General features: G+C 71.1%; 43 protein-coding genes and 2 pseudogenes (1 of these 45 running past the window's edge). 23 read left to right on the top strand and 22 right to left on the bottom strand.

The window, feature by feature from the left end; translation table 11 throughout:
- The first annotated feature begins 156 nt into the window (after window positions 1-156).
- Entirely contained in the window at window positions 157-1,062 is a 906-nt protein-coding gene (locus AC559T_RS13780) for an oxygenase MpaB family protein (RefSeq protein WP_131628150.1), read from the top strand.
- A 19-nt stretch (window positions 1,063-1,081) separates the two neighbouring features.
- Here the strand turns inward: AC559T_RS13780 and nifJ are convergent, their stop codons facing one another.
- Window positions 1,082-4,621, bottom strand: coding sequence for a pyruvate:ferredoxin (flavodoxin) oxidoreductase (gene nifJ, locus AC559T_RS13785; protein ID WP_498868939.1), 3,540 nt, complete (start codon window positions 4,619-4,621; stop codon window positions 1,082-1,084).
- A gap of 221 nt (window positions 4,622-4,842) precedes the next feature.
- On the opposite strand from nifJ, the gene AC559T_RS13790 reads away from it, so the two are divergent.
- Window positions 4,843-7,785 carry an nSTAND1 domain-containing NTPase gene (locus AC559T_RS13790; protein ID WP_498868940.1) on the top strand — a complete coding sequence of 981 codons (2,943 nt, stop codon included), beginning with the start codon at window positions 4,843-4,845 and terminating at the stop codon, window positions 7,783-7,785.
- The gene (locus AC559T_RS13795; RefSeq protein WP_498868941.1) at window positions 7,698-9,686 is read left to right on the top strand and encodes a WD40 repeat domain-containing protein; all 1,989 of its coding nucleotides are present in this window, start codon (window positions 7,698-7,700) and stop codon (window positions 9,684-9,686) included. Before AC559T_RS13790 ends, AC559T_RS13795 begins: the two co-directional genes overlap by 88 nt.
- A gap of 103 nt (window positions 9,687-9,789) precedes the next feature.
- Here AC559T_RS13795 and AC559T_RS13800 read toward each other — a convergent pair whose 3' ends face one another.
- Complete coding sequence (locus AC559T_RS13800; protein WP_368954133.1) at window positions 9,790-10,221, bottom strand: hypothetical protein; 432 nt, start codon at window positions 10,219-10,221, stop codon at window positions 9,790-9,792.
- Window positions 10,222-10,449: 228 nt separating this feature from the next.
- On the opposite strand from AC559T_RS13800, the gene AC559T_RS13805 reads away from it, so the two are divergent.
- The 8 genes and pseudogenes from AC559T_RS13805 to AC559T_RS13840 all read left to right on the top strand — a co-directional run bounded on the left by AC559T_RS13805 (window position 10,450) and on the right by AC559T_RS13840 (window position 20,408).
- Window positions 10,450-11,751: a tetratricopeptide repeat protein gene (locus tag AC559T_RS13805; RefSeq protein WP_498868942.1), complete on the top strand. Its 1,302-nt coding sequence runs from the start codon at window positions 10,450-10,452 to the stop codon at window positions 11,749-11,751.
- Between the two features lie 673 nt (window positions 11,752-12,424).
- The gene (locus AC559T_RS13810) at window positions 12,425-12,994 is read left to right on the top strand and encodes a hypothetical protein (protein ID WP_498868943.1); all 570 of its coding nucleotides are present in this window, start codon (window positions 12,425-12,427) and stop codon (window positions 12,992-12,994) included.
- 151 nt (window positions 12,995-13,145) lie between these two features.
- Window positions 13,146-13,358: pseudogene (locus AC559T_RS13815) on the top strand (rhodanese-like domain-containing protein); the annotation flags it as partial.
- Window positions 13,359-13,425: 67 nt separating this feature from the next.
- Window positions 13,426-14,514 (top strand): LLM class flavin-dependent oxidoreductase, encoded by a 1,089-nt coding sequence (locus tag AC559T_RS13820; protein ID WP_498868944.1) that lies wholly within the window; start codon window positions 13,426-13,428, stop codon window positions 14,512-14,514.
- On the top strand, window positions 14,511-15,632 hold the full coding sequence (locus tag AC559T_RS13825; protein ID WP_498868945.1) for an LLM class flavin-dependent oxidoreductase: 1,122 nt from the start codon (window positions 14,511-14,513) through the stop codon (window positions 15,630-15,632). The genes AC559T_RS13820 and AC559T_RS13825 overlap by 4 nt, the downstream gene beginning before the upstream one ends.
- Before the next feature lie 160 nt (window positions 15,633-15,792).
- Window positions 15,793-17,784 carry an ABC transporter ATP-binding protein gene (locus tag AC559T_RS13830; RefSeq protein ID WP_498868946.1) on the top strand — a complete coding sequence of 664 codons (1,992 nt, stop codon included), beginning with the start codon at window positions 15,793-15,795 and terminating at the stop codon, window positions 17,782-17,784.
- Window positions 17,781-19,562, top strand: a complete 1,782-nt coding sequence (locus AC559T_RS13835) for an ABC transporter ATP-binding protein (RefSeq protein ID WP_498868947.1) — start codon at window positions 17,781-17,783, stop codon at window positions 19,560-19,562. The genes AC559T_RS13830 and AC559T_RS13835 overlap by 4 nt, the downstream gene beginning before the upstream one ends.
- 204 nt (window positions 19,563-19,766) lie before the next feature.
- Window positions 19,767-20,408: a TetR/AcrR family transcriptional regulator gene (locus AC559T_RS13840; RefSeq protein ID WP_112107718.1), complete on the top strand. Its 642-nt coding sequence runs from the start codon at window positions 19,767-19,769 to the stop codon at window positions 20,406-20,408.
- A 172-nt stretch (window positions 20,409-20,580) separates the two neighbouring features.
- Here the strand turns inward: AC559T_RS13840 and AC559T_RS13845 are convergent, their stop codons facing one another.
- From AC559T_RS13845 to AC559T_RS13880, 8 genes and pseudogenes are all read right to left on the bottom strand, one after another.
- Complete coding sequence (locus AC559T_RS13845) at window positions 20,581-21,324, bottom strand: ABC transporter ATP-binding protein (RefSeq protein WP_112107717.1); 744 nt, start codon at window positions 21,322-21,324, stop codon at window positions 20,581-20,583.
- A complete protein-coding gene (locus tag AC559T_RS13850; protein WP_498868948.1) occupies window positions 21,321-24,857 on the bottom strand; it encodes an ABC transporter permease subunit in 3,537 nt (1,178 codons plus the stop codon). Before AC559T_RS13850 ends, AC559T_RS13845 begins: the two co-directional genes overlap by 4 nt.
- A 137-nt stretch (window positions 24,858-24,994) precedes the next feature.
- Window positions 24,995-26,281, bottom strand: a complete 1,287-nt coding sequence (locus AC559T_RS13855) for an ABC transporter substrate-binding protein (RefSeq protein WP_112106949.1) — start codon at window positions 26,279-26,281, stop codon at window positions 24,995-24,997.
- Between the two features lie 722 nt (window positions 26,282-27,003).
- Window positions 27,004-27,840: a phosphotransferase gene (locus AC559T_RS13860; RefSeq protein WP_235014152.1), complete on the bottom strand. Its 837-nt coding sequence runs from the start codon at window positions 27,838-27,840 to the stop codon at window positions 27,004-27,006.
- Window positions 27,841-28,022: 182 nt separating this feature from the next.
- A pseudogene (locus AC559T_RS13865) lies at window positions 28,023-28,157 on the bottom strand (cytochrome P450); the annotation flags it as partial.
- An 11-nt stretch (window positions 28,158-28,168) separates the two neighbouring features.
- Window positions 28,169-29,134, bottom strand: coding sequence for a hotdog domain-containing protein (locus AC559T_RS13870; protein WP_498868949.1), 966 nt, complete (start codon window positions 29,132-29,134; stop codon window positions 28,169-28,171).
- Window positions 29,029-29,265: a hypothetical protein gene (locus AC559T_RS13875; RefSeq protein ID WP_498868950.1), complete on the bottom strand. Its 237-nt coding sequence runs from the start codon at window positions 29,263-29,265 to the stop codon at window positions 29,029-29,031. Before AC559T_RS13875 ends, AC559T_RS13870 begins: the two co-directional genes overlap by 106 nt.
- A 67-nt stretch (window positions 29,266-29,332) precedes the next feature.
- A complete protein-coding gene (locus AC559T_RS13880; protein ID WP_498868951.1) occupies window positions 29,333-30,637 on the bottom strand; it encodes an ABC transporter substrate-binding protein in 1,305 nt (434 codons plus the stop codon).
- 297 nt (window positions 30,638-30,934) lie between these two features.
- Here AC559T_RS13880 and AC559T_RS13885 point away from each other — a divergent pair, with 297 nt between their 5' ends.
- From AC559T_RS13885 to AC559T_RS13905, 5 genes are all read left to right on the top strand, one after another.
- On the top strand, window positions 30,935-32,353 hold the full coding sequence (locus tag AC559T_RS13885) for a class I adenylate-forming enzyme family protein (protein WP_498868952.1): 1,419 nt from the start codon (window positions 30,935-30,937) through the stop codon (window positions 32,351-32,353).
- Between the two features lie 85 nt (window positions 32,354-32,438).
- Window positions 32,439-33,539 carry an NAD(P)-dependent alcohol dehydrogenase gene (locus AC559T_RS13890; RefSeq protein WP_112106614.1) on the top strand — a complete coding sequence of 367 codons (1,101 nt, stop codon included), beginning with the start codon at window positions 32,439-32,441 and terminating at the stop codon, window positions 33,537-33,539.
- A complete protein-coding gene (locus tag AC559T_RS13895) occupies window positions 33,539-34,348 on the top strand; it encodes an enoyl-CoA hydratase/isomerase family protein (protein ID WP_112106615.1) in 810 nt (269 codons plus the stop codon). The genes AC559T_RS13890 and AC559T_RS13895 overlap by 1 nt, the downstream gene beginning before the upstream one ends.
- Window positions 34,345-35,499 (top strand): acyl-CoA dehydrogenase family protein, encoded by a 1,155-nt coding sequence (locus AC559T_RS13900; protein ID WP_498868953.1) that lies wholly within the window; start codon window positions 34,345-34,347, stop codon window positions 35,497-35,499. The genes AC559T_RS13895 and AC559T_RS13900 overlap by 4 nt, the downstream gene beginning before the upstream one ends.
- Window positions 35,499-36,821 (top strand): acyl-CoA dehydrogenase family protein, encoded by a 1,323-nt coding sequence (locus AC559T_RS13905; protein WP_498868954.1) that lies wholly within the window; start codon window positions 35,499-35,501, stop codon window positions 36,819-36,821. Before AC559T_RS13900 ends, AC559T_RS13905 begins: the two co-directional genes overlap by 1 nt.
- Before the next feature lie 71 nt (window positions 36,822-36,892).
- Here the strand turns inward: AC559T_RS13905 and AC559T_RS13910 are convergent, their stop codons facing one another.
- From AC559T_RS13910 to AC559T_RS13935, 6 genes are all read right to left on the bottom strand, one after another.
- Window positions 36,893-38,557, bottom strand: coding sequence for an AMP-binding protein (locus tag AC559T_RS13910; RefSeq protein ID WP_498868955.1), 1,665 nt, complete (start codon window positions 38,555-38,557; stop codon window positions 36,893-36,895).
- 112 nt (window positions 38,558-38,669) lie between these two features.
- Complete coding sequence (locus AC559T_RS13915) at window positions 38,670-38,927, bottom strand: hypothetical protein (protein WP_498868956.1); 258 nt, start codon at window positions 38,925-38,927, stop codon at window positions 38,670-38,672.
- Between the two features lie 479 nt (window positions 38,928-39,406).
- Window positions 39,407-40,252, bottom strand: a complete 846-nt coding sequence (locus AC559T_RS13920; RefSeq protein WP_498868957.1) for an SDR family NAD(P)-dependent oxidoreductase — start codon at window positions 40,250-40,252, stop codon at window positions 39,407-39,409.
- 541 nt (window positions 40,253-40,793) lie between these two features.
- On the bottom strand, window positions 40,794-41,795 hold the full coding sequence (locus AC559T_RS13925; protein ID WP_498868958.1) for an aldo/keto reductase: 1,002 nt from the start codon (window positions 41,793-41,795) through the stop codon (window positions 40,794-40,796).
- Window positions 41,796-41,905: 110 nt separating this feature from the next.
- Window positions 41,906-42,724 carry a sugar phosphate isomerase/epimerase family protein gene (locus tag AC559T_RS13930; RefSeq protein WP_498868959.1) on the bottom strand — a complete coding sequence of 273 codons (819 nt, stop codon included), beginning with the start codon at window positions 42,722-42,724 and terminating at the stop codon, window positions 41,906-41,908.
- An 11-nt stretch (window positions 42,725-42,735) separates the two neighbouring features.
- A complete protein-coding gene (locus AC559T_RS13935; RefSeq protein WP_498868960.1) occupies window positions 42,736-43,311 on the bottom strand; it encodes an alcohol dehydrogenase catalytic domain-containing protein in 576 nt (191 codons plus the stop codon).
- Between the two features lie 98 nt (window positions 43,312-43,409).
- On the opposite strand from AC559T_RS13935, the gene AC559T_RS13940 reads away from it, so the two are divergent.
- Together AC559T_RS13940 and AC559T_RS13945 are read left to right on the top strand one after the other, a co-directional pair.
- On the top strand, window positions 43,410-44,123 hold the full coding sequence (locus AC559T_RS13940) for a TetR/AcrR family transcriptional regulator (RefSeq protein ID WP_306769325.1): 714 nt from the start codon (window positions 43,410-43,412) through the stop codon (window positions 44,121-44,123).
- 327 nt (window positions 44,124-44,450) lie between these two features.
- The gene (locus tag AC559T_RS13945) at window positions 44,451-45,176 is read left to right on the top strand and encodes a TetR/AcrR family transcriptional regulator C-terminal domain-containing protein (RefSeq protein ID WP_131627085.1); all 726 of its coding nucleotides are present in this window, start codon (window positions 44,451-44,453) and stop codon (window positions 45,174-45,176) included.
- A 25-nt stretch (window positions 45,177-45,201) separates the two neighbouring features.
- Here AC559T_RS13945 and AC559T_RS13950 read toward each other — a convergent pair whose 3' ends face one another.
- The 3 genes from AC559T_RS13950 to AC559T_RS13960 all read right to left on the bottom strand — a co-directional run bounded on the left by AC559T_RS13950 (window position 45,202) and on the right by AC559T_RS13960 (window position 47,735).
- Window positions 45,202-46,320, bottom strand: coding sequence for an ABC transporter ATP-binding protein (locus tag AC559T_RS13950; RefSeq protein ID WP_498868961.1), 1,119 nt, complete (start codon window positions 46,318-46,320; stop codon window positions 45,202-45,204).
- Window positions 46,321-46,535: 215 nt separating this feature from the next.
- Complete coding sequence (locus tag AC559T_RS13955) at window positions 46,536-46,775, bottom strand: hypothetical protein (RefSeq protein WP_498868962.1); 240 nt, start codon at window positions 46,773-46,775, stop codon at window positions 46,536-46,538.
- Between the two features lie 273 nt (window positions 46,776-47,048).
- A complete protein-coding gene (locus tag AC559T_RS13960; RefSeq protein WP_112108355.1) occupies window positions 47,049-47,735 on the bottom strand; it encodes a TetR/AcrR family transcriptional regulator in 687 nt (228 codons plus the stop codon).
- A gap of 787 nt (window positions 47,736-48,522) precedes the next feature.
- On the opposite strand from AC559T_RS13960, the gene AC559T_RS13965 reads away from it, so the two are divergent.
- Genes AC559T_RS13965 through AC559T_RS13975 form a run of 3 tightly spaced genes read left to right on the top strand, consistent with a single transcriptional unit; the run spans window position 48,523 to window position 51,195 of the window.
- Window positions 48,523-48,645, top strand: coding sequence for a hypothetical protein (locus tag AC559T_RS13965; protein ID WP_498868963.1), 123 nt, complete (start codon window positions 48,523-48,525; stop codon window positions 48,643-48,645).
- Window positions 48,623-49,540, top strand: a complete 918-nt coding sequence (locus tag AC559T_RS13970) for an LLM class F420-dependent oxidoreductase (protein ID WP_498868964.1) — start codon at window positions 48,623-48,625, stop codon at window positions 49,538-49,540. Before AC559T_RS13965 ends, AC559T_RS13970 begins: the two co-directional genes overlap by 23 nt.
- A 26-nt stretch (window positions 49,541-49,566) precedes the next feature.
- On the top strand, window positions 49,567-51,195 hold the full coding sequence (locus tag AC559T_RS13975; protein WP_498868965.1) for an AMP-binding protein: 1,629 nt from the start codon (window positions 49,567-49,569) through the stop codon (window positions 51,193-51,195).
- A gap of 268 nt (window positions 51,196-51,463) precedes the next feature.
- On the opposite strand, the gene AC559T_RS13980 is transcribed toward AC559T_RS13975, so the two are convergent.
- The 3 genes from AC559T_RS13980 to AC559T_RS13990 all read right to left on the bottom strand — a co-directional run bounded on the left by AC559T_RS13980 (window position 51,464) and on the right by AC559T_RS13990 (window position 54,959).
- On the bottom strand, window positions 51,464-52,681 hold the full coding sequence (locus tag AC559T_RS13980; RefSeq protein WP_112108353.1) for an acyl-CoA dehydrogenase family protein: 1,218 nt from the start codon (window positions 52,679-52,681) through the stop codon (window positions 51,464-51,466).
- A 130-nt stretch (window positions 52,682-52,811) separates the two neighbouring features.
- Window positions 52,812-53,954: an acyl-CoA dehydrogenase family protein gene (locus tag AC559T_RS13985; protein WP_498868966.1), complete on the bottom strand. Its 1,143-nt coding sequence runs from the start codon at window positions 53,952-53,954 to the stop codon at window positions 52,812-52,814.
- 84 nt (window positions 53,955-54,038) lie between these two features.
- A complete protein-coding gene (locus AC559T_RS13990; protein ID WP_498868967.1) occupies window positions 54,039-54,959 on the bottom strand; it encodes an amidohydrolase family protein in 921 nt (306 codons plus the stop codon).
- A gap of 342 nt (window positions 54,960-55,301) precedes the next feature.
- On the opposite strand from AC559T_RS13990, the gene AC559T_RS13995 reads away from it, so the two are divergent.
- Window positions 55,302-56,915: an acyl-CoA synthetase gene (locus AC559T_RS13995; RefSeq protein WP_498868968.1), complete on the top strand. Its 1,614-nt coding sequence runs from the start codon at window positions 55,302-55,304 to the stop codon at window positions 56,913-56,915.
- 171 nt (window positions 56,916-57,086) lie between these two features.
- A protein-coding gene (locus AC559T_RS14000; RefSeq protein ID WP_498868969.1) for a coniferyl-alcohol dehydrogenase crosses the window boundary here: on the top strand, window positions 57,087-57,671 show its 5' portion. The gene runs 213 nt beyond the window's last position; 585 of the gene's 798 nt are visible here — the first part of the coding sequence; it begins with the start codon at window positions 57,087-57,089; its stop codon lies off the right edge, out of view.

The raw sequence follows: 57,671 nt of genomic DNA on the forward strand, positions 1-57,671 counted from the left end.
TGACGGCGGCCGCGTCGCCACGTGTCGCCCCGCTCGCATAGCTGGCGTCGGGACGCGGCGCGTCGGGACGCGTCGGGGCGCGTCCGAACTGATGGGATCAGTCGGTGGGGAATCGCCGGGCGACGGTGATCCGAATGGCGGGACGAGCTGGCCTGAATGTTCACTGACCGCGACAGATGGGTGCGCCGGATCCTTGAGCTGGATCCGGTGGCCGATCACCACGAGATCTACCGGATCTCCTCGGGGTACGAGTTCCCGTGGGACTACCGCCGGGCGCTCGAGTTCGCCCTGTTCCGGACCTACTGCGTCCCGACGATCTCGGCGCTGCTGGAGGCGACGGGTGAGTTCCGGGAGCGGCCGCAGAAGCGTTACGACGACACCGCCCTGCTGATGGGGGAGCTCACCGCCGTCGGCTACGACTCTCCGCGCGGCCGCGAGGCACTGCGGGTGATCAATCGGATCCACGGACGCTACGCCATCGACAACGATGACATGCGCTACGTGCTCACCACCTTCATCTACGAGCCGATCGACTGGATCAACTCCCACGGCTGGCGCCGGCTGACCGATCACGAGACCATCGCCGCGTTCCAGTTCTACCGTGAGGTCGGGCTGCGGATGGGTATCCGCGACATACCCGCCGACTTCGACGTCTTCCGCACCTTCAAACACGAGTACGAGCAGGAGACCTTCCGGTTCGCCGAGAGCAACCGCAGGATCGGGACGTACACGACCGAGATGTTCGCCGGCTGGTTTCCCGCCCGGCTGCGTCCGGTGGTGCGGGTCGGGGTGCGGTCGCTGCTCGACGAGACCATGCTGAGCGCCTTCGGATTCGACCCGGCGCCGGCATGGATGTGCCGGGCCGCGACGGGTTCGCTGCGGGCCCGTTCGGCCGTGATCCGGCGGCTTCCGCCGCGGCGGCGCATCAAGTTCGCCTGGGATCCCAGGACCCGCACCTACCCCGGCTATCCCGAGGGATACCAGCCGCGGGACCTCGGTGCCCCGCCCCCGCCCGAGACCCTCGACGAGAAATGGAGGAACCGACCGCTTTCGACCAGGTAGCGCGGTAGAACCATGCGGATCAGCCGTCCTGGCTCGGGCGGCTCTGGGCGGCCTCGTGTTCGTAGCCGCGCCACCGGCCGAGAATGTCGCGTTGCGCGAGAGCCTCCAGCCGGTCGGCTTCCTCGGGGTTGGCCGTGCCGAGCCGGGTGAAGCGGGACTCGGTCGCGGCGAACTCGCTGAACGGGATCGACGGGGCCCGGGAGTCGAGGGAGAACGGCTGCTCCTCCGCCCGCGGGTCGAAACGGTAGAGGGGCCAGTAGCCGGACCGCACCGCCGCCTTCTGGTGCGCCATGCCGTCGGTCATGTTGATGCCGTGGGCGATGCAGTGGCTGTAGGCGATGATCAGCGACGGGCCGTCCCAGCTGGCCGCCTCGTTGAAGGCCTTCACCGTGTGCGCGTCGTTGGCACCGAGCGCCACCTGCGCGACATACACGTCGCCGTAGGCCGCCGCGACCAGGCCGAGGTCCTTCTTGCGGGTCCGCTTGCCGCCGACCGCGAACTTCGCGACCGCCGCCCGCGGCGTCGACTTCGACGCCTGCCCGCCCGTGTTGGAGTACCCCTCGGTGTCGAGGACGAGCATGTTGACGTCGCGCCCGGAGGCGAGCACGTGGTCGAGGCCGCCGAAGCCGATGTCGTAGGCCCAGCCGTCACCGCCGACGATCCACACGCTTTTCGCGACGAGGTCGTCGAGGAGGGCGTCCAGCCGGGCGGTGGGCCCGTTCCGGGCGGCGTGCTTGCTGCCCGCCAGCCGGCGTCGCAGTTCGGCGACCCGGTCGCGCTGGTCGGCGATGCCGGCCTCGGTCGACTGGTCGGCGTCCAGGATCGCCTCGACGAGCTGGTCGGCGACCAGAGCCCCCTCGGCGCGCAGCAGCCGGCGGGCCTCCCGGGCCCGGGCGTCGAGCGCGAGGCGCATGCCCAGCCCGAACTCGGCGTTGTCCTCGAACAGGGAGTTCGCCCAGGCCGGGCCGCGGCCGTCGGCGTTGGCCGTCCACGGCGTGGTGGGCAGGTTCCCGCCGTAGATGGACGAGCAGCCGGTCGCGTTCGCGACCACGATGCGGTCACCGAACAGCTGGGTGAGCAGTTTCAGGTAGGGCGACTCCCCACAGCCGGCACACGCCCCGGAGAACTCGAACAGCGGCTCCCGCAGTTGCGAGCCACGGACGGTGGCCGCCGAGGCGAGCCGCGGCTCGACCGCCGGCAGGGTCTCGTGGAAGGCCCAGCTGGTCCGTTCCTCGGCGAACCGGGAGTCGGCGTCGACCATGTCGAGCGCCCGGTGGTCCGGCATCTCACGGCTCTTCGCCGGGCACGCCTCGACGCAGACACCGCAGCCGGTGCAGTCGTCCGGCGCGACCTGGATCGTGAGCCGGTACTCCCCGAGCCGGGGGTCCTTCGGGCGGGTGTGCCGGAACGACGGCGGGGCGTCGGCGAGCCGCGCCGGGTCGAACAGTGTCATCCGGATCGCCGCGTGCGGGCAGACGATGGCGCACTTGCCGCAGCTGACGCACAGCTCGGGATCCCAGACCGGGAGCTCGCGGGCGATGCCGCGCTTCTCGTACCGGGCCGTCCCCACCGGGAACGTGCCGTCGACCGGCAGCGCGCTGACGGGGAGCAGGCCCCCCTCGCCGGCCATGATCCGCGCTGTGACCTGCCGGACGAACTCGGGTACGTCGCCGACCAGGCGCCTGCGCGCCGGCCCGGTGACGGTGCGGTCGCGCAGGTCGACCTCGCGCAGCGCGCCCAGGGCCGCGTCCACGGCCGCGGTGTTGCGGCGCAGGACTTCCGCTCCGCGCTTGCGCTGGCTGGCGAGGACGCCCTCCTTCACCGCGGTGACCGCCTCGGCCGGCTCGAACAGGCCGGACAGCCGTAGGTAGCAGGTCTGCAGGACGGGGCTGACGATGCCGGGTATGCCGGCCGTCGCCGCCACCCGGTCGGCGTCGACGACGAACAGCCGTACGCCCCTGGCCAGCAGGTGCCGCTGGGCCTCGGCCGGCAGGTGGTCCCACACCTGATCCGGTGGGTACGAGGTGTTGATCAGGACGGTGGCACCCTGCCCGGCCACGGCGAGGACGTCGACCCGGTCCAGCAGCGACCACTGGTGGCAGCCGACGAACTGGGCGTCCCGGATCAGCCAGGGCGCGTCCACCGGCCGTGGCGCCAGCCGCAGGTGCGACACCGTCATCGAGCCGGACTTCTTGGAGTCGAACACGAAGTAGGCCTGCGCGTGCAGCGGCGTGTGGTCGCCGACGATGCCGGCGGTGGTGCGGGTGGCGCCCACGGTGCCATCGCTGCCGAGGCCGTAGAACACGGCGCGCCGGACGTCGTCCGGCTCCGGGAACCCGTCCTCGTCCGCGGGCAGGGACAGGTGCGTGACGTCGTCGTCGATGCCGACCGTCACCTCGCGCCGCGGGTTCTCCCGCGCCAGCTCCTCGAACACCGCCGCCGCCATCGCGGGCGTGAACTCCTTCGACGCGAGCCCGTAGCGGGCACCGATCACCCGCGGCATGCGCCCGGGCCGCTCCGCGAGCGCCGCCAGGACGTCGAGCCGCAGCGGCTCGCCCGTCGCGCCCGGCTCCTTCGTCCGGTCGAGGACGGCTACCGAACGCACCGTCGGCGGCAGGCAGGCGAGGAACGCCGCACTGTCGAAGGGACGGTACAGGCGGACCTGGACGAACCCGACCCGCTCGCCCCGCGCCATCAGCCGGCTGACCGCGTCGCGCACCGCCGACCGGCCCGACCCCATGATCACCGCGACCCGCTCGGCCTCCGGGTGGCCGTGGTACTCGAAGATGCGGTAGGCCCGGCCCGTCGCCGCGGCCAGCTGGTCCATCGCCCGCTGCACGGCGCCCGGGACGGCGGCGTAGTAGGTGTTGGCCGCCTCGCGGGCCTGGAAGAACGTGTCGGGGTCCTGGGTGGTGCCGCGGATCACCGGGTGGTCCGGGGACAGCGCGCGGCGGCGATGAGCGTCGACGTGGGTTTCGGACAGCAGGCCGGCCAGCGTCGGGTCGTCGAGCAGCGTGACCTCGTTCAGCTCGTGCGAGGTGCGGAAGCCGTCGAAGAAGTGCAGGAACGGCACGCGTGTCTCGAGAGTGGCCGCGTGCGCGACCGCGGCGAGATCGTGCGCCTCCTGCGGAGACGCCGAGGACAGCATGGCGAAGCCGGTCGACCTCGCCGCCATCACGTCGCTGTGGTCACCGAAGATCGACAATGCCTGCGTGGCCAGGGTCCGGGCGGCCACATGGAGAACCATCGGCGTGAGCTCGCCGGCGATCTTGAACATGTTGGGCAGCATCAGCAGGAGTCCCTGCGACGCGGTGAAGGTGGTGGACAGCGCACCCGCCTGCAGGGCGCCGTGGACGGCGCCGGCGGCGCCGCCCTCGCTCTGCAGCTGGACCACCTCGGGCACCCCGCCCCACAGGTTCGGGCGTCCCCCGGCCGCCCACACGTCGGCGAGCTCGCCCATTCCCGAGGCAGGAGTGATCGGGTAGATGGCGATGACCTCGCTTGCCCGGTAGGCCACCGAAGCGGCCGCCTCGTTGCCGTCGATCGTCTTCTGCCCCATGCAGCCAGACTGCATGGGCCGGAGCCGAAGTGGCGAAGGACGTCGTCCCGTACGCCCAGGATGTACAGCACGGCGACCCGACTGCCGAATGTCATCGGCGTCCGGGTGATCTGCGGCAGAATCCGGGGCGATATCGAACCTCATCACCAACTGCCACGACCCGGTCCTGAACGCGGTCGGGCCGGAGAAGCAGGAGGCACCCGCACGTGTCCGGGGACGGTATGTCAACCGCTGCCTCCGGGCTGTGGTTCGGTGCCCTCGGGCCGCTGGAGGTGCGGCTGGACGGCGTGCCCCTGCGGCTGCACGGCCCCCGTGAACGCACCCTGCTCGGCCTGCTGCTGTCCCGGCACAACCGGGTCGTGTCGGTGCCAGGGCTGATCGACGGGCTGTGGGGGGCCACGCCGCCCCCGACCGCGGAGAAGACCCTCCAGGGCAACATCTCCCGACTGCGCCGGGTACTGGAGCCCGGCCGGTCCTCGGCCGAATGGCAGGTGCTGGTCACCACCGCGGCCGGGTACAGCCTGCGTGCCGGTCCCACCGCCGTCGACGTCGGGCAGTTCGAATGGCTGGTGGACGGGGCGCGGCGGGCCCGGGACGGCGGCTCTGCCGAGCTTGCGGCAGCCAGACTGCGCCGGGTGCTGCGGTTATGGCGCGGGGACGCCTACGAGGACCTCGGCGAGGCCGCGTTCGCGGTGGCGGAGCGTCGCCGCCTCGACGAGCAGCGGCTCGCGGCGATCGCGGACCGCATCGACCTGGACCTCGCGCTGGGCGAAGCAGCCGCCCTGGTCGGGGAACTGCGGCGGCTGGTGACCAGCCATCCGCTGCGGGAGCGCTTCTGGGGCCAGCTGATGGTCGCCCAGTACGAGTCCGCCGGGCAGGCCGAGGCCCTGGCCGCGTACCACTCGGCACGCCGGCACCTGACCGACGAGCTGGGCGTGGATCCGGGCGCGCGGCTGCAGGCGCTGTACGCCGCCATCCTCGCCGGTGCTGACTGCCCGGTGCCGAGCCCGGTCCGGCCGCGGCCCGTGCCCGCCGCTATCGGTGCGGATCGCAACCCGCTGGCCGGGCGGGAGGCGGACCTGCGCTGGCTCGAACGAGCCTGGGATCGGGTCCTCGACAGCGACAGCGGTGACGTGGTCATCGTCGAAGGCGAAGCGGGGATGGGTGTCAGCCGCCTGGTGGCGGAGTTCGCGCGCCGGGTGGCGGCCCGTGGCGCCGACGTCGTCCTCGGCCTGGAGAACCTGCCGGTCACCTCTGCCGAGGAGCTGGCACGGTCGGCCGCGGAATGCCCGACGCTGGTGATCGTCGATGATCCCGGCGAGCACTCCGCCGGCGACCGCGACCCGTGGGATCGGATCGCCGGCGACGTCGCCGGGCTGCCGGTCCTCGTCGTCGTCACCGCCAGGCCTTCGGGGCGGCTCGGCGCGGGCGGAGCGTGGCGTGCGCTGCGGCTCGGCCCACTGGCCCCCGAGCAGCTCGCCGAGATCGTCGCCAGCTACGTCCACGGCGACGAGCTGCCGGCCGCGCTCGCGGCGGTGGGCGCGTCCAGCGCCGGCGTCCCCCGCAGGATCCACGCCGACAGCGCGGCCTGGGCCGCCGCGCGCGCCGCGCAACGGGTCGGCGAGACCGCGGCGAAGGTGGAGACGGGCCGACGGGAGCTGGACGCCGCCGAGCGCGCGATGATCGCCGAAATCCTGCGCCTGAGACAGGCGCGGATGCGCCGTGCCGAGGGTGAGCAGCTCGAGCCTGGCGCGAGTACCGGGGGCGGTGCCAGCGGCTCGGAGGCGATCAGCCCGGGTGGCCCGGACGGCACCAGCGCCGTGGACGGCACCGGCTCCGCTCTGGTGTGCCCGTACAAGGGCCTGGCCCGCTTCGACGAGGAGGACGCCCGCTACTTCTTCGGCCGGGACCGGGTCATCGACCAGCTGGTGACCAGGTGCGCGGCGGCGGCCCTGCTGGCCGTCGTCGGCCCGTCCGGCTCCGGGAAGTCGTCGGTGGTGCGGGCCGGGCTGGTCCCCGCGCTGCGGGCCGGCGTCCTCCCGGGAAGCGACTGCTGGGACATCCGCGTCGTGCGAACGGGCGCGATCGGCGTGGCCGACCTGGCGATGTTCGACACCGATCGGGCCGACGGCCCTGGCGCCACCGACGCGGGCGTGGCCGACGTGACGGCTGTCGGCCCGCAGGCCGGGGGAGTCGGGGCGGGTGCCGGGCCGGCGTCCGCCGTCCGCCTGCTGGTGTTGGACCAGTTCGAGGAGGCGTTCACCGCCTGGCGGGACGGCGACCGGGAGCTGTTGATCGACAAGCTGGTCCGCGCGCTGCGGCGGGAGGACGGGCGGCTGCGCGTCGTCCTCACCGTGCGCGCCGACTACTACGGGCGTTTCGCGCGTTACCCGGAGCTTGCCCGCCTCGTCGACAACAGTGTGCTGGTCGGCCCGATGACACCCGACGAGCTGCGGCAGGCCGTCGAGCGGCCCGCCCGGGTGGCCGGCCTCGAGACCGAGCCGGAGTTCATCGACACCGTGCTGGCCGACGCGCACCACGAACCCGGCGTGCTGCCGTTGCTGTCCACCGCCCTGCTGGCCACCTGGGAACGTCGTGACGGGCGGGTCCTGTCCGCGGCCGCCTACCGGGACGCGGGCGGGGTGGCCGGCGCGCTGACCAGGCTGGCCGACAGCGTCTACGAGGCGTTCGACACCGACGGCCGGGCGGCCGTCCGGCGTCTTTTCCTGCGCCTGGCCACCCCGGGCGAGGGCGGGGCCGAGACCCGGCGCCGGGTGCCACGCGCGGAGCTCGCCGACATCCCGCGGATGGAGGCGGTGCTCGCTCAGCTGATCGAGCGGCGGCTGGTCGTCGCCGCCGACGGCACCGTCGAAGTGGCGCACGAGGCGCTGCTGCGCGAGTGGCCCCGGGTACGCGACTGGTTGGACGCCGACCGCGACGGGCGCAGGGTCCACCGGCATCTCACCGAGGCCGCCACCGCCTGGGACACGGCCGGGAGGAGCACAGCCGATCTCTACCGGGGCGCCCGGTTGACCGGCTCGAGCCGTCCCGCGAGACCGAGGCGGGCCTGCAGAACGTGCTGGCCCGCACGCCCGCGCGCCTCGATCGGATCATCCGCTTTGACGGGCAGGGCCTGCTGCCGGCCGCGCTGCCGCCGTCGGTGAGTCGGGACGGACGCCTGCTCGCCGAGCCCCGCCGTGACGGCACCGTCCGGATCTGGGATCTGCGCACGAGCCGGGTGCTACGCACCCTGCGCTGGCCGTCCGGCCGCCAGCTCGCGATCTTCAACGGGGACGCCACCCTGCTCTCGGCCGGCGGCAACGACGGGACGGTCGTCGTGTGGAACGTCGCCGACGGGCGGATCGTCGGCGCCCCGATCAGAGCCGGTAACGCCCTGGCCTACGGGCAGTTCGACCCGCGAGATCCAACCCGGATGTTCGTTGTCGGCGGCTCCGGAGAGATCACCCTGTGGGACCGGTCGCGTCCCGATGCGCCGAGGCAGGTGGGCGCACCGCTGCGGTTCCCGGCGAGCCCCGGGGCGATCCCGATCGTCCCGATCAACGCGGACGGGACCCGGCTCGCCGCCGGCACCTTCGGCGGCTCCACCACCCGGATCTGGGACGCCCGCACCGGCCAGGTGCTGCGGGACCTCGACGGCGCACCAGGGTTCTTCGGCCCGGACGGTGCCACGCTGCCCACCACCCTCGGCGACCGGGTCACCGTATGGGACGTCAACACCGGCCAGCCGCGGTTCCCCCCGCTGACCGGGTTCACCAACGCCACCCCCGGGATCGTCATCAGCGGTGACGGCCGCCGGATCGCGGCGAACGACGGAGCGACCTTCATCCGCGTGCTCGACCTGCAGTCCGGCCGGGAGGTCGCGGAGCTTCCGCTGCACGAGCACGCGGTGGTCCCGTCCGCGTTCCTCCCCGACGGCCGCCTGATGACGAGCGGCGTCGCCGAGGCAGCGATCTGGCGGCTGGACGACGACTCGTCCCAGCTGGGACGGACGATCGGCGGCCACGACGGCCGCGCCACCGGCCTGATCATCGCAGATGATGACGAGATAATCACCCTGGGTGTGGATGATCGGCGGGTGCTGGTGTGGGACGTGGCCACCGGCGCGGCGAAGGGGCCGTTGCTCGGCGGGGCGGTAGCGGCCCCGGCCACGATCAGCCCGGACGGGTCGACGATCGCGGGGGTGGGCCGGGATGGGCGGTTCCGGCTATGGAACCGGAGCAGCGGGGCCGAGATCGCTGTCCTCGGGCCGCCGTCGCCGTCCACCCTGGCCAAGCCGACCACGGCGTGGAGCCCGGCCAACGGTCGGCTCGTGACGGCCATCGGCGGCGTGGTCCAGTTGTGGGACGTGAGTGATCCGCGCCATCCCCACCAGGTCGGGCGCCTCGGCCGTGCGGACCAGGCACCCGGGACGGGACAACCTCCGGAGAACCCGCCGGACGAGCTGCGGCCCTCCTTCAGCCACGACGGGCGCTGGCTGGCGGTGGAGGACACCGCCCGCCGGACCGTCACCGTCTACGACACCGCCACCAGCGCCGCCGTGTGGACACGGCAGCTGGACGCCGTCGGGCCACCGGCGCTCGCCTTCTCCCCGGACGACTCGACCCTCGCCGTCGGCTACGGCACCGTCGCGGCCGGCGTCGTGGACTTCCGGGACGTCCGGACCGGTGACCTGCGGCGAACGCTGCGGACCGGCTTCAGCAACGGCGGCGTCGAGTACCTCCGCGACGGAAGCGTCGTGATGACCACCAGCGATGTGGGCGATCACAGCGTGGCCCAGCTGTGGGACTCCACCAGCCTTGAGCCGATCGGTGAGCCGCTCCCGCAGCCGGGCGGCGCCTACTCCATCACCCGCGCTCGGGGCGGCACCCTCGCGATCACGGGCACCACCACCGGCTTCATCCAGATCTGGGACGTCGGCATCGATCACTGGATCGCGACCGCCTGCAGCATCGCCGGCCGCAACCTCACACCCGCCGAATGGAACCGCTACCTGCCCGGCGAGCCCTACCGGCGTACCTGCCCGCAGTGGTCCGACGGCGCGTGAGCGGGTCGCGGCCGATCAGCAGGGCTGGTCCCGGACCACCTTCCGCCCCGTTCCCGCACCCGGCCCGCCGGCCCGCCCGGCTTCCCGCCGGCCTACCGCCCGCCTACCGACCTGCTCCCGGTCGGTCCGGCCGCACGCTGCGCACCCCGAATCCCGCGGCCACCGCTCCTGCCCCCTGAATGCCAAACCCCGCCGCGAACCCCACCGTCGACGTCCAGACGATCAGAATGGCCATCCCGCAGGCCACGAGAAGGCAACCCGCGGCCAGTAGCGCCTGGCCGTGACCACTCAGCCGCTCCCGGCGAGACGCCGAGCGGTAGAGATGGCCCCCGACGAGAACAAGGTGGGCGCCGCCGGCCGCGATGATGACGCTTCTTCCGGACCGAGCCTCGTAGACACCGGGATCGACATCCACGGCGGCGCTTTCCCTCGCAATGCTCACCAGGCAGAGAACTCCGTATATCAACATTGTTGATCCGCTGAGTATGGCGAGCACTCCGGCCAGTCGCATCCCCCTCGACGCGTCCTGCATCACGTGCTCACCGCGTCCGCACCGCCATCAGGTCGCCACGTACTCACCATTGCGCCGCGGCGCCGCCCGGAGGCTGCGTCGCCGTCACATCCGGACGATGGCAACTGCCGGTTGCAATGCGGTGGCAAACCGGTTGTGAGGCTCGAACCGAGGTTGACCACCGCTTCGCAGCCAGCCGACAACCAACGGCGGCCACCATGGCCGTCGACCGCCGATACGGGGGAGGGTGTGATGAACCAGCGAACGGCAACCACAACGGCCGGGACGGTGCCCGAGGACGGGAGTCCGCCGGCAGCGGGGAGAGCCCTGTTCGACCGCGCGAGCCAGGCCCATCGGCGAGGGCAGCCCGATGAGGCACTGGAACTGCTCGACCAGCTTCTGGCCGACGAGCCCGAAAACGTCGCGGCCCAGTACGCCCGTGCGATCTGCCTGGCCGACCTTGGTCGGACGAGGGAGGCGACCGCGCAGTTCCGCGCCGTTCTGGCGCGGGATCCGAGGCATTACGAGGCGGCTTACCAGCTGGGCCGCGCCCTGCAGGCCACGGCCGACCTGACCGGCGCCATCGACGCCTACCGAGCGGTCCTGGTAGCCGGCAACTACCGGGATACCGCAGCTCGACTGCGGGACTGCGGGAACAGCCTCCTGGCGGCCGAGCGTGGCCACTCGAACGCCTCGGGGCGGTACGGCGCCCCGGCGGCTGGCCCGGCCCCCGGGGAGGGGCCGACCCCGCTTCGCACCCGGATCGATGCCCAAGGCGTCGTTGACCGCGGCATCCAGGTCGGTCTCGTGCGCCTGCAGGCCCGCAACCTCGTCCCGCGGGCGATCGCCGTCCTGCTGGGCGCGGGCACCCTGACCCTGGTGCTCCTGAGCATCCTGTTCGCCGCCTTCAGTCAGCGGGACAGTCATGTTTCCGCTCCGGTCCTGACCGATCTCGCCGTCTCGCACCGCGTCGCGCTCAGCTACGCGATCTTCGCCGTCTCGATCCTGCTGTGCTCGCAGTTCGCCCGGACAGCGGCGGCGCTGCTCGCCGTCGCGGTGGTGGCAGTGATCGGGACGACCCAGGCAAAGGTCGTGCACACACCACACCTAAGGGTGACGGGATCGGGATTCTCCGTCGGCCCGCTTCTGGACTACAGCGGAGGGTCGTTGTTCCTCCGGTACTACACATTGTCCTGGACCGCGATCTTCCTCTACTTTCTCGGTGCGGCGGCGGTGATTGCCGCCTGCCGGCACCTCAACGGAGCGGTCCTGTACGAGTACGGCCTGGACGTGCGCGACGGATTCCTTCGGCGATCGGTTCAGTTCATCTGGTACTACCAGATCACCGAGCCGCCCATCTACCGTCGGACGATGACCAACTATCTGGCGAACACGGCATCGATGAGTATCAGTTACAACGAGTCCGGTGCGGCGTCGGTGCGGAAGATCGACCTGACTGCCATCGGCAAGCCGGCCGATGTGCTCCTGCTGGGCAGACGCCTGGAATCCCGGGTCATCGTCGAGCGGGCGCGCTTCCGAGGGCCGTGGACCTGACCGCGAAAATCTTCGAAATAATACGGATTTCGGATTTCGCTGAGTGGCCGGATCTATTCGTTGGTAAGGAGTGCGGAAGATGGGTGGCAGGGGAAGTGGTTCCGGCAGAGGAGGGTTGCCCCGGTCCGGCGTCGGCGGCCCTCGGTGGCGGGTCCCCGGTCTTGGTCGGGCGCCCGCCTCGAACAGGCCCGCTGCCGGCGATCAGCGCGGCAATCAGTCCGGCAGGGCACCTACCGGCCAGGCCGGGGGCGCCGGGCGAGACGCTGCCGGATCCTCCAGGGCGCAGCAGCAACGATCGCCGGGCCGGGAAGCCGGGCCCCAGACCCGCCCGCAGGCAGGAGGAGGCGGTACGCCGGCGAGCACCGCAACCGGATGGCAGCCCCAGCAGACGAGCGAGATCGGCAGCTTCCGCGGAATCTCACCCGTCCCGCCCATTCCGCCCGTCGCACCGTCGCCGAGTCCGGCGGGCCCTGACGCGGGTGTTCCGATCAACCCGCGGGATGCGGCGGATGCGGGCGCCCCGGCGCCGCGGCCAGACTCCGGCGGTCATCCGCACATCCCTGCTGGCAGGAGCCAGAAGACGGACCAGCAGGCGGCAGCCTCGGCCGACGGCAGGGATGATTCGGCGGGCAGGCACGAATCCTCCGATCAGCAGCCGGGCGATACCAACCCCGTGGATGGTCCGGCCCAGGCCGATGTGCCACCCATCCAGGGTGGGGACGACGCCGGCGCGCCCTATCCGACCGGGGGTCCGAACGAGCCCGCCACGGCGGAGCAGGTCGAGCCTCCGGCCGGCGTCACAGGCACGATCGCCGGCCCATCCGGCGACGGTGACGGCTACGTACCGCCTGGCGCACCACTCGACGCCGGTGGCTCCGATCCGGGGGTCGTCCTGTTCGACGGTGCTGACTATGTCACCCAGCAGTCCGACGGTTCCTGGGTCGCGGGTCATCTCGACTCGACCGACTTCGTCGCTGGTGTCCCCGGTGGTTGGACCGCGGGGGCTGAAGGCGGCTACCTTCCGGCGGGGAGCGGGTTCGGTGCCACCGCGGATCCTGACCACGGCGGCGATGCCGGCGCGAACGGCACTGACCCGGGGACCGTCCAGTTCAACGGCGCGGGTTACATCGCCCCGAACGGCGACGGGTCCGGATCAGTTGGCCACATCGACGGCGCCACCTTCGTCACCGAACACCCTGGCGAATGGAGCGCACCACCTCCCGATTTCGCCCCGCATTACTGACCTTTAATCCGTGGGGTCGAATAGAGGGTCGGGGGTGTCACGATCGGCTCCTCCTGACGTTCCCGCCCGCGTGACCAGGCTTCGGCCGCGCCCTTGCCAGGCGCGACCGGAGCACGGTCATGAGCCGACCGTCGAACCCGGAAGGACCACGATGACACCCCTGGAGATCTCGTCGGAACACGTGCGCGACCTGCTGCGGCGGGGCCAGGAGATCGCGCTCGTCGACGTGCGCGAGGAGGCGCTGTTCGCGCAGGGACATCCGCTGTGGGCAGCGAACATCCCGCTGTCACGCCTTGAGTTGGATGCCTGGGGGCGCATCCCCCGGCGCGACACTCTCGTGGCCGTCTACGGCGACGCCACCGCGACGGCGGAACGGGCCCACGAGATCCTGGTCGAGCTCGGATACACCCAGGTGCGCCGGCTTCGACCGCGTGCTCATCGGGTACAGCAGCGGATCGGTCGACAACCTCCAGGTCGCGGCCTACGCGGCGGCGCACACCGAGCGCCTCGGATACCTGGTCGCGCACCGGCCCGGAGTGGTGTTCCCCACCGTCGCCGCGCGCTACTTCGCCTCCCTCGACAACTTCTCTGCCGGCCGGGTGGCGATTCACATCATCACCGGCGGCAGCGACGCCGAGCAGCGGCGTGACGGCGACTATCTCGACAAGGACGAGCGGTACGACCGCACGGACGAGTACCTGGAGGTGGTCCGCAGGACGTGGACCGCCACCGAGCCCTTCTCCCACCACGGCCGGTACTACCAGCTTGAGGACCACCTGTCCGCGGTGCCGCCGGTGCAGAAGCCGCACCTGCCGATCTACTTCGGCGGGTCGTCCGCGGCGGCCTACCGGGTGGGCGGCAAGCACGCCGATGTCTTCGCGCTGTGGGGCGAGCCGCTGGCCGAGACCGCCCAGCAGATCGCCTCCGTCAACGCCGCCGCGGCCGCGGCCGGCCGGACCACCCCGCCGCGCATCAGCGTGTCGTTCCGTCCGATCCTCGGTGCCACCGAGGAGCTGGCCTGGGAACGGGCGCACCGGATCCTGGCGTCGACCAGGGAGAACGTGAGCAAGGCCGCCGAGTACTTCAAGGAGTTCCGCGGCTTCAGTGGCAACCGCGACGCGCCGCAGAACGTCGGCTCGCAGCGGTTGCTGGCCGCCGCGGCCAAGGGCGAGCTGCACGACCGTGCGCTGTGGACGCCGCTCGCGGCGGCGATCGGCGGCGGCGGGAACTCCACGGCGCTGGTCGGCACACCGGAGACGGTGGCGGCGGCGTTGCTCGACTACGTCGACATCGGCGTCACGACGTTGTTGATCCGGGGCTACGACCCCTATGACGACGCGATCGACTACGGCCGGCACCTGATCCCGCTGGTGCGCGAGGAGATCGCCCGGCGCGACCGCGGCGAGGCGGCCCGGCGCGACGACGTCGCACCGGTGCCGGCGGCGCTGGCCGCGGCGCCCCGTGCCGGCGACCGCTCGCCGCAGGCCGCCGACGCGGCTGTGGGCGGTGCCGCGCGATGACCATCGAGATCATCGGCATGGTCGGCACCAAGGACATGTCCGAGACCCGAAAGACCTTCGACGGGCCGGTGGTCGACACCGACTACCTGACCCGCTTCGCCCAGGCGCATGACGAGGCCGGGTTCGACCGCGTCCTGATCGGCTACGGTGCCACCGGTCCGGACGGCTGGGCGATCGCCTCGCACGTGCTGTACTCGACGCAACGGCTCGGCGTGCTGATCGCGCACCGGCCCGGCTTCGTGGCGCCCACCCTGGTCGCCCGCAAGCTCGCCACGCTGGACGCGCTGACCGGTGGCCGCGGCCGGGTCGCGATCCACCACATCACCGGTGGCAGTGACACCGACCAGCGCCGTGACGGCGACTTCGCCGACCACGACACCCGCTATGAGCGGACCGCCGAGTTCATGAGCGTGCTGCGGCGCGCCCTGACCTCGGAGGTGCCGTTCGACCACGAGGGGCCGTTCTACCGGTTCGAAGGCGCCTTCAGCTCGGTCCGGCCGACGAGCCCCGGCGGCGTCCCGCTGTTCTTCGGCGGCCAGTCGGCGGGCGCGGTCGCCGCCGGCTCCGCGCACGCCGACGTCTACATGCTGTTCGGTGAGCCGCTCGAGCAGACCGCCGAGCGGATCGCCCTGCTGCGGGCGGAGGCCGCCAAGCACGGCCGAACGCTGCGGTTCAGCCTGTCGACCCGACCGATCGTCGCCGACACCGAGGAGGCGGCGTGGGAGCGCGCCGAGGCGATCCGGGCGGAGACCGCCCGGCGGATCGGTGCCGGCAACGGCCTGCTCGCCGCGAAGTACTTCGGCGAGCAGAAGAGCATCGCCTCCGACCGCATGCAGGACGCGGCCTCCCGGGCTGAGGTTCACGACGAGCGGCTGTGGTTCGCCATCACCGCGCTGACCGGTCCGGGCGGGAACTCGTCCGGGCACGTCGGTACGCCCGAGCAGGTGGCCGAGGCACTGTTGAAGTACTACGACCTCGGCATCGACCGGTTCCTGATCCGTGGCTTCGATCCGCTCGACGACGTCCGGCTGTGGGGAGGAGGGCTGGTACCGGCGCTGCGGGCCGGAGTGGCGGCCCGTGACGCCGGGCGGGGCACGCCGGTCGCCGTCCCGGCGTGACGCGGCACGCGCCAGCCGAGCGGAGACGGTACGGCGGCTGGCCGGTCCTTCCCCCGGGCTCGTCCCGGTACCCGTCCCGCCCTCCGTCTCCCGCCTGCCGGCCGCGGCGGCCGGCCCCACCGCGGCACTCCCGGTGAGGGGCGGACCGGGACTGGCCCTGGTGACGGCGGCGGTGGGGCGCCACCGGCGGCTGATGGCCGCCGGGATCGGCGCCGGCCTGCTCTGGACGGCGACGAAGCTCGCCGCGCCGCTGCTCGTCGCGCACACGGTCGACGCCGGGGTGCTCGGCGACGACTCCGGCCAGCTGTGGCTCGGGGTCGTGCTCTTCGCCGGGCTGGCGGTGGTCGGCGCCGGGTTCGCCGGGCTACGTCGTTACTACGGGCAGTGCCTCGCCTACGTGGTGGAGGCGGACCTGCGGGACCGGCTGCTGGCGCGGGTGGTGCGGCTGCCGGCGGCGTTCCACGACCGGCACCCCAGCGGCGTCCTGGTCGCCCGGGCCACGACCGACCTGCAACAGGCCCAGCAGCCCGTGATCAACATCCCGATCATGGTCTCCAACCTGGTGATGCTGGTCGGGACGGCGATCCTGCTGGCCCGGATCGACCCGGTGCTGACGGTGGTCGCGATGGCACCGGCCGTGGCGGTGTTCGCGGTCGCCGTCCGGTTGACCCGGCGGCTGGGGCCACGGGCGTTGGACCTGCAGTCCGAGCTCGGCGTGCTGGCCAGCACCGTGGAGGAGTCGATCGCCGGGGTGCGCACCACCAAGGGCCTCGGTACCGAGGACGACGAGCGGCGCCGCGTCCGCGACCAGGCCGGTCAGGTGCAGCGGGCGGCGCTGCGGCTGAACTCGGTCCGCGCGACCTATCTGCCGCTGGCCGAACTGCTTCCGGCGTTCGGCCTGGTCGGTGTGCTGTGGATCGGCGGGCTGCGGGTCGCCGACGGGGCTTTGACGGTCGGCGAGCTGGTCCAGTTCAGCTACTTCGGGCTGTTGATCGTCGGCCCGCTGCGGATCGCCGGCATGACCGCGTCCCAGCTGAAGCGCGCGGTGGTGTCGGCCGGGCTGGTCGCCGCGATCCTCGACGAGGAGCAGGAACCGACCGCGGCGCGGGCCGCGGCCGGCGCCGCGGCCGGAACCAGGGCCGGAAGCACGGCCGACCCCGGAGCCGAGACCACGGCCGGAGGCACAGCCGGCACCGCGGCCGGCGCCTCCGGAAGCACGGCCGGAACCGCGGCCCGAACCGCCACGACGGGCACGACGGGCACGGCCCGGGCGGCAGCCCGGAGGACCGCCCCGGCAACGGCGCCTGTCTCGGCGGCCGCCGGGCCCGGCGGCGGGCTTGAGGTGCGGTTCGAGGGGGTGACGTTCGGCTACGCGCCGGGTCGTCAGGTGCTCCGGGAGCTTGACCTGGTGGTGCCGGCCGGCGAGTGCGTCGCCGTGGTCGGTGCGACCGGCAGCGGCAAGTCCACCCTCGGCGCGCTGGTGCCCCGCTTCTACGACGTCGGCGCCGGCCGGGTCTGCGTCGGCGGCCGCGACGTCCGGGACTGGTCGCTCGCCGACCTGCGCGCCCAGCTGGGCGTCGGGTTCGAGGACGCGTTCCTGTTCAGCGGGACGGTCCGCGACAATCTCCGGTTCGGCGCGCCGGAGGCCGATGACGAACAGCTCCGGGCGGCGGTCCGGCTCGCCGGGGCGCAGGACGTGGTGGCGGGCCGGCCGGGCGGCTACGACGCGCTGGTCGGCGAGCGTGGCCTCGGCCTGTCCGGCGGCCAGCGACAGCGGCTGGCGCTGGCCCGCACCCTGGTCGCGGACCCACCGGTGCTGCTGCTGGACTCGCCGACCAGCGTGGTGGACCCGACGAAGGAGGCCGAGATCGTCGCCTCGCTGGCGACCGTGGTCAGGGGACGGACGACGATCCTTGTCGCGCACCGGCCCGCCGTCATCGGCCTCGCCGACCGGGTCGTGCTGCTCGAAGGCGGCCGGGTCGCTGCCACCGGCACCCATGAGGACCTGCTCGAGAGCTCGCCACGCTATCGGCAGGTGCTGGTCGCCCACTCCGGCGACCTGGACGACCCCGACCCCGACGCCGACCCCGGCCCTGGTCCCGACCCTGGCCCTGGGGCGCCGGCGGGCCGTGGCGCCCTGGCAATGTCATGACGTCCCCGACCGGTGTGACTCCGACCGGCGCGACCCGGACCGGGACCACCCCCGCCGGCGGCCCGCCGGCAGGCAGGCCGTCGCCGCCGGGCCGTGGCAGCCTGCTGGCGCGGACGCTGACGCTGCTGCGGCCGCGCTGGCCGGCGGTCGCGCTGGCGGCGCTGCTGCTTGTCACGACCACGGCGACGGCGTTGGCCGGGCCCTGGATCCTGCGTTACGCCATCGACGAAGGTCTGGTCGGGGACCGGCCCGACACCGGCGTGATCACTCGCGCCGGCATGCTCTACCTGGGCCTGGCCGTGGCTGGCCTGGTGCTCGCCCGGCTGCAGGTCGAGCTGGTGGGGCGGATCGGCGAGTGGTTCGTGCGCGAGCTGCGCAGCCGCACCGTCGACCACGTCATGTCAATGTCGGTGCGCTACTTCGACCGCACCCCGGCGGGGACCCTGGTGTCCCGGATGACCGCGGACGTCGACGCGCTGCAGGACGCCGTCCAGCTCGGAGTCGTGCCGTTCGCGCAGGCGGTGCTCACCCTCGCCTTCCTGGTCACCGTGCTGGTCGCGTTGTCGTGGCAGCTCGCGCTGGTCTGCCTGCTGCCGGCGGCGGCGCTGGTCGCGGCGACGGTGTGGTTCCGCCGCGCCTCCCGCTCGGCGTTCGCCCGGGTGCGTGACCGCGTCGCGGACACCGTGACCGAGCTGACCGAGCGGCTCGCCGGGCTTCGGGTGGTCCGGGCGTTCCGCCAGGAGCCCGCGGCGACCGCGTCGTTGCTGGGGCGCAGCGGCCGGCAGCTCGACGCCAACGTCACGGCGGTGCGGATCCAGTTGGTCTACCTCACCGCCATGGAGTTCGCGACCGTCGGGAGCATCGCGGCGGTACTGGCCGCCGGAGGCGCCCTCGCCGCACGGGACGCGGTGACCGTGGGCACCCTCAGCGCCTTCGTGCTCTACCTGCTGCTCGCCTTCGAGCCGGTGCAGTCGCTGAGCTTCCTGGTCACGGTGCTCGAATCGGCGGCCGCGGCGCTGCGTAAGATCTACGGCCTGCTCGACGAGCCGGTGGACCTCCTGGAGGGCACCCGGGAGCTGCCGGACGTCGGTCCGCTCCACGCCGAGGACGTCGGTTTCCGGTATGCCGACGGTCAGCCTGAGGTCCTGCGCGGGGTGCGCCTGACGATCAGGCACGGCGAGCGGGTGGCACTGGTCGGGCCGACCGGCGCCGGCAAGTCAACGCTCGCCAAGCTGATGGCACGGCTGTTCGACCCCACCGCCGGCCGGGTCGGCTACGCCGGCGTGGACCTGCGGGACGTGACCCGGCGGGCGCTGCGGTCGCGGGTCGTGATGGTCGCCCAGGACGGACAGCTGACCAACGGCACGCTGGCGCACAACCTGCTGGCGGTGCGGCCCGGCGCCACCCGCGAGGAGCTGGCCGGTGCGCTGGCGTCGGTCGGCGCCGGCGGCTGGCTCGACAGCCTGCCCGACGGCCTCGCCACCCAGGTCGGCGAGGGCGGGGCGCTGCTGTCGGCGGGCGAGCGGCAGCTCGTCGCGCTCGCCCGTGTGTGCCTGCTCGACGCGGACGTCGTCGTGCTCGACGAGGCCACCTCCGGGCTGGACCCCGGAACGGAGAAGCTCGTGGAGGCCGCGGTGGCCGCGGCAACGGCCGGCCGGGCCGTGCTCATCGTCGCCCACCGGATGTCGACGATCCGTGGCGCGGACCGGGTCGTCCTCGTCACCACCGACGGCGTCACCGAGCTCGGCTCTCACGACGAGCTGCCAGTGCCGTCGTAGCCGTCTCCAAGCCCACAGGGCGCCGGCGGCCGGGTGCGGGCACCAGCGAGATCCAGCGCAACATCATCGCTCAGCAGGCCTGCCGCCTGCCCCGGGGCCGGGAAGACTTTCTTCCGCTTACGCCGTGCGCAAGCGGAGGGTATCCTTCCGTTTGGTGGCCGTCATCACTCGGCGGCGGGTTGCCGGGCAGGGAGGTCCTGAGGCGTGACAGCGGGATCGCCGGAGCGGTTACGTGCGGATGCGCGCCGTAACCGCCGCAAGATCCTGGCAACAGCCGCACTCGCGTTTGTCGAGGACGGCCCGTACGTGCCCATGGAGGAGATCGCCCGCCGTGCCGGTGTCGGCGTCGGCACGCTCTACCGGCACTTCCCGGACCGGGATGCGCTGATCATGGCGGTCGTGCGGGACAACCTGGCCGCCACGCTGGTCAGGGCACGCCAGGCCGCGGCGGAGGAGGAACAGGCGTGGGACGCGCTGGTACGGAGCATGAGCGCGTCCGACGAGACCCGGCTCGTGCTGCGCCTGCCCACTCTCTTCTCGCCGGCGATCGTGGCGGCGATCCAGGCCGACCCTGAGATCCGGCGGATCCGCCGCGAGCTCGTCGCAGTGATCGACGGCCTCGTCCGCAGGGCACAGAACGAGGGGTCGCTGCGTGCCGATGTGGGCACCGGCGACCTCATCCATCTCTTCTCGTTGCTGCTGCGCGGTGTCCGGAGGACACCCGACGACACGGCGGACGTCGCCCTTGAACGCGCGCAGGCGGTCATCCTCGACGGCCTGCGTGCCCATTCAGGAGACCTGTTGCCCGGCCGGCCGCTCAGCGCGACCGACCTGGAGGCGGAATGACCGGCCGGCGCGGCGCCATGGCGGGAACGGTCGATCAGCCGGGGACGGCTGAACCGGGAGGGGGATGTGCATGGTGCGAGGGTCGATCTTCAGGACGAGGAGGTAGTGCAGGGGCGCCCGGGCCGACTTTCGGCACCCGGAGGACCCGTCCAACCTGACAGCTCAGAGCCCGTCAGCTGGTAGCAACGGCAGAGCTCTGATCGACTTCCGCGTCGTGAATGCCGAGGTAGGCGTTCTCCAGGAGCTCGGGGGCGGCGGCCAGCTCCTTCGCCGGCCCGCGCAGGACGATGTTGCCGCGGTTGAGGACGGCCGCGGCGTCGGCTACCTCGAGGGCGAGGTTGACGTGCTGTTCGACCAGGACCACCGCGCACTTGTGATCGGTGGCGATGCGACTGACGGTGGCGAACAGACCCTCGACGATCAGGGGTGCCAGGCCCATGCTGAGCTCGTCGATCAGCAGCACCCGGGGCTGCTGGATCAGGGCTCGAGCCATGACCAGCATCTGCTGCTCGCCGCCGGAGAGCGCCCCTGCCGGCAGGGTCCACCGCTTCTCGAGAGCTGGGAAGGACTCGAGAAGCTCTTTCGGCTTGGGGCTGTTGCGCCTGGCCGCCACCCGGATGTTCTCCTCGACGGAAAGGGTGGTGAACAGGCAGCGGTTGTCGGGGACGAGTACCACGCCGGCCGCGTTCGCCGCGGTGGGTCGGCCGCTGCGCAGCCGCGCGCCGTCGACGCTGACGGTTCCCCCCTGAGCGGGCAGCAGCCCGGACAGGGTCAGCAGCAGCGTGGTCTTGCCGGCGCCGTTCGGACCGAGCAGGGCCAGCACCGACCCGGCCTCGACCGCGAGATCGACGTTCCGGAATGCGGTGGTGCTGCCTCTGCCGCCGGTGAGGTCGGCGCACTCCAGGCGGATGGTCATCGGGTCACCGCCGAGGATGTGGTCGCTGCCGTGGGTGCCGTCAACGGTGGAGTGGTTTCCGCCGCCGGTGGGGTGGTCTCTGGCGCTGGGGTTGGGGTGGTTTCCGTGGCCGGCGGTGAGGTGGTCTCCACGGTTGGTGCTGGGATCGGGGTGGTCTTTGCCGCCGCCGGTGAAGTGGTCTCCGGTGCCGGTGCCGGGGTGGTCTCCGCCGCTGGCGGTGGAGTGGTCTCCGCGGCTGGTGCCGGGGTCGGGGTGGTTTCCGCGGCTGGCGGCGGGGTGGTTTCCGCCGCCGGTGGGGTGGTCTCTGGCGCTGGGGTTGGGGTGGTTTCCGTGGCCGGCGGTGAGGTGGTCTCCGCGGCTGGTGCCGGGGTTGGGGTGGTCTTTGCCGCCGGCGGTGAAGTGGTCTCCGCGGCTGGTGCCGGGGTTGGGGTGGTCTTTGCCGCCGGCGGTGAAGTGGTCTCCGGTGCCGGTGCCGGGGTGGTCTCCGCCGCTGGCGGTGGAGTGGTCTCCGTGGCTGGTGCCGGGGTCGGGGTGGTTTCCGCGGCTGGCGGCGAGGGGGTCTCCACAGCTGACGGGGAGGCGGTCTCCGGCGGTGCTGCGGCTTCCGTCTCTACCTCCTCTATCTCCTCTATCTCCGCCTCGACCTCTGCTGAGGCGTCGTGGACGGAGCCGAGGTAGGCGTCGGCGACGGCGCGGTCCGCGCGGATCGTCGCGGGGGTTCCCTCCGCGATGACCTTGCCGAAGTCGAGGACGTAGATGTAGTCGCACACGGACAGCACGAGGGAGACGTCGTGATCGACGAGGATCACGCCGACCCCGGTGTGACTGATCGAGCGGATGCGCTCACCGAGCCAGGCGGTCTCGGTGGTGTCGAGCCCGGCGGCGGGTTCGTCGAGGAGCAGGGCCCGCGGGCTGGTGGCGCAGGCCCGCGCGATCGAGACGAGCTGCCGTTCGCCCTGGCTCAGTTCGTCGGCGTGCCGGCCGGCCCGGTCGGCGATGCCGACCAGGTCGAGCGCGGCCGCCAGGGCGCGGTGACGTTCGTCCCCGCGCGCGCCGAACAGCGCCGCGCTGACGTTCTCCTCGACGGTGAGGTCGTCGTAGAGCTCCAGGGACTGGAATGTGCGGGCGAGGCCACGCCGCACCCGCGCGTGTGTGGGCAGGCCCTCGATGGGCTCTCCGCCGAGCTGGATGGTGCCCGAGGCCTGGGCGAATCCGGTCGTCGCGTCGATCACGCTCGTCTTGCCGGCGCCGTTCGGCCCGATGAGGCCGACGATCTGGCCGGCGTGGACGCGCAGCGAGACCTCGGAGACAGCTGTCACGCCACCGTAACGAACAGTGAGTCCGCTGATGTCGAGCACCGTGGCCGCCGGCTGCGCCGGTTCGGTTGGTTCCGCCGCCTGGTCGGCGCCTGCCGGCTGTGTCGGCACGGTCGGTTCTGCTTTGGCGGTACTCACCGGTTTGGCGGTACTCACCGGTTCCGTCTGGTCGGTGCTTGCCGGTGCGGGGACGCTGGTCTTCGTCGTGAGGTCGGCCTCGGCGGCTGTGGGCTGCTGGGGCGTCAGCCTCTTGGCCTGCTCCGGGGAGGTTGGTGTGCGCTTGCGGTGGCGTAGTCGGTCCAGTCGGTCGGCGAGCTCGTGGCCGCCGGTGGCGAGGCCTTCGGGGTGACCGATGAGGGCGACGAGGAGCCCGATGCCGGTGATGACCGGGAACCAGTCGCCCAGGTGGACCCAGCGGTCCATGGCCACGAAGGTGATGCCGGACGCCGCCATGATGCCGGCGAGGATGCCGCCGTAGACCGAGGTGACGCCGGCCAGGTACGCGGTCGAGAGCAGGGCGAGCCCGCCGATCGCGGTGAACGAGTCGAAGGTGACGACACCACGCCGGTAGGCCAGGAGGCTGCCACCCAGGCCGGCGATGAACGACGCGATCGCGAAGCTGGCGACCTTGATCGCCACGACGTTGATCCCGATGCCGGCGGCGGAGTGCTCGTTGGCGCGGACCGCGAGCATGGCCGAACCCAGTGCGCTGGTCCGCAGCCGGGCGACGCCCCAGGCCACGGCCACCAGGACCGCCAGGCACAGGAGGCCGAAGGGAATGCGGGGGAAGGCGTGGCCGGTGCCGATGCTGAGGTCGAGGCCGAACAGCTTGGGCTGGGTCACCGCGGCGCCCTCGCTGCTGACGATCTGGGTGTTGCGGAACCAGACGGCCTCAATGGCGTAGGCCAGGGCGAGGGTGACGATGCCCAGGGTCAGCCCCCGCAATCGCAGGGCGGGCAGCCCGATCACCACGCCCAGCACGGTGGCCGCGAGCGCGGCCAGCAGGGGCGCGAACGGGAACGGGACGTGCCAGCTCTGGGTCAGGCCGCTCAGCGTGAACGCGGCGCTGCCGGCCAGCGCGAGCTGGGCCAGCGACACCTGGCCGGCGTAGCCGGTCACGACGACGAGCGACAGGCCGATGATCGCGGCGATGAAGGTGCCGATGACCGCGCTTCGCCAGGTTCCGGTGGTGGCCAGCAGGGCGATCACGCCCACGGCGGTACCGAAGACCGTGGGCAGTGTCAGGGAGCGCGGCCGGGGTGCCCGACCCAGCGGTTGCCGAACCAGACCGCCCCGGACCGTCAGGCCCCGTCCGGTGGCCAGCAGCGCCAGCAGGATCACCACCAGCGGGACGAGTTCCGACGCGCCTGTCCTCGGCAGCCACCACACCTTGTCGGCGGCGAGTGATAGCGCCTCGGACTGGACCATGCCGATGGCGATGCCGGCGGCCACGGTCGGCACGAGGTTGGTGAAGCCACCGACGACGGCGGCGGCGAGGGCCGGGACGACGAAGAGCGTGTAGGTGGTCGGGGAGAGCGGGCTCAACGGCGCGATGAGAATGCCGGCGGCACCGGCGGTCACGCCGCTGATCATCCAGTTGAACAAAGCGATTCGGTCCGGGGACACGCCGCTGACGTAGGCGCCGGTCTGGGATTCCGCCACCGCCCTCGTCAGCAGCCCGAATCGGGTGAAGCGGTACACCGCGGTCAGCGCCAGCGTCAGGACCACCACGGCGACGACGAGATAGAGGCGGTCGGACAGCACCTTCGCGCCGCCGAACTCCCACCGTTCCGCCGGGAAGATCGCCTCGACGCTGACGGGCGCCGTACCGAGCCGGATCGCCATCACCGACTGGATGACCACCAGAACACCTAGCGACGCCACTGCCCGGGCCAGCGGAGGCGCCTCGCGCAGGGGCCTGAACACCGCCAGGTACAGCAGTGCGCCGAGCAGTGCCCCGAACAGGAGGGAGAGCGCTGCCGCCGGTGCCAGCCCCCATTCTCCGCCAAGGTCAACCGAGACAGGCAGTCCGGGAAAGAGGACTAACAGCTCGCCGTCGCGTAAGTAGGCATAGGAGTAGGCGACGTAGAGCGCTACCGCCCCGGTCGCGAAGTTGATGACTCCCGAGCTCCGGTAGGTGAGCACGAGCGCGAGACCCAGCGCCGCGAACACCCCTCCGTTTCCCAGGCCCAGAAGTAGCGAACCTATATGTTCCATCACGATCTCCTGGCATCTTTCAGTTCAGTCCTGCAAAACGCGGGCCGGTTCGGCCCCCCACTCGGGCAGACGCCGAGTGGGGGGCCGAACCGGCTATCGAGAAATACGTCGATGAGTGGGTAGTGGGTACGCGGCCGTCAGTCCGGGATCGGAGAGGTGCCGAGAACCTTGTACTCCGTAGGCTGGCCATCGCTGTCGAGAGTCGTGGACAACCCGCCGCGCACGCAGGCCGCCGGCGAGTCCGGGTAGGCCTTGCCGTTGCAGCGGAACTGCAACCCGGAGGCGCCCGGAAGCTCCTTCTCGGGAGCCGCCTTGATAGCGGCGGTGACGGTCGCCGGCGTGATTTCACCCTTGATGTCCTCGAGCGACGCCGCGAGACCGGCGAACGTCACGAACATGCCCCGGCCCGCGGACGAGCCGGTGTCGACGTCCTTCCCGTAGGTGTCGATCACGGCGTTGTAGAGGACGCTGGACGGGTCGTCCCCACCGACGGGAACAGAGGCGCCGATGACCATCCCTTCCAGGTCGTCTCCGGGCACGGCCTTACGGGTGGCGTCGGTGATGCACTGCGAGATGGCGCTGACCGTGCCTTCGAACCCGACCGCCCGCAGGCCGTTGATCGCGCTGATGCAGAACGAGTCGTTGCCGATGATGAACACGACGCTGGACTTGTCACCCGCGACGCCCTGCAGCTGCGGCGTCATGTCGGCCGTGCCCGGAGCGATCCGGATGAGCTCGTACTCGAGCCCCGCCTTCTCCATCAGCGGCGGTGCGAGGTCCTGCGCGTTGTGGAGCGCGGCCGGCACGTCGATGACGACCTCGGTGACCTTCTTGAGGCCCTTGTCCTTCGCGAGGCTGATCGGCAGCTGCAACGTCGCGAACGTCGGATCGCCTATGGTGAAGCTGTTGGGGTCGGACAGAATCGACGGGCTGCCCGCGCCGAAGAACATCACGGGTATGTCCGCGTCGGCCAGCGGCTTCCATACGCCCTCGGCCACCGCCGACTCGCCGACCGCGACCGCGACGACGTCCTTCTCGATCATCTGGTTCCCGCAGTCGGTACCCCTGGCCGGGTCTGCCTGCGTCTCACACGTCACCAGCTCGACGGGTCGGCCGCCGATGCCCCCGCGATGCTCGTTCAGGTACTTGGCGGTGGCCTCCGCGACGGCGAACTGGACGGAGTTGTCGATGGCGGCAGACCGGCCGTCCGAGACGATCCCGATTTTGACGGGCTCGCCGGCGGCCTTGTCGACCGGCCCGAGCGCGTTGGCGGCCGCGGCCGTCTCGGTCGGGGTGGTGGCATCCTCGTCGTCCGAGCTACACGCGGCGACGAACAGGAGCGAGGCCAGGGGCAGGGCTAAGAGCGCCCGCGCCGACCGCCGACGCGACCACCTTGTTCGGTCGCGTGGCACCGTGTTCTGCATATGCCTTCCACCTCTGAGTCATCGAAGTTGTCTGCATCGCGGCACCATCAGCCACGAAAAACAGCCCTGCCGGGAGCAGGTGGCTCTCACAAGGCCGTGTTTAGTTGGCTGGCCATTGTCCGGCGGACGAGTGAGCACATGCTCCCAACTTTCGACGTCAGCGTCAACGACTTAGGTTGCCCTCAGGTGATCTTGCTGGGTGGTGTGGTCAAAACGAGATCATGATCAAGGTGTTGGCGGCTCCGCCGTGGAAGTAGTAGCCGTGTTTGGCGTAGCGGGAGGCGAGCGGGCGAGGCATGCCTCGGGGCCGGCGGCCGGCCGTCAGGGGGCGGGGCCGTTTGAGCTGACGCGTCGGCCGGAGCGGCGCCGCGAGTCCACGGTGGTCAGCCCGGTGCAACCGGCGACGCCCGCACCGCGGGCTCCGCCTCCCACCGGCCTGGCGCGACCCCCCCGGCCGCCGCCGCGACGGCAGGATCAAGCGCTGGTCCGTCCTGGGCGTCCTAATCAACGAATACGGATGGGCCGCCTTATGATCGGGACACATCAATACGGTGGCCGAGTTCTGGCACTCGAAAGATCGAGAACATTCAGTCGCGGTCGCTACTGCGACCGAAGCGGTACTTCGACGCCGGTCCTTATTCGCGTCCGGTGGCCGCATTCGCCGAACTCGCCCGCGTCGTCCGGCACCCATCCGCACTCTGTGAACACCTTGAGCCCCAGGATCACCGTGCGTGGCTGCCGAGCAGGTCCAGGGTGCCGAGGTCGCGGATGGCGGCGCACGCGTTTGTGATCATGGAGAGGAACATTCGGTCGGAGTTCTCGGTGGGTTCGTTGGTCGCGTAGGCGGAGCCGAGCACGGTGAGTAGTGGTGCCTGTGGGGTTCCGAGGCGGTAGTCGTGGAAGCAGTCGTCGAGCGGGTAGTCGTCGACGCCCATCTGGGTGAGTTGTTCGTGGTAGGCGCGGACCAGGTTCTTTTCCTGGGCGCGTCGGAGTGCGGGTGGCAGTGCGGTGGCCAGGAAGTAGGCGACGTCGCGGCCGGGGAAGCCGATCTCGAGCGACTGCCAGTCGATGGCTGTCACCTCGTGGGATTCGGTGAACAGGAGGTTGTCGAGGCGGTAGTCGCCGTGGATGAGGGTGTGGCGGGTGCTGACGTGTCGGCCCCAGCGGGCGAAGTGATCGGCGGTGCGGTGCAGTGTGTCTGTGTCGGTGGGGAGAGACGGTCCTGGAACCGGTCGAGGAACGGCTCGGTGGCCGCGGTGAGGATTTCGCCGAGGAAGCTGAGACCGGCTTCGTCGGTCTGGCGTAGCCAGTCGGCGCCGTTGGTGAGGCCCGGCTTGTTCCAGAACGGGCCGTGCAGGCCGACGAGGTTGCGTAGCGCGGCTTCGGCCTGGGGGCGAACCTGGTGTAGTAGCCCACCTCGCTGCGGTAGCCGGGGGCGATCTGGCCGCGGCCTTCGGGGGTGCCGGCGGCCAGTTTGAGCACCACCGAGGAGGGCGCCGGGTCGGCGCTGTCGGGATGGACGTCGAGGTGGAAGCGGTGGCTGGAGCTGAGTTGGCCACCCCCGACGGGTTCGTGGCGTAGCCCGACGATCTCGGTGTCGGTGCCGCCTCGGCGCAGCGCGGCGGTCATCCACTCAGGGGTGACCACGCTGGGGTCGTCGACGATCCACGCCGGTTGTCCACCCGCCGGTTCGGTCATCCTGGCCCCCGAAGGCGCTCGGGTCGGTGTCCGTGGCGGCGGGCTAGGTGATCGTGTAGCGGATGGGGAGGCGTTTGGGTCCGCCGACGAACAGGGTCTGCATGTATTCGGGCGTGCCGGCCAGCTCGATCTCGTGTAGCCGGGGGACCAGTTCGGTGTAGAGGGCGCGTCCCTCTAGGCCGTGTCCGGTCAATGATGGTTGGAGGCGGTTTCGCGTACGGGCCCGCTCGTGTCCCAGCCGACGTACGGCGCCGGTTGACACCAGTGCTCCGCTGCTCCGTGGACCGCCATGATCCCCCGTGCCCGTGCCCGTGCCCGTGCCCGTGCCCGTGCCCGTGCCCGTGCCCGTGCCCGTGCCCGTGCCCGTGCCCGTGGCGGCCGTGGTGTCGAGCGGGCGGCGCGCGTGCAGGAGTGCTGGCGTCCGGAGCAGGCCGGAACCGATAGGTATTCAGGCCGGCTGGGCCTCATACGCGATGTCGAGCAGCCGTGGCGGTTGAGTGACAGCCCGGACTCACCCAGCCGCCACACATTGCCGGGTGGCGGGATTGGGGCCGCATAAGTCCCGTTCCCGCGGCCTTGGCGCACTGATTCCGTGCCCGCCGGCCCACCCCGCCCGCGCCGGGCCCGCCCGGCCCCGTAGGAGGTCACCACCGTCGGCCCTTGGACGGATGAGGCTGCCGCTTCCTCGGCGGCTAGCGCGACGAGGCCGCCTTGGATGGCGCCGCTCGCGTTGAGGCCGTCGGCCCGGTGGGGTACCTCGACGGTGCCGGGAGCCACGATGACGCCCCCGACCCGCTCGGCGAGGGGAACCGGCAGCCGGAAGGGTCCCTCGGGTAGTCCGGCCAGGGTGCGGTGGGAGAAGACGTGATCGGGGTTCGGGGAGGTGACGAACGACGTGTGACAGACGGCGGTCAGGGTCCCGGAGGTCTCGTTGCGGAATCGTGTCTCGCAGACGACGACCGTCCGGCCGGCCTTGACGGTTCTTGCCTTGAGGGAGATCGTGTGGCCGATCTCGGCTGGCTCGATGACGTGCACGTCGAGGTCGAGGGTCAGGGCCGTCCGGGGGTGGTCAGGTTCAGGGCGAGTGTGCCTGTGACGATGTCGGCCCAGGTCGCCAGCACGGATGTCCGCAGGGCGGTCGCGCCGGGGACGCACAGCTCGGCGAACACGTCGGCGTGCCCGGTGGCGATGCCACCGTCGACCGAGAAGCCCAGGCCGAGCTCCATGACGATGTGCTGCACATCGTCCACGTTGCCGTGATTGCCATCATTGCCGAGGGTGTTCACGAGATCGCCCCTTCGTTGCCTTGGCCGCACGGCCTCCTGGCCGCGCGGCCGGCGGATGTCGAGCGTCTCAGTCCTCGTTGCCGAATGGTTTGTAGGGCAGGGTCGGGTTGCCCTGTGCGTTGAGGGTTGTCATTAGTCCGCCTTGGGTGCAGGCGGCGGGTACGAGTGGGTTGGCGGTGCCGTCGCAGTGGAAGGTCAGGCCGGGGGCTGCGGGTAGTGGCAGTTCGGGTGCTGAGCGGATCTTCTCGATGAGTCGGGTGGGGGTGATGTTCCCGGTGAGGCCGTCGAGTGCCCGGCTCAGGGCTGTCATGGTGACGTAGATGGTGGAGCTCATCGAGTTGCTCAGGTCGATGTCGTTGTTGTCGTAGGTGTGCACGATCGCCTCCCACTGGCGTAGGTCGGGATTGTCGTGGTCGTCGATCGCGAACGGTGCTGATGCGTACACGCCTTCCAGGGTGTCGCCGAGTGCGGTTTTGGAGGTGTCGGAGACGCACTGGTTGACGACGCTGACGGGTCCGTCGAAGTTCGCCGCTCGCAGGCCCCGGAACGCGGAGATGCAGAAGGCGTCGCCGCCGATGATGTGGACTTCGGTGGGTCCGCCGGCGGTGATCCGTTCCATTTGTGGGGTCATGTCGGCCTGGTCGGGGGGGATGGCGACCACGTCCAGGTCGAGGCCGGCGTCGCCGAAGATCTGGTCGCCGACGGTGTCGTAGAACCCGGTGACCACGGGTACGTCGATGCCGACGACGGTCACTTTGGGTACGTGGTTCTCCGTGGCCACGGTGATCGGCATGCCGGCCAGGCCCGCGATCTGGTCTGCCAGTGCGAAGGTGGAGTCCCGGTCGAGGATGACCGACTGTTCGGTGGTGGCGTACACGAAGATCGGGATCCTGGCGTCGTGGAGTGGTTTCCATACCGGTCCCATGGCGGTGGACTCGCCCGCGACCGTGATGGCCACGTCGGCCTGGATGAACTCGGTCGCGCAGTCGGCTGCTCGGCCCGGGTCGGCTGCGGTCTCGCAGGTCACGAGTTCGATCGGGTGGCCGCCGATGCCGCCGGCGTGCTTGTTGAGGAACTTTGTCATCGCGACGGCGGCGTGGATCTGGATGGTGTTGTCGAAGGCCGGGGTGCTGCCGTCGCTGACGAAGCCGACCTTGACCGGTGGGCCGTCGGCCGGTCGGCTCGGGCCGAGCAGCGTGAGGTCGACACCGCCCTCGTCGTTCGAGGTCGGGTCGGAGTCGTTTCCGCCGCACGCCGCGCCGGTGAGTGCCAGTGCGGTGAGGGCTGTCGCCACCAGCCGGCGTACCCGCGGTCGCGGCCCGCGTATCCGCGACCGTCTACGTAAGCTGCCTGCCCGCGTGCTCTGTTCCATGATCTGTCCCTGCGTGATGGGCGGCTGTCGGCCGCGCTGAGACGTCGCCGGTGTCAGGGCCGGCGGATCGTGCGGGGGTGGCCGTGCTCGCCCGGCTCGGTGTCACGCGAGTGCGGCTGTCGGCCGGCAGGTTCACTCCGGCGACCCGCCGTCTGGGCGAGAACTCTAAGTTATATATTTAGATTTTTCCAGCCTCATATCGAGGTGGTGGCCGGTAGGTGCCACCGGCGAGGGTCGGCGGCCGCGCCGGCGTGGCTTGCCGCGCGCGCCGGACGCGCACAGGAGAGGACGACGACGTTGACGTTCTGGGGCCTGCTCGACGACGCCGCCCGGCGCGTGCCGGACGCCGTCGTGCTGGCGGACGACCACGGCCGCTCGCTGACCACCGCGGCCCTGCGTGACGCGGCCGGCCGCGCGGCGGCGGGCCTGCACGGGCACGGCGTGGAGCCGGGCGACGTCGTGTCCTGGCAGCTGCCCACGACGCTGGAGGCGGTGGTGCTGCTGGCGGCCTGCGCGCGGCTCGGTGCGGTCCAGAACCCCGTCATCCCGGCGTTCCGCCACCGGGAGGTCGGGTTCATCGTGCGGCAGGTCTCGGCACGCCTGGTCGTCGTGCCCGAGTCGTGGCACGGGTTCGGCCACGGCGAGATGGCCAGGTCGCTCGGGTCCGAGGTGCTGGCACTGGACCTCGACGGCCCGCCCGGGTCGGCACTTCGCCTGCCCGAGGGCGACTCCACCGGCCTGCCCGCCGCCCCCGCGCGGGCCGACGAGTGCCGGTGGATCTACTACTCCTCCGGCACGACCGCCGACCCGAAAGGGGCGCGGCACACCGACGCCTCGGTGATCGCCTCGTCGGACGGTGTCGTCGCCGGGCTCGGTTTCGGCGCCGGGGACGTGTACCCGATCGCCTGGCCGATCGGCCACATCGGCGGGGTCTCGATGCTCGCGGCGGCGCTGCGGGCCGGCGGGACGCTGGTTCTGTTCGACGCGTTCGACCCGGCCGTGACGCCTGAGCGGATGGCGGCCCACCGGCCGACGATCCTCGGCTCCGCGACACCGGAGCCCGTCAGCCGGGAGGTCGCGGAGGTCCTCGGCGTGCCCGGAGTGCTGGGCTCCTGGGGGCTCACCGAGTTCCCGGTGGCCACCAGCGAGACGCCGACGGACGCCGAGCCCGGCACGACGGTTGGCCGGCCGGCCGCCGGTGTCCGGGTGCGGGTCGTCGCTGGCGAGCTGCGGTTGAAGGGCCCGCAGTGTTTCCTCGGCTACCAGGACGCGGCGCTGGACGCCGACGCCTTCGACGCCGACGGCTGGCTGCGGACGGGGGACCTCGGAGACGTCGACGAGCAGGGCCGGGTGCGGGGTCGTCTGAAGGAGGTCGTCATCCGCAACGCGGAGAACATCTCCGCGGCGGAGGTGGAGAGGGTGCTGGCGCGGCATCCCGCAGTGCGCGACGTCGCGGTCGTCGGTGTGCCGGACGAGCGCACCGGCGAGCGGGTGTGCGCCGTCGTCGTGGTCGGGCCGGGCGGGCCGGGCGGGCCAGGCGACGAGGTCACGCTGGCCGCCCTCGTGGCACACTGCCGAGCCGAGGGGCTGGCCCGTCACAAGTGCCCGGAACGCCTGGAGGTCGTCGACGAGCTGCCGCGAAGCCCGATGGGCAAGGTCCTCCGGCGTGAGCTCGAAGGCTGGCTGACGTCGGCACCGGGCGGCGTAATCGGTTGAAAACATATACATCAATGGCTACGATTCTCGTGCGAAGGCCGTGACCGCCGGACGGCGGAACACCACCTAGCCGGGAGGCCGTTCGATGAAGGCGACCGCGGCGGTACTGCGTCGGTTGGACGGGTCCTACGAGCTCGAGGAGATCGTGCTCGCCCCGCCCGGTCCCGGCGAACTGCTGGTCCGTGTGGTGGGCGTGGGCATGTGTCACAGCGACCTCGTGCCACGGCGGCCCAAGTCGTTCGCGCCGCCGCCGATTGTCACCGGTCACGAGGGCGCCGGCGTGGTCGAGGCCGTCGGCGAGGGAGTACGGCGGGTGTCGGTCGGCGACCACGTCGTGCTGTCCTTCGACTCCTGCGGTGACTGCCGGAACTGTCGGAAGGGCCTGCCGCCCTACTGCGACACTTTCCTGGTCCGCAACATGTTCGGGCGGCGGGCCGACGGCACGACCGGGGCGCGCGACGCGGCGGGGAACGCGATCTCCTCGCGGTGGTTCGGGCAGTCGTCGTTCGCGACGCACTGCCTGGCCACCGAGCGCAACGCGGTTCTGGTCGACCGGGAACAGCCGCTGGAGAAGCTGGGGCCCCTCGGCTGCGGCATGCTGACCGGCGCCGGATCGGTGCTCGTCGGGATGAAGGTCACCGCCGGCGCCAGCTTCGTCGTGTTCGGTGCCGGCGCGGTCGGGATGGCCGCGATCATGGCGGCGAAGGTGGTCGGCGCGTCCCCGATCGTCGCCGTCGACCTCCATCAGCACCGGCTGGAGCTCGCCCGCGAACTCGGCGCCACCCACGTGCTGAACGGAACGGACGCCGACCTCGTGCCGCGGATCAGGGATCTCACGGACGGCGGTGCCGACTTCAGCTTCGACACCACGGCGAACGTCGAGTCGATCGCGAACGCGGTCGCGGTGCTGCGGATGGCCGGGCACTGCGGGCTGGTGGGCGTCCAGAGCCGACCGGTGACGCTGGGTCCGATGGCGCTGGTCGGCAAGACCGTGTCGGGGATCCTCGAGGGCGGCGCCGACCCGCACGTCCTCGTTCCCCGCCTCATCGACCTGTGGCGGCAGGGCCTGTTCCCGTTCGACCGGCTGATCGAGACCTTCCCGCTCGAGGCGATCAACGCCGCGGAGGAGGCGACGCTTTCCGGAAAGGTGATCAAGCCTGTGTTACTGCCCGAGAAGACGACCTGATGGATTCGACGCTCGTCGAACGCGGCGGCGGCCTGGTCACGGTCATCTTCAACCGGCCGGAGAAGAAGAACGCGCTGGACGGGACGAACTGGGCCGACCTCGCCCGGATCCTGACCGAGGTCGCCCGGAACCCGGCCGACCGGGCGCTGCTGCTGACCGGCGCCGGTGGGAACTTCTCCTCGGGCGCGGACCTGACCGGCGGCGCGGGCACGGAGGGCGGGGCCGGCGAGGCTGGCGGACTTTCCGGCCCCCGGCAGGCGATCCTGCACGAGATGCGCACCGCCGGCGACATCGTGAACCGGCTGCACCGGTTGCCGAAGCCGACCATCGCGGCGGTGGACGGTGTCGCCGTCGGCGTGTCGCTCGGCCTGGTGCTCGCCTGCGATCTCGTCGTCGCCAGCGACCGGGCCCGGTTCTGCGAGGTGTTCGCCCGGCGGGGCCTGTCCCTGGACGGCGGGACGTCCTGGAGCCTGCCCCGCCAGATCGGGTTGCGCCGGGCGAAGCAGATGGCCCTGTTCGGTGACTGGGTGAGCGCTCCGGACGCGTTGGCGTGGGGCCTGGTCAACGAGGTCGTGCCGGCCGACGAGTTGCCGAAGGTCGCCGCCGCGTGGGGCCGGCGGCTGGCCGCCGGGCCGACGACCGCGCTCAGCCTGATCAAGCGGCTGCTCGACGCGAGCGACTCGACCACGTTCGAGCGGGCGGTCGAGGACGAGGCCCGGGCCCAGCACATCGCCTACACCACGAAGGACGCGCGGGAGGGGTTCCGGGCGTTCGCCGAGCGCCGCGAACCCCGGTTCACCGGCGTATGAGCGTCGGTCTGCTGGCGTCCGCGACGCCCGAGCAGGAGCTGCTCCTCGACTCCAGCGCCAGGTTCATCGAGCGGACGATGCCGCTGCCGTCAGTCCGGGAGTTCGCCGCGGGCTCCGGCGGAGTGGACGCGCGCTACCTCGAAGCCGCGGGCTCGCTCGGCTGGTTCGGGATGCTGGTCGGCGAGGAGCACGGCGGCGGCACCGTGTCGGGCAACGGCCTGCTGGACGCGGCGGCGGTCGCCGCCGAGCGGGGCGCCGTCCTGCAGCCCGGCTCGTTCGTCGCGGCGAATGTCGTCGCGCACCTGCTGGCGGCCGAGGGCCCGAGGCACGGCGGGACCCTCGCCCGGCTGGTGGCCGGCCGGGGCCGGGCGACCTGGGTGGTGGGCGACGTCGCCGGGCTGACGCCGGGCGCCGGCGCGATCGTCGCGGGCGAGGACGGTGCCGGCGGTTTCCGCCTGGCCGGCGACGTCCGGCACGTACCGGACGCGGCCGACTGCGACCTGCTGGTCGTGGCCGCGCGCGGGCCGCGCGGGCTGACGCAGTTCCTGGTCACCGCAGACACCCCCGGAGTCCAGGTGCGGCGGATGACGAGCCTGGACATCACCCGACGGCCGGGCGCGGTGCGGTTCCACGATGTCCGGGTGGGCGCGGACGCCGTGCTCGGAGCGCCGGGCGACGCGACCGCGGCGCGGTTCGAGCATCAGGTCGGGACCGCCGCGGTCCTCACCGCCGCGGAGTCGGTCGGGGCGATGCACCGTGACCTCGCGGCGGCGGTCGAGTACGCCAGGACACGTATCGCCTTCGGACGGCCGATCGGCTCGTTCCAGGCGGTCAAGCACCTCCTCGCCGACCTGAGCCTCTCCCTCGAGATGGCGAAGGCGGTGGTGGCCGCCGCCGCGGAGTCGCTCGGTTCCGGGGCGCTCGGTTCCGGGGCCCGCGACGGGATGGATCTCGCGCACGCGGCGAAGGCCTTCGTCGCCGAGCAGGGCGTCGAGCTGGCCCACGGCTGTTTCCAGGTCTTCGGCGGGGTCGGTTACACCTGGGAGCACGACCACCACCTGTTCATGAGGCGCCTCGCCGCGGACGCGGTGGCGTTCGGCTCGGCGCAGTGGCACCGCGGCCGGCTGGGCGAGCGGATCGGAGTCGGTTGATGCGGGACATCGCACCGGAGCGTGGCGACAACGTGCCGGCGGAGCGTGACGACGACACGGCGGTGCCGGCTCTCGACGAGTACCGGGCGCGGGCCCGGTCCTGGATCGAGGCGAACCTCGAGCGACTGCCGGCCCCTGCCCCCCGCCGGGGCGGTACCGGTCCGGCGGCGATCGCGGCCGGGCGCGCGCTCCAGCGCCGGCTGCACGAGGCCGGGTACGCGGGGATCACCTGGCCGCGTGAGTACGGCGGCCAGGGCCTCGGGCCGCAGTACGAACGTGCCTTCCAGCAGGAGGCGCGCGGCTACCGGCTGCCCGAGCTGGGAATAGCCGGCGGCACCACGTTCGGTGTCTGCGCCATGACGATGCTCGCGCACGCGTCGGCGGACTTCCTGCGCCGGCACATCCCGAGGATCCTCTCCGGCGAGGAGCTGTTCGTGCAGTTCTTCTCCGAGCCCGAGGCCGGGTCGGACCTGGCCGGCGTGCGCACCCGGGCGGTCCGTGCCGGCGAAGGGTGGGTCCTCAACGGGTCGAAGATCTGGAGCAGTGGCGCCTACTACGCGGACTGGGGCATGTGCCTCGCCCGCACCGACTGGGACGTGCCGAAGCACCGCGGCCTGACGTGGTTCGCCGTCCCCGTCACCGCCCCCGGCGTGACCGTGGAGCGGATCAGGCAGATCACCGGCGACGCGGAGTTCTGCCAGGAGTTCTTCGACGACGTCGTGCTCGGCGACGGCGACGTCATCGGCCAGGTGAACGACGGCTGGACCGTCGCCCAGACCATGCTGATGTTCGAGCGCGGGGGAGGGCTCAGCCACGGCACCCGCACCACGCGGGCCTCGACCGGTGTCGCGCCCGACCTCGTCGAGCTCGCCCGGGCCGCCGGCCGGCTCGCGGACCCGCTCACCCGCGACCTGATCGTGCGCGCCCACGTCGACGACGTGGCGCGCCGGGCGTTGCTCGCGAGGCTCGGCGCGCGGATGCGGACGGATCCCGCCCAGGCGCTCCACCTCGCGTCCTACGCCAAGCTGGTCAGCGGCGTCTACGACCCGATCCGCGCCGACACCGCCATGCGCATAGGCGGCGCGGACGCCGTGAACTGGGACGCCGTGAACGGGGACGGGGAGCCCGGCGAGAGTCTCGGGAGGAAAGCCGCGGTCGGCTTCCTCAACAGCCGCTTCATGTCCATCGCCGGCGGCACCAACGAGATGCAGCGCAACAGCATCGGAGAGCGGGTGCTCGGGCTTCCCCGCGAACCGTCGTTCGACAGCGGCAAGCCGTTCCGGGAGGTTCTGCGGGACGCCCGCGGCTGGTCGTCGGACTGAGAGCAGCCCGACCATCGCGGTTACCCGACCATCGCGGCCACCGCGCCGCACGGCCGCCGCGCAGTCGCCCGTCAGGTTCTCGTCACGGTGGCGGAGACCGCCTCGAGAGCCGCGCGTCGTGCCCAGGTGTAGTCGGCTTTGCCGGTGGCATGGCGGCCGATCCGCGGGCACAGCAGCACCGCCTGGGGCGCCTTGAAACGCGCGAGCTGGCCGGCGACGTGCTCGCGAACCGAGGTGGGAGACAGCTGCGCACCCGTCCGGAGCTGGACGAGCGCGACCACCTCCTCGCCGTAGCGGTCACTCGGCCGTCCGACGACGAGCGCGTCGAGGATGTCGGGGTGCTGCCGGAGCACCTCCTCCACCTCCTCGACGAACACCTTCTCGCCGCCGGTGTTGACGACCATCGCGTCGCGTCCGAGCACGACGATGCCGCCGTCGCTGTCGTAGCGGGCGCGGTCGCCGGGAACCGAGGTCCGCCGGCCGCCGACGAGCGGGAAGGTCTGTTCCGTGCGTGTCCGGTCGCCGAGGTAGCCGAGTGGGATCCGGCCGACCCGTGCCGTCCAGCCGACCTCGTCGTCCCCGGGTTCGAGGAAGCGGGACCGGTCCGCGGACAGCACCGCGGCACCCGCGGCGAGCCGGAACCGGTGCGCCTGCCTGCCCGACGTCGACGTTCCGAACGCCATCCCGCCCGTTTCGGACGCGCCGTACCCGTCGACGACGGTGAGCTGGGGCAGCAGCTCGAGCAGCGCCTGCTTGAGCCCGGCACTGGTCGTCGCACCGCCGGTGCCGAGGCGTACCAGCGAGGTCAGGTCGTAGGAGCGGGCCCGGATCTCGTCCACCAGCGGCCGGGCGTAGGCGTCGCCCACGATCGACATCATCGTCACCCGCTCACGCTGGATGGTCCGCAGGATCGCGCGGGCGTCGAAGGGCCGGGAGTCGTCGTGCAGGACCACCGTGCCGCCGTTGACGAGCCCGGCGAACGCGGTCCACTGCGCGGCGCCGTGCATCAGCGGAGGAGCCGCGAACCAGACGCCCGCCCCCGTCCTGGCGATCCCCGCGATGACGTCGCGGGTGGCTCCCTCGGCGCCGCCCGCGACGCCGACGTAGACGTCCCCCTGACGCCACAGCACGCCCTTCGGTGTACCGGTCGTGCCGCCGGTGCAGACGAGGTAGAGGTCGTCGGGTGACGGGACGGGAAGATCGTGGACGCCCTGAGCGTCGGCGAGCGCGGACGGGAACGAGGTGCTGCCCGGCAGGGGGGCGACGCCGGAGCCGTCGTCGACGTCGATCAGCAGCAGTCCGTTGAGGCGGCCGTCGGGCCGGGCGTTCAGTCGGACGGCCTGGGCGACTTTCGGGCCCAGCCGTCGGTGGTACACCACGGCCTCGGCGCCGACCTGGCTCAGCAGCGCGCCGATTTCCCTCGGCGCATAGTGGTGGTTGACGTTGAACGGCACGGCGCGTGCCCGGAAGGCCCCGATCATCGTCTCGAGGTACTCGGGGCAGTTCGACATCACGACCGCCACGGTGCTCTGGCCGCACTCCCAACGCCGCAGCTCGTGACGTTCCCGCCGCACCCCGAGCCCGTGCCGGCGGAGGTACGCGGCGAGCCGCCGGGTGCGGTCCCGTACCTGCGCATAGCTGCGGCGCACGGTCGCCGACACCAGCATGTCGCGGTCGGGGGCCACGTCGGTGACGACGTCGAGCACGGCGGGTAACGACCACTCCTGGGCTGTCACGTGGCTCTCCCTCACCCGCCGGACGCGGTTCCGGCCCGCGCGTGGGTTGTCCGGTTGACGTGGCGTCCAATATCTCTAGATATATAGCCATGACGCAAGAGTCTGTCCCGTCCTACCACCCGAACGTCCGGGCGGACCGTGACGGATTCGTCGTGACCGTCACGATCGACCGGCCGGAGTCGAGGAACGCCTGCACGGGTGACATGTGGGTGGCGCTCGGGCGCATCTTCCGGGAGGTCGGGCACTCCGGTGCCCTCGACGACAGACCGCCCATGAACGCACCCGACGTGAACAGATCCGACTCCAGGCTGCCGAGATGTTCGCTCGCGGTACCAGCGACCCGCAGATCGCCCGGTGCTTGCGCGTTCACGTACCTCGGTGAACCGATGGCACCAGGTAGGGGGAGCGCGGCGACGAAGCTCCCCACTGGCAGGGGCGGCGGGGGAATTCCTCCGGACCTGTTTTCGTTCTGCGGGTTCGGGTAGGGACCCGTTTCCAGCCTCTTCCCCCAGGTCAGACCTGGGTATTCCCCTCGAATGGAGCGTATATGGGTGTATGGCCGCGTCTGGACGAGTTCCAGGTATTCGACCACGAGATTCGCCGTCTGCGGCGGGCGCGCAGCCTCAGGGGGGAACGCATCAGCAGGGCCGCGCTGCTGCGCGTTGCCATCGACCTGGCGGCGGCCCAGGCAGGCCGAGACGACATCGAGAACCTACAGCGCAGATCTTCCGACCATCCAGACTCTGGATGGTCGGAAGACCGGTAGCGCACCCCCGTGCCGGCGCATCACCCCAGGTCACAGGCCCAGGCCGACTTCTGGCACCCCACAGGATTTCGGAGTCCCACAGGCTAGTCAGGGACCCTCTCGCCAAAGACGTCCTTGGTCATCTCTTCGATCATCAGAATCCTGGCGCGTCGTTGATCGCCCGCGGTGTCAACTGCCTGGCCCTGATTATGGATGGGTCCGTGCGGAAGGCGCGTCACTCCGGCCTCAGCCACATCTTGCGGTGTCGCCCAGTCGGTCGGCTCCGGCAATCCCTTTTCCGCTAGCAGGGCCCGGAAAGACGGTGTATCGGTCTTGCCGAGAACCAGGTTGAGCACATCGACATTGTAGGGGCGCAGCTCGGCCCACAGGGACTCGCCGAAACACAGTTCGAAGGCTTTGCTTCCCGAGTAGGCCGCCATGAAGCTGCTGCCACCATAGGCTGCGCCGGAATTGACCAGCAGTAATCCGCCGCGACGACGCGCTCGCATGGATCCGCCGAAATGATGACACAGCTGCATCATCGTCAGAACGTTGATGCGCATCAGATCCAGCCAGGGTTTGACGTCGATGTCGAGGAAGTGCGCTCCGTTGGTGTCGGCACCTGCGTTGGCGACGTACAGCCCGATCTCGCGGTCGCCCACCGCTTCGATGACTTGCTGGGCGCCGTCATCAGCTGCCAGGTCCACTGACGCCGTGATGCATTCAACGCCGGTTTCGGCGCGGATCGAGTTCGCCAGGTCGTTCAACGGTTCCAACCGTCGCGCGAGAAGGACGGCGGGTAGACCCTCGGAGGCTATGCGGCGGGCGAATGCCTGCCCGGTCCCTTCGGAGGCGCCCGTGATGACTGCCCATGATCCGTACTTTTCTGCAAATGGCATGGAATTTCCTTCGGTAGCCCGCGGCTTCCAGCCGCCAGTGCTCGCGCTCACCAGGTTCGCCTTGTGGTCTCGCTCAGCGTCTGAAACCTTGGCGCGTGATAGAAAGACAGTTGAAAGTGCAGATGAATGCTGATACTCGACAACTAGCTACCAGCTTTCGTCGGATGCTCCCTTTGGTCTAGCCGCCGCGCAGTTCCAGCGGTTTCCGGCCGGATCGCGGAAGTGCGCCGGCCGCACTCCATCGACGATGATCGTGGTGAAGCCTTGGCCGCTTTAAACCACGAAATGCGGTGTTGCATCGACCGGAATGGGGGCCTCGCCGAAGTAGCCCGCACCGCGTACCCGACGGCAGTCGCCGTGTGCGTTGCACGCTCCCGGCCTGGCTGCGCATCCGCCGGTACGCAGCCAGGCGCCGGCTACCGTCGTCCGATCCCCTTGCCGCTCCTCCGTCACGTGCACGAGACCTACCTGCGCGGATGGGGCGGGAGCGGCCCTGCGGCCGGAGTCGGGGGACGACGCGGTGGGGCGGGCCACCGCGTCACTCCACGCCACGAGCAGCCTGCTCGAGCCCATCGACGACAATCAGAAAGGCTCATGGAGCCTCGGACTCCTGAGCGACGATCGCGTCGACGGCCGCCAGTTCCTCGGGGGTGAGCTGCCATCCGGCGGCGGAGGCGTTGGCGATGACCTGCTCGGGCTTCGTGACGCCGGTCAGGACCGACGCAACGGTTGGCTGGGAGGCGAGCCACGAGATCGCGAGCTCGAGCAGAGAGTGCCCTCGTTCCTCGGCGAAGGTTGACAGCTGCTCGACGGTGGCGAGCCGCTCGTCGGACAGCGGCGGGCGGCGGGCCATGATCCCCTGGCGGAGCATGGTACTGACCGGCGCGTCGGCACCGAGCCGTGCGTTCGGCGGCGGTGGTTCACCCCGGCGGTACTTGCCAGTGAGGAGTCCGCTGGCGAGAGGAAAGTAGGCAAGGACGGTCATGCCATTGCGCTCCACCGCCCCGAGCACGTCCTCGTGGGGGCGCTCCAGCACGCTGTACTGCACCTGACAGGACCGGTACGGCGAGAACGACGACCGAGTCGCGGTCTCGGCGGCGTCGTCCAGCATCTTGCCGCTGAAGTTGCTGCAACCGACCTCGCGCACCTTGCCGGCGCGCACCAGCCGGTCGAGCGCTTCGAGGATCTCCTCGACCGGTGTGGCGGGGTCGGGCTGGTGCTGCTGGTAGAGGTCGATCCGGTCCGTCCCGAGCCGCCGCAGGCTGGCCTCGACGGCAGCCACGATGCGCGCTGCGCCCCGCTGATCCGGGTCGGCCTCACTCTGGTTGAGGAACTTCGTGGCGATGATCGCCTCGTCCCGCCGCCGGCCGAGCGCCGCCCCGATCAGCTCCTCGGAGTGCCCTTCGCCCAGGAAGGACGTGATGCTGTATTCCTCGGCGGTGTCGAAGAGGTTGATGCCCGCGTCGAGGGCGGCGTGGACGATCCGATCGACCTCGCGCTCGTCGCAGCCAGCGCCGAAGAAGTCCGTACCGAAGTTGTTGCCGCCGAGACCGACGACGGATACCTCCAGGCTGCCGATGCGCCGAGGACTCACGCCGACGGCTCCGGGATCCGGTCGGTGCGCGGTCGGGCCCACCCCGGGCTGGTGGCCTGTACCGAGCGGCCGAGCTGTCGTCTCGGTGCGCGCCGGCCCTCGACCGTCCCTCATCGGTTGTCCACCTGGACGAGGAGCTTCCGGGCGGCGTCGACGCACCGGCCGAGCCGGTCGTGGGGACCGACACCGGCGTCGGCCTGCGAGCGGAGAGGCACCTCGAGTCCGATCACCAGGTGGCGCGGCAGCGCCTCGAGTATCTCGAGCAGTGGCAGCTCGCCGGCGCCCGGCACCATCCGTTCGAAACACGCCTCTTCCATGTAGTCGGGGATGGTGGGCACAAGCGGAGCGTCACTGAGCTGGATGTACCCGATCAGGTCAGGGCCGACGGCGGCGACCTCGGCCGGGCCGGAGCCGGACCGCACGAGGTGCATCGTGTCGAGGAGGAGACGGAAGTCCGGCCTCCCCACCGCCCGGGCGGCGGCGAGCGCCGTGGGGAGGTCGGCGATCGCGAGCCCGGGCGAGAACTCCAGCGTCGTCTCCAGCCCGAACTCGGCGGCCATCTCGGCAAGCACGCCGAACTGGTCGACGCTGCGGCCGAAGTCCGGATCGAAGGTGACGGTGTTGATCCGCTGGGCACCGAGCTCGGCCACGATGGCGACGTCGCCGGCGAGGTCACGGATGTCCATGCCGGGATGGAGCACGAACCCGTCGCCCAGCGAAACCGTCACGCCCCGATCGTGCAGGGCGGCGAGCGTCTCGCGCCGCAGGGCGAGATCGTCCCGGAGTGAGAAGGGTGGGTAGCCGTAGGGATTCGGTAAGGCGCTCAGGGCGAGCGCCACGTACTGGAGCCCGAGGTCGGCGGCCAGGCCGACGGATTCCACCGGCGGAAGTCCCATCACGCTCAGCGGCTCGATCGACAGTCGTTCCATCGTTCTCCCTCTCATAATCGCGGTCCTCGGGCCCCGCCGACCACGGCGAGGCTGGCGGTGACGCCCATGTGGCCCGGACCCAGGACGAGCAGTGATTCCCCGGGTTCCGCGGGGCGTACGAAGGTCGCCGAGTTGGACAGGCACTCGTAGACGGTGAGTTCGGTCGCCGGCAGGTCGTCGCGGAGCTTCTGCACCTCAGCGCCCGGCACGAGCTCCATGTAGTCGGCGTAACCGCCGAACAGCCCGGACGCCTCATCGACCGGGAAGTCGAACCCGTAGACGCGCGATCTCCCGTCGGCCGTCGCGACGTAGGAGCGGACGCCTACCCGGTCCCCCTCCTGCACGCTGAACTCCGCGGCCGCGGCGGGTGAGATCTGCTCGATCCGGCCGACGATCTCGTGGCCCGGAACCGTGGGGAACACGCCTCCCGACGGCACCGGCGCGTGGCCCCTGAACTGGTCGACGTCGCTGTGACAGATCCCGACCGCTTCGACCCGGAGCACGGCGCAGCCGGGCCGGAGCCTGGGCTTCGGGATCTCGCGGAGCTGCCAGGTCTCATCACCGTTGAACACGATCGCACGCGGCAACCGAGCCTCCCCAGTTGACTGAGCCAGTGTTACCTGGCGCGTGCCCGATAAGTTAGCACTTCTCTGGCACGTGCCAGGAATTTGTTATCGTCACCGCCGTGACGGTGGCTGGGCATCCGCAGCGGCGAACGCAGGTCGAGCGCCGCGCCGCGTCCGAAGCAGCGTTGCTGCGAGCCGCGGCCGAACTGATCGCGGAGCGCGGGTTCGAGCGGACGTCGCTGCGCAGCATCGGCGCGCGCGCTGGGACGAGCCGAGAGATGCCCGCCTACCACTTCGGGTCGAAAGAGGGCTTGATCACCCGGCTGGCCGAGCGCGCCCACGAGCGCACGCTCGAGGCAACGGCCGAGGCCCTCGAGCGCACCGACCGGCGAGCCGAGGAGCTCTCCGCCCTCGAGGCGCTTCGTGTGACGATCGAGACCTACCTCGAGGTCTTCGTCGCCGCCGACGCACCCGAGGAGCGCGCTGTGGTCGTGATGTGGGGCGCGACGTTCCCGTCCGACTCCCCGCTGCCCGCCGTCGTCCACGCAGACCGGCAAACACATCGCGACCTCGCCGAGACCATCCGAGCCGGTCAACAGGACGGATCGATCCGCGCCGACGCCGACGCCGACGCCGCTGCCGTGCTCGTCATGGGGATGGCCCGGGGCATCGCAGCCCTTTCCCTCGCGCATCCCGGCGCCGCCGATCCGGCCAAAGTCCAAGCCCTTTGCGGTGAGGTCATCACCGCATCGCTCCAAGACCCGAGCGCCACAGCGCCACGCGGCCCAGTAACACCGACCACATCCAGGCGGACGTCGCGGCCCGGCCAGTGAATGCCTGGCGTCTCACGCCCGCCCACCTGTGGGGCTCCAGAATCCGGGTTTCGGTCTGTGCGCTGGTCTTCTGTAGTTGGCGTGGTTGTCGGGGGTGTCGTCAGGCGGAGTTGCGGCACTCATTGATCAGTCCACCGAGGATGCGTGTGCGACGGACGGCCGAAGGACTTTCTCGCCGGTCTGGGCGGCTTCTCGGCGCAGGCCCAGCGGCGGATCATGCTCGAGAGCGCCTGGGAGCTGACACTGCGCTGAATGCGCACCGGTCGCGGTGCCTGCCGACCCACGCTGCGCCGGATCGGGTGCCCCTGAAACCTGTAGAACGTGGTAGTGGACAGCACCAACCCTGCGACGCAGGACGTCGGCCAGACGCCCAGGTATGAGCGTCCCCGCCGCCGTCCTGGCCGGCCACCGCGCCTCAACCGGCAGATGGTCATCGACGCCGCGATCGCCCTCGATCCGGACAGCCTTACACTCCAGGCGGTCGCCGACCGTCTCGGAGCGGACCGTAAGGCAGTCAGTTACTACGTGTCCGGTCGAGAGGAGCTCCTCGAGCTCGTCACCGCGCAGACCCTGGCAGCCGAGCTGGAGCACCTGCGTATCCCCGAGGACAGCTGGCAGGAGGCCGTCCGCGTCTACGCACGCGGGGTGCGCCGTGTGCTGCTGCGCGAGGCCTCGCTGTCGCTCCTGATCGACAGACTTCCCGGAGCCGGCGTCCTGGTTCCGGCCGACGCGCTGCTCGCCAGGCTGCTCGACGCCGGCTTCGACGAGACCGGTGCCAGCCATGCCCTCGCCCTGATCACCCGCGTGGTGTTCACCAACGCCAAGGACATTCTCTTCGCCGCACGCTTCGCCCGGCACCCCACGCTCACCGAGGTTCAGCGCGTCCTCGCCGAGCTTCCCGGCGACCGGCTTCCCCACCTGCGGCGGGTCCTCGCCCGGGAGCAGTCCCCGGACGACCCGCAGGAGTCACCCTTCGAGCTTGAACTCGAGTTCATCGTGGCCGGCCTGGAACGCCTTCTTGCCAGAACCCCGTCACCGGGCGGGAACTCCTGATCCGGGTGGCGGATCGGCGTCGCTGTCAGCTCCGGCGTCGGCGTCGGTAACAGGTCGGGCGGTCTCCTCGCCAGGACCATGATCGCTGTGGGATGGGCCGGGCGGGTCCGGTCCCGCTGGCCCTGGAAGGACGCCGGCCATGCCGACGGGGTGACTCGCGAGGAGGTCGGCCCGGGTTACCGCCGCCGCGGCCAGCGAACCACCGACCGCGTTCTCCATGCGGACCTCGCAGCCGCCTTCCATCAGCGTCACCCCAGGCCGGCAAGGGCAGCGCGTTCGACTCCCCGAGTCTCCGGACCTGCGGGAGCGAATCATCCCGGCCTGGCCGCTGGAGTGACTGCGGTTGACTGGCGCGGCACTCCGCCCGCAACCTCGTGTCCGGGACGGGCGCGGCCGGGAACTGCCGCTGCGGGCATCGGTGCCACGCGCCGGCGACTCTGTCGCCGTCGATCCGCTTCACGACCTCTCCGTGCTCCAGCACGGCCACTCGATGCGAAGCGTGCCGCACCACCGCGAGGTCGTGGGAGATGAACACGTAGGCGACGCCGGTGGTGTTCTGGAGCTCCACGAGCAGGTCGAGGACCGCCCACTGGGACGGCGGGTCGAGGGCCGACACCGGGTCGTCGCAGATGATCAGCTCGGGGGAGAGGGCCATCGCGCGGGCGACGGCGAGGCACTGACGCTGGCCGCCCGAGAACTCGCGTGGTAGCCGTCGGCCCGCACTCGCCGGGAGACCGACCTGGTCCAGCAGCTCCCGCACCCGTCGGGCAGCCGCGGCGACCGGGACCCGCTGGGCGCGCAGTGGCTCGGCAAGGGACGTCTCAACCGTCAGCGCCGGATCGAGCGAGCTGTACGGGTCATGGAGAACAGCCTGGATCTTGTCTGCGAGGCGCTGCCGCCTGCCCCGGGACAGCCGGACGATGTCCTGCCCTTTGAGACGGATCGAACCCGAGGTCACCGGTGCGAGCCCCAGCACCGCACGGCTGAGCGTGGTCTTGCCGGATCCGGACTCGCCCACGATGCCTAAACACTCGCCAGGGCGGACGTCGACCGACACACCCCTCAGTGCTCGGACCGGGCTCTTGCGAAAACCTCTGACCGGATAGTCGACCACGAGGTCTTCGACATCGAGCAGTGTGCTCACGTCTCGGCCTTTCGGATGCGCGGATCTTAGGTCGTGGAGAGCGGGTTCCCGGGACCGGACTTATTCCCTGCCGGGAGAAATTAAGGTACACGCAGCCGTAGGTCAAGGGACGCATCGGTACCCGAGGGCCCCGCCGGGAGGCCCCTCGGTGTGGATGCGTCGCTCAGTCGTCACCCTGTGCTGTGGATGGGGTGCGCGTGGGTCTGCCGTCGCGGTTACGCCCGGGGAAGGCTGAGGAGTTGCCGGCCGATGATGCCGCGGATGATTTCTGAGGCGCCACCGGAGATGGTCAGGGCACGACCCCAGAGATAGTTGTGATACCAGCGGTCGGCGACCTCGTGGCCGCTGTCGTCGATGGACGTCGACGAGGTGAGAAGCTGCATCGCCACGGCCACCGCCGCGTCGGGCCGCAGGCCGACGCCCCCCTTCGCCTCGGGGACGCAGAAGCCGGTCACACCGAGCTCCGCGAGGGTGCTCCACCCCTCGCGCGCCAGTCAGCCGCCGGCATCGACGGGAGTTCCTGGTGAGCGGTTCCCAGCGTCCCGCGTAGCGCGTCGCGCAGCTGGCGGATCTCCTCGGCGGCGCCGGTGGTGATCAGAACAGCATCAGCTCCCGCTTGGGCCCGGAACCTCAGTTTCGACGTCGACTTCGATATTCTGAGATGATGTTGAGCCCACCGTCAAGCAGCGACCACGGACCCTGGACACGGGGTCGGTGCTGCCCGACGGTCAGACGCGTCGGCGAATTCCGAGCGCGTTCGTCCAGAGGATGGTGAGCTGTTGCACCGCCGTGTCGAGATCGAAACGGGAGCTGTTCTCCGTGTTGAACAGGAGGTCCGCGAAGTAGGCGACCATGCCGCCGAGCGCCTGCGCGGCGTACGCGGGGTCGACGTTGCGGTCGGCGAGGTCGGCGTCCTGGAGTATTCTCACCCGTCGCTCGATGGCGTGAGCGAAAACCTCGTGGCGTTGCAGGCGGATCTTGAGGACGTCGTTGTCGAAAGTGGCGACCTGCTGGATGACCTGCATTATCTTGGCATTTGCGGCGTACGTTTCCAGATAATGGCGGTTGGCCGCGCGGATGCGTTCGATGGGATCGGTGGCGGAACCAGTCGGCTCGGGAGTGAGGAGATCGAGCTCGACAGAGTCGACCACTTCCCGGAAGATCTCCTCCTTGGAGACGAAGTACGTGTAGAACGACCCGTGGGAGAATCCGGCCAGATCGCAGATGTCGGCCACCCTGGCATGGAGGAAGCCGTCGCGCTCGAACACGACGCGGGCCGCATCGACGAGCTGGCTCCGGCTCTGACGACCTCGGCGGGTGCGCCCGGTACCGCGACGTTTGCCTACTTCAACCTCTTCGCGTCGCGCACGAGGGGCATTCGGCAGCGCGGTCCCGTGTTGGGTACGTTCAGGCACGGTGGGTCCTCTCGGCGCGTGTCAACCGGCTCTGCTGGCTCGCGCCGGAACCTGATGAGCGGATGACGGGTCTGGGGGGCGCTGCCGGCACCTCGTGGCGCCGTCGGGCCCGGTCGCTGCCGCTCCCGCTCCAGCCGTGCAGGCCGGACGGCAAGTCTGCCACGACTGCGGTCCCGCGCCACGCTCGCTCCACCTCCATGATGCCTGTGCTGTGTTCCACGCTCCGCCAACATCTAGCTTGACGTCGACCTCGACATCAACCTTGACATCGATATTTCCGATGTGACGATGTCGTGGATGTGATGCCTGCCATGGTTGGGGCTCGCCGGGCAGGTGATCGCGATGGTGTGAACCCTCGACCGCCAGAAGGCGGCATGTGGGTCGAGGGCGATGTGCACCGGTTGGGCCGCGGGGCTTTGCGACCCAACCGGCGGTCGTGGTGGTCAGTGATCCCGCAGCCGCGCTGCCAGGTCGCTGTCCTTCGCTGGTGACTCCATGACGAGCCGGGATCGGACGACCTTCCCGGATGCGGTGCGGGGGAGCGGGCCGTCCCAGCGCACGAGTTGCTCCGGTCCGGATGGACCGCTTGGCCCCACCGCAAGAAACATCGACGTCGACATTGACATTTGTGACCGTAACGGCCGCGTGTCGTCAGGGCAAGCGGACCGCTTCTGTCGGGGAGTCCCGGCTTGAGGTGCGTCACCGGCTCGGTGGCGGCCCGGTAGTGGCGCCAGTGGCAGGAAACTCGAAATTGACATCGAAGTTACATGCGGGCTATGGTCCGCGCGTGTCAGTGCCGAAGGTCGCGCTCGGGCTCAGCCTTGCCGGAATCCACGGGGACGCGGCGTCACTCGCCGATGTCGCCCGGCGGGCCGAGCGGTCGGGATATGACTTCCGTGTGGACGGGTGAGGCGTGGGGGAGCGACGCGTTCACGCCGCTGGCCTACGTCGCCGCGGTCACCAGTCGTCTCAGGCTCGGTACCGCCATCGCGCAGATGCCGGCGCGTACTCCGGCCACCACGGCGATGACGGTGCTGACGCTGCAGCAGCTTTCCCAGGGGCGCGTCCTGCTCGGGCTCGGTGCGTCCGGGCCACAGGTCGTCGAGGGGTGGCACGGCGTGCCCTACCGCCCTCCGGTGCGGATGACGCGTGAGTACCTCGCCGTGTTGCGCAAGGCCCTGGCCGCGACCGAGCGGCTCGAGTTCTCCGGCTCGGTCTACACCGTTCCCTACACCGGCCCGGACTCCACCGGGCAGGGGCGTCCGCTGCGCTCCACGATGCCGGCCGCCGCGGACACTCCCATTCTCATCGCCGCCCTGGGGCCGAAGAACGTCGCCATGGCCGTGGCGGAGGCCGACGGCCTGCTCCTGTACCTGTGGAGCCCGACGCGCTGGAGCGGTGCCTGGGGGGAGGCACTGGAGAAGGCACCCGAGGGATTCCAGGTGGCCCCCACTGTCCTCGCCTGCGTCGGGGACGATCTCGACGACTGCCGTGACCAGGTACGCCCGCGTATCGCGCTGCACATCGGGGGCATGGGCTCCAGGTCCAGGAACTTCTACGCCTCGCTGGTCTCCCGCTACGGGTACGCCGACGAGGCCAGCCGCATCCAGGACCTCTACCTGGGTGGCGACCGCGCGGCGGCCTGCGCCGCCGTTCCCGACGAGCTGGTCGACGATCTGGCGCTCGTGGGTCCGCCCACCCGGATCGCCGACCAGCTCGCCGCGTGGCGGGACAGCCCGATCACCACACTGATCGTGGAGCCGACCGACCTCGTCATGGTGGAGCCCATCGCCAGCCTGTGGTGACCGCCGAAGGAGCGAAGGGGAGTGCCATGCCCGACCTTGCGATGACGACTGTCGCCGACCTGCTGCGGCGGCGGTCCGCGGACGATGGGACAGCTCTGCTCCTCGGTGACCAGCGGTGGAGCTACAGCCAGCTGGTCGAGGAGGCGTCCCGCCGGGCGGCGCTGTTCGAGGAGCTCCGGGACGGGGACCGCCCACCGCACGTCGGTGTGCTGTTGGACAACGTGCCGGACTATCTGTTCTGGCTGGCCGCGACGGCTTTGTCGGGGGCCGTGGTCGTCGGCGTCAACGCGACGTACCGGGGTGATCAGCTCGGCCAGCTCATCCGGCACACCGACTGCCAGCTGCTGGTCACCTCGTCCGGCTACCAGCCGCTGTTGGACGGGGTGGACACCGGTGTCGCCGCCGACCGGGTGCTGGTCGTCGACGGGCCGGACTACGCGGCACGGGTGGCGCGGCAGCGGCCGCTGCCGCCCGACCGGCCGGTGCGGGCCGAGGACCTCTTCCTGCTGATCTTCACGTCGGGGTCGACGGGCCTGCCGAAGGCGGTGCGCTGCACGCAGGGGCGGTTCGCGCGTACCGGCGCCCACGTGGCCCGGATCGCCGAGCTGGGCGACGGCGACGCGGTGTATTCGCCGCTGCCGTTCTTCCACTCCAGCTCGTTGTTCACCGGGTGGTCCTCCGCGCTGAACGCGGGGATCCCCATCGCGACCCGGCCGAAGTTCTCCGCTTCGAACACCCTGCCGGACCTCCGCCGGTTCGGCGCCACGATGATCACATACACCGGCAAGGTCCTCAACTACATCCTCGCCACGCCTGAGGGTCCCGACGACGCCGAAAGCTCGTTGCGGCTGGCGATCGGCAACGAGGCGTCGGTGCGCGACATCGGTGTGTTCGCCCGCCGGTTCGGCTGCACCGTCCGGGACAGCTACGGCTCCACCGAGGGCGTTGTCATCGTCCGCCGTGACCCGTCGATGCCCGCGGGCGCCCTCGGCGCCGCCGATCCGACGGTCCGGGTGCTCGACGCGCAGACCGGGCTGGAATGCCCGCCGGTGACGTTCGGTCCGGACGGGCGCCCGACCAATCTGGACGAAGCCGTCGGTGAGATCGTGGAGACCGTCCCCACCGGCGGGTTCGAGGGCTACTACCGCAACGAGGAGGCGACCCGGTCCCGGTTCCGGGACGGCCGGTACTGGTCCGGGGATCTGGCCTACCGCGACGCCGACGGCTGGTTGTACTTCGCCGGCCGGTCGAACGAGTGGCTGCGGGTCGACGGCGAGAACTTCGCGGCGGCGCCGGTGGAGGCCATCGTCGCCCGCCATCCGGACGTGCGTTCCGTCGCGGTCTACGCCGTTCCCGATGACCCGGTCGGGGACCGGGTCATGGTCGCCCTCGAGCTGCGGGGCGGCGCCGGGTTCGATCCCGCGGCGTTCGACGCCTTCCTCGCCGAGCAGCCCGACCTCGGTCCCAAATGGTGGCCGGCCTTCGTCCGGGTCACCGGGGAGCTGCCGAAGCTGGCCAGCATGAAGATCGACAAGATGTGGCTGCGGCGCGAGGCCTGGCGGGCGGACGGCGTCCTCTGGCGGCCCGCGAAGGGCGAGGCGCTGCGTCTGCTCGACGACGCCGACCGCACCCGACTCGACCCACTTCTCGGATGAGCGACGCACCGGTTCCCGAGCAGGCAGGGAACTCATGACAGCGCTGACCTCATGACAGCGCTCGAGCAACCGGACGCCAGCCCGGCACTTTTCGGCGTCTCGCGCCGGACGGGTCGAGTTCGGTTGTGCCCTGGGCGGAGCCGACCGGCGGACGCTGTTCCTGCTGACCGCGACCGACTGGACCGCACAGGCCCTGGCGGGGCGCAGAACCTCCGCCGTGACGACCCTCCGGGTCCTCGTTCCTGGGGCCGGGCTGCCCTGAGGGCGCTCAGCGGGGGAGGCCGAGTCCCCGTTCGGCGATCGTGTTCCGCTGGATCTCGTCGGTGCCACCGCCGAGGCGCAGGCCCGGGGCGAACAGCAGCCGTTCGATCCATGGCGCGGCCTGCGGGTCGTCGACGAGCGTCACCGCCATCCCGAGGATGGTGGTCGCCGCGTCGGCGCTGAGCCGGGCGTGCTCGGAGTAGAGCAGCTTCGTCGTCGGTCCGGCCGCCGGGACGGCGTGCCCGGCGGCGATCCTGGCCCGGAGCAGGTCCAGCGTGCGCTCCCGGATGACCGCCTGGGCCAGCAGATCCCGAACGCCCGGGTCGTCGGAGCAGCCGAGCTGCCTGGCCAGCCCGACGAGCTGGGTGGCGGAGCGCGCGCTGGTGCCGCCGCCGATCGCGGCCCGTTCGCTGGCGAGCATCGTCCGCAACACGGCCCACCCTTCCCTCGGGCCGCCGATCAGCCCGTTCTCCGGCACGAAGGCGTTGTCGAGGAAGACCTCGTTGAAGTGGTAGGCCCCGGACATCTGACGGAGCGGGCGGATCTCGACCCCGGGCTGCTCCATCTTCATCGCGAAGCACGACAGGCCGGCCCGGCCCTCCTCCCGGCTCCCGGTCCGGGCGATGAGCAGGGCGTAGTCGCTGCAGCCCGCGTTGGAGGTCCACACCTTCTGGCCGGTGACCGACCAGCCTCCGTCCACGGGGGTCGCCCTCGTCTGCGCGCTGGCCAGGTCGGAGCCGGCGCCCGGCTCGGACAGCAGCTGGCACCAGCCGTGCTCGCCCCGCAGGATGGGCGGCAGGTAGGCGACGCGCTGCTCGTGGGTCCCATGCCCGAACAGCACGGCGGGGACCATCTCCAGCGCGACGGCGAACATCTTCGTCGACACGCCCCACTTCGCCTGTTCCGCCACGACGACCTCGTCCTGCCAGCCCGGGGCACCGTGGCCGCCGCACTCGGTCGGCCAGGACCGGCCTGCCAGGCCGGCGTCGAACAACCGGCGCTGCCAGGCGCGCGTGACGGTGATCGCGTGCTGTTCCTGCTCGTGGTACTCCTGCGGGGTCCGCGCGCTGACGACGTGCACCGCGGAGAAGTCCTCCGGCGATCCCTTGCGCGGCGCGTTGGCCACGAACCACTCGCGGACCCGAGCCTCGAACCGTGCTCGTCCTTCGACCCGCGCTCGTCCTTCGCCGCTGCGCCCGGGGGCCGGTGCGGGTGAGTGCTGCATCGGGTCTTCGCCTCCACACACGTTCGTAGCGACTCGGTTCACGATCACTTCGGGATGCCCGCGGCGGTCGGGCCGCCGGCGGGCCGGCCCGCCGGCCGGGCCGGCCCGCCGGCCGGGCCGGCCCGCCGGTTCATTCGGACTGCTCGGCGAGCACGTACCGGGCGAGTCGCTGCCGGTGGTGGGCCGGGTGACCGAAGAGCTGCCGCGAGCTGTGCGCGCGCTTCAGGTACAGGTGCGCCGGATGCTCCCAGGTGACACCGATGCCGCCGTGGACCTGGATGTTCTCGGTGGCCGCCGCGACGAAGGCGTCACCGCAGCACGCCTTCGCCAGACTTGCGGCCAGCGGCAGGTCGGGCAGGTTGTCGGCCGCCGCCCACAGGCCGTGGTAAGCGGCCGAGCGTGCCGACTCGACGCCGAGATGCATGTCGGCGAGCTTGTGCTTGACGGCCTGGAACGAGCCGATCGGTCTGCCGAACTGGACCCTGGTCCTGGCGTGGTCGACCGCCATGTCGAGTACCCGCGCCGCCCCGCCGACCTGCTCGGTGGCGATCGCGACCGCCGCGAGGTCGAGCACGTGCTCCAGTACCGGCCGGGCCGCGCCCGCCTCGCCGAGCAGCCGGGCCGGCGCCGCGGTGAAGGTGATGTCGGCCTGCCTGCGGGTCTGGTCGAGGGTGGCCCGCGGCACACGGTGCACGCCCGGGGCTCCCGCGTCGACCGCGAGGACGCTGAGGCCGGCTCCGGTGCGGGCGACGACGAGCAGCAGCGACGCCGCGTGCCCGTCGAGCACGAACGCCTTCTTCCCCGAGACCGTCCACCCGTTGCCGTTGCTGTGGCCGTCGAGGGTGGCTGTGGTGGTGATGCCGTCGGCACCGGCCCAACGGCCCGCGGATTCGGTGAGCGCGAGCGTGGCGACGGTCGTGCCGGCGGCGATCCCGGGCAGGTAGTCGTGGCAGGCGGCGTCGTCACCCAGACCGAGCAGGGCCGAGGCGGCGAGGACCACGGTCGACAGCACCGGCGCGCACAGCAGCGAGCGTCCCGCCTCCTCGAGGACGACCCCGAGCTCGACGAATCCGCAGCCCGCGCCGCCGTATTCCTCCGGCAAGGTCAGACCGGCGATTCCGAGCTCGCCGGCGAGCTGGTGCCAGAGACCGGGGTCGTAGCCGTCGACCGTCTCCATGAGACGTCTGACCTCGGCCTCGGGCGAGGTCTTGTCGAGGAAGTCGCGAACCGTCCGCCGGAGTTCGTTCTGCTCTTGGGTGAAAGCTAGATTCACGTGGCCTTCCTCAGGAGATGAAGACAGTCCGTACGCGTGGACCGCTCGCCGGCTCGCGCGGGGATCAGCCTGCGGTGGCCAGGCTCAGTTCTTCTCGGCGAGACCGAGAACGCGGGCGGCGTTCTCCCGGAGGAATTTCGGCAACACGTCCTCCTTCAGCGGGAGCTGCGCCAGTTCTGTCATGATCCGGTCGAGGGACAGGCCCATGGGGAAGTAGCCGCCGTACAGGATCCGGTCCGCGCCGCGGGTGTTGGCGTAGTCGATGATGTCCGCCGGGTAATAGCGCGGCGAGAAGGCGCTGGTCGAGTAGTACAGGTTGGGCCACTTGATCATCAGTTTCACGGCGAGGTCGGTCCACGGCTCCGCACCGTGCCGCATGACGAACACCAGCTCGGGGAAGTCGTACATCACCCGGTCCACGAGCTCGACGTGCTGGACCATGGACGGCACCCGGGGGCCGGCGATCCCGACCGTCACGAACACGGGGATGCCCAGCTCGACGCACTTGGCATAGATCGGATACATCTGTGGTGCGTCGATGGCCACCTGCGGCAGCACTCCGTGCGGAAAGAGGGAGACAGCCCGGACGCCCCACTTTTCATGGACGCGGACGAGGGTACGAATTCCCTCCATTCCCCGGTTGGGATCGCAGCTCCATGAGCCGACGAATCGGCCCGGGTGTTCGGTGAGTGCGCGCTCGGCGGCCTCCGTGTTCGCGCTCAGGCTGATCAGGGCGATCTCGACGCCGTGCCGGTCCATCTCGCCGAGTACGAGCGCGACCGGGTCGACGTCGTCGGCGAGGTGGCTGGCAGGCACGTCGTGGAACATGTACGCCGCCGGCATCACGAATTCGTCCCGCGACTCCTTGTCGCGTAACGAGGCCCTGATCTGTCTGTACAGCGCGGCCGGATCCTGGGGGAATCCCACCATTGTGTCGATCACACCGATGTCGAACGGCCGGAGCGAGCGGTCGGTCGTGGCGGGGGGTGGGAACGTGGGAGCCACCTTGGGTACCTTCCGTGATGCTTGCGCCGCGACGCCGCCCCCCACGGCGGCGGTGGCGGTGTCCGGGCCGGGATCGGCGGCGGTCGCCGTCGGTCGGGCCGGGCCAACGATAGCCCGCGATCACTGTCGATGTCGACATCGATATCGACATGAGTTACGCTCGCCGCACGGCGGTGGATTCGCCATCAGGCCCAGGGTGATCCGGCCTCCGAGGAGTGGCCGTGCGGAGGCGGGATCCGCCGGCGAGGTCGGTATCGCGGCTCAAGGTCAAGATCCCATTTCGAGCTGGTCGCGTCCATGGCGACTGAGGACTCCGCGCGCGGTCCTGAGGCTGGAGGACACATGTATCCCGGCACCCACGCGGCGTCCGCTCCGGACCGGCCCGCGGTCGTCATGGCCCACAGCCGGGAGATCGTCACCTACGGTGAGCTGGACAGTCGTTCCGCCCAGCTCGCACGCCTCCTCCACGCCCGCGGGCTGCGCGCCGGCGACGTCGTCGCCCTGTTGGCGGAGAACCATCCCCGCTTCCTGGAAGTGCTGTGGGCGGCGGTGCGCTCGGGCCTGTACCTGACGGCGATCAACCGCTACGCCACCGCGGACGAGATCGCCTACATCCTCCGCGACTCACAGGCGTCGGCGCTCGTGGCGACCGCGAAGCTCGCCCCCGTCGCCGGCACGGCGGTGGCGGACGTGGCGGGGTGCGAGACCCGCCTGATGATGGACGGGGCCGTCGAGGGTTTCGAGCCGTACGAGGAGGCGATCGCGTCGTTCCCGCCGCAGGCCCTTCCCGGGCAGCCGTGTGGTGAGCTCATGCTCTACTCCTCGGGCACGACCGGGCGTCCCAAGGGGATCAGGCGGCCGCTGCGCGGGATCGAGGTCGGGGACCCCGTGGCGGCGGGCGGCGCGCTGATGTGCCAGCGGCTCGGCGGCATGGATCAGCGGTCGGTGTACCTCTGTCCGGCGCCGCTCTACCATGCGGCCCCCCTCGGCTGGGCGCGGGGAGCGCACGAGCTGGGCGCCACCATTGTGATCATGGAGAAGTTCGACGCGCGGGAGATGCTCGAGCTGATCGAGCGGGAGCGGGTCACCCATGTCCAGGCGGTCCCGACGATGTTCGTCCGGCTGCTGAAGCTCCCGGCCGAGGTCCGCAAGGGCTACGACCTGTCGAGCCTGCGGCGGGTCGTCCACGCGGGTGCTCCGTGCCCCGTCCCGGTGAAGCGCGAGATCATCGAGTGGCTGGGCCCGATCGTGACCGAGTACTACTCGGGAACCGAGGGCGCCGGCATGACGGTCATCGCGTCGGCCGAGTGGCTCGACCATCCCGGCTCCGTCGGCCGGCCGGTGCTCGGCACGATCCGCGTCTGCGGGCCGGACGGCGCCGAGCTGCCCACCGGTGCGACGGGCTCGATCTACTTCGAGCGGGACGGCACCGTCTTCGAGTACCACAACGATCCGGAGAAGACCCGGTCGGTGCGGCACCCCGGGCACGAGAACTGGCTGTCCTTCGGTGACCTGGGCTACGTGGACGACGACGGATACCTGTACCTCACCGACCGGAGCGCGTTCACGATCATTTCGGGCGGAGTGAACATCTACCCGGCCGAGATCGAGGCGTGTCTCGCCGTGCATCCGGCGGTGGCCGACGTCGCCGTGTTCGGACTGCCCGACCCGGAGATGGGCGAGTACGTGCACGCGGTCGTGCAGCCGGCCGAGGGTGTACGGGCCACGGCGGAGCTGGCCGAGGCGCTGCGGGCCCACGTCCGGGAGCAGCTCGCCGGGCCGAAGGTTCCCCGGGTCGTCGACTTCCAGGCGGAGCTGCCGCGCCTGCCCACCGGCAAGCTCTACAAGGTTCCGCTGCGGCAGAAGTATCTGGATCGCCTGGCGGCCCGCCCGCCGGCGGACTCGCGGACCCCGCCCGCCGCGGCGTCGTCGGATTTGTCAGGAGGAGTGCGGTGAGCGGGCACGACGAGCTCTACATCGACGGGCGCTGGACCAGCCCTGCCGGCTCCGAGCTGTTCGAGGTGGTGTCCGCGGCCACCGAGGAGATCATCGGAACGGTTCCCGCGGGCCGGCCCCGCAACGGAGCCAGGCGGCGCCGGCACCACGAACCGTCCCGATGGAGGTCCGGTGGGAAACCCCTTCAGTTACCAGGACAAGCGGGTCGTCGTCACCGGCGGTGCCTCCGGTATCGGCGCCGCTCTGCTCGAGCTTCTCGGTGACCTCGGCGCGCCGCACGTCACAGTGATCGACCGGAAGCCGCCAGCCGCTGCGGTGGATCGTTTCGTCGAGGCCGATCTGTCCTCCCGGGCGGGCGTCGACGCCGCCGCGGCGGCGATCGAAGGTCCGGTGGACGTCCTGTTCAACAATGCCGGGGTTGCCGGTACGCAGCCCGCGCCTGTGGTCTTCAGCGTGAACTACCTGGCGGTCCGGCGGTTGTCGGAGCGGCTCGCGGGACGGATACCGGCCGGCGGGGCCGTCGTCATCACCTCGTCGATGGCGGGGATCGGCTGGCAGGCGCACCAGGACGAGCTGGGCAGGCTGATGGCGATCGACGACTGGGACGAGGCGCTCACCTGGCTGGACACCCACCCCGAGCGGGCCGGCGACCCGTACGCGCTGTCCAAGGAGTGCACCCAGCTCTACACGCTCCGCGCGGCCCGCGCGGCCAGCCGGGCGGGGACCAGGATCAACAGTGCCTGTCCCGGCGCCACG

The sequence above is a fragment of the Frankia sp. Hr75.2 genome (assembly GCF_949319125.1).
Taxonomy (GTDB): domain Bacteria; phylum Actinomycetota; class Actinomycetes; order Frankiales; family Frankiaceae; genus Parafrankia; species Parafrankia soli.

Coding starts and splice junctions, on each gene's coding strand:
- AC559T_RS13905 (WP_498868954.1), top strand. CDS start 35,499: ATGCGGGACATCGCACCGGAGCGTGGCGACAACGTGCCGGCGGAGCGT.
- AC559T_RS13995 (WP_498868968.1), top strand. CDS start 55,302: ATGTATCCCGGCACCCACGCGGCGTCCGCTCCGGACCGGCCCGCGGTC.
- AC559T_RS13835 (WP_498868947.1), top strand. CDS start 17,781: ATGACGTCCCCGACCGGTGTGACTCCGACCGGCGCGACCCGGACCGGG.
- AC559T_RS13930 (WP_498868959.1), bottom strand. CDS start 42,724: ATGGAACGACTGTCGATCGAGCCGCTGAGCGTGATGGGACTTCCGCCG.
- AC559T_RS13845 (WP_112107717.1), bottom strand. CDS start 21,324: ATGACCATCCGCCTGGAGTGCGCCGACCTCACCGGCGGCAGAGGCAGC.
- AC559T_RS13970 (WP_498868964.1), top strand. CDS start 48,623: ATGACTTCCGTGTGGACGGGTGAGGCGTGGGGGAGCGACGCGTTCACG.
- AC559T_RS13825 (WP_498868945.1), top strand. CDS start 14,511: ATGACCATCGAGATCATCGGCATGGTCGGCACCAAGGACATGTCCGAG.
- AC559T_RS13805 (WP_498868942.1), top strand. CDS start 10,450: ATGAACCAGCGAACGGCAACCACAACGGCCGGGACGGTGCCCGAGGAC.
- AC559T_RS13890 (WP_112106614.1), top strand. CDS start 32,439: ATGAAGGCGACCGCGGCGGTACTGCGTCGGTTGGACGGGTCCTACGAG.
- AC559T_RS13855 (WP_112106949.1), bottom strand. CDS start 26,281: ATGCAGAACACGGTGCCACGCGACCGAACAAGGTGGTCGCGTCGGCGG.
- nifJ (WP_498868939.1), bottom strand. CDS start 4,621: ATGGGGCAGAAGACGATCGACGGCAACGAGGCGGCCGCTTCGGTGGCC.
- AC559T_RS13900 (WP_498868953.1), top strand. CDS start 34,345: ATGAGCGTCGGTCTGCTGGCGTCCGCGACGCCCGAGCAGGAGCTGCTC.
- AC559T_RS13895 (WP_112106615.1), top strand. CDS start 33,539: ATGGATTCGACGCTCGTCGAACGCGGCGGCGGCCTGGTCACGGTCATC.
- AC559T_RS13780 (WP_131628150.1), top strand. CDS start 157: ATGTTCACTGACCGCGACAGATGGGTGCGCCGGATCCTTGAGCTGGAT.
- AC559T_RS13975 (WP_498868965.1), top strand. CDS start 49,567: ATGCCCGACCTTGCGATGACGACTGTCGCCGACCTGCTGCGGCGGCGG.
- AC559T_RS13850 (WP_498868948.1), bottom strand. CDS start 24,857: ATGGAACATATAGGTTCGCTACTTCTGGGCCTGGGAAACGGAGGGGTG.
- AC559T_RS13880 (WP_498868951.1), bottom strand. CDS start 30,637: ATGGAACAGAGCACGCGGGCAGGCAGCTTACGTAGACGGTCGCGGATA.
- AC559T_RS13980 (WP_112108353.1), bottom strand. CDS start 52,681: ATGCAGCACTCACCCGCACCGGCCCCCGGGCGCAGCGGCGAAGGACGA.
- AC559T_RS13790 (WP_498868940.1), top strand. CDS start 4,843: ATGTCAACCGCTGCCTCCGGGCTGTGGTTCGGTGCCCTCGGGCCGCTG.